The organism is Flavobacterium psychraerolatum (assembly GCF_025960985.1).
GTDB lineage: Bacteria > Bacteroidota > Bacteroidia > Flavobacteriales > Flavobacteriaceae > Flavobacterium.
The window spans coordinates 115,343-172,666 of record NZ_JAOQMX010000002.1; the positions used below are offsets into that span (position 1 = coordinate 115,343).

General features: G+C 34.1%; 63 protein-coding genes (1 of these 63 running past the window's edge). 35 read left to right on the forward strand and 28 right to left on the reverse strand.

The genetic code is table 11. From position 1 onward, the window contains the following. A protein-coding gene (gene mfd, locus M2326_RS01515; protein WP_264617848.1) for a transcription-repair coupling factor crosses the window boundary here: on the reverse strand, positions 1 to 1,133 show its beginning. 2,191 nt of this gene lie to the left of the window's left edge; the window shows 1,133 of its 3,324 coding nt (coding positions 1-1,133); it begins with the start codon at positions 1,131 to 1,133; its stop codon lies beyond the left edge, outside the window. A gap of 37 nt (positions 1,134 to 1,170) precedes the next feature. Beyond that, the gene (locus tag M2326_RS01520; RefSeq protein ID WP_264617791.1) at positions 1,171 to 1,770 is read right to left on the reverse strand and encodes a hypothetical protein; all 600 of its coding nucleotides are present in this window, start codon (positions 1,768 to 1,770) and stop codon (positions 1,171 to 1,173) included. A 431-nt stretch (positions 1,771 to 2,201) separates the two neighbouring features. Here M2326_RS01520 and M2326_RS01525 point away from each other — a divergent pair, with 431 nt between their 5' ends. Further along, positions 2,202 to 4,022, forward strand: coding sequence for an alpha-1,3-galactosidase-related protein (locus M2326_RS01525; RefSeq protein ID WP_264617792.1), 1,821 nt, complete (start codon positions 2,202 to 2,204; stop codon positions 4,020 to 4,022). Between the two features lie 142 nt (positions 4,023 to 4,164). On the opposite strand, the gene M2326_RS01530 is transcribed toward M2326_RS01525, so the two are convergent. From M2326_RS01530 to M2326_RS01545, 4 genes are all read right to left on the reverse strand, one after another. Continuing rightward, on the reverse strand, positions 4,165 to 5,415 hold the full coding sequence (locus tag M2326_RS01530; RefSeq protein ID WP_264617793.1) for an outer membrane protein assembly factor: 1,251 nt from the start codon (positions 5,413 to 5,415) through the stop codon (positions 4,165 to 4,167). 140 nt (positions 5,416 to 5,555) lie between these two features. Beyond that, on the reverse strand, positions 5,556 to 7,415 hold the full coding sequence (locus M2326_RS01535; protein ID WP_264617849.1) for a M1 family metallopeptidase: 1,860 nt from the start codon (positions 7,413 to 7,415) through the stop codon (positions 5,556 to 5,558). A 171-nt stretch (positions 7,416 to 7,586) separates the two neighbouring features. Next, the gene (locus M2326_RS01540; RefSeq protein ID WP_264617794.1) at positions 7,587 to 9,212 is read right to left on the reverse strand and encodes a S8 family peptidase; all 1,626 of its coding nucleotides are present in this window, start codon (positions 9,210 to 9,212) and stop codon (positions 7,587 to 7,589) included. A 303-nt stretch (positions 9,213 to 9,515) separates the two neighbouring features. Beyond that, on the reverse strand, positions 9,516 to 10,373 hold the full coding sequence (locus M2326_RS01545) for an MBL fold metallo-hydrolase (protein WP_264617795.1): 858 nt from the start codon (positions 10,371 to 10,373) through the stop codon (positions 9,516 to 9,518). Positions 10,374 to 10,595: 222 nt separating this feature from the next. On the opposite strand from M2326_RS01545, the gene M2326_RS01550 reads away from it, so the two are divergent. The 7 genes from M2326_RS01550 (at position 10,596) to sufD (ending at position 15,573) form a co-directional block, all read left to right on the forward strand. Further along, complete coding sequence (locus tag M2326_RS01550; protein WP_108739754.1) at positions 10,596 to 10,925, forward strand: HesB/IscA family protein; 330 nt, start codon at positions 10,596 to 10,598, stop codon at positions 10,923 to 10,925. 90 nt (positions 10,926 to 11,015) lie between these two features. Further along, positions 11,016 to 12,464, forward strand: coding sequence for a Fe-S cluster assembly protein SufB (gene sufB, locus M2326_RS01555; RefSeq protein WP_108739753.1), 1,449 nt, complete (start codon positions 11,016 to 11,018; stop codon positions 12,462 to 12,464). Between the two features lie 39 nt (positions 12,465 to 12,503). Further along, positions 12,504 to 12,710: a DUF2683 family protein gene (locus M2326_RS01560; RefSeq protein ID WP_264617796.1), complete on the forward strand. Its 207-nt coding sequence runs from the start codon at positions 12,504 to 12,506 to the stop codon at positions 12,708 to 12,710. Beyond that, the gene (locus M2326_RS01565; protein ID WP_264617797.1) at positions 12,701 to 12,973 is read left to right on the forward strand and encodes a Txe/YoeB family addiction module toxin; all 273 of its coding nucleotides are present in this window, start codon (positions 12,701 to 12,703) and stop codon (positions 12,971 to 12,973) included. The genes M2326_RS01560 and M2326_RS01565 overlap by 10 nt, the downstream gene beginning before the upstream one ends. 14 nt (positions 12,974 to 12,987) lie before the next feature. Beyond that, entirely contained in the window at positions 12,988 to 13,740 is a 753-nt protein-coding gene (gene sufC / locus M2326_RS01570; RefSeq protein ID WP_264617798.1) for a Fe-S cluster assembly ATPase SufC, read from the forward strand. Positions 13,741 to 13,824: 84 nt separating this feature from the next. Then, positions 13,825 to 14,214, forward strand: coding sequence for a four helix bundle protein (locus M2326_RS01575; protein ID WP_264617799.1), 390 nt, complete (start codon positions 13,825 to 13,827; stop codon positions 14,212 to 14,214). Positions 14,215 to 14,256: 42 nt separating this feature from the next. Beyond that, positions 14,257 to 15,573, forward strand: coding sequence for a Fe-S cluster assembly protein SufD (gene sufD, locus M2326_RS01580; RefSeq protein ID WP_264617800.1), 1,317 nt, complete (start codon positions 14,257 to 14,259; stop codon positions 15,571 to 15,573). 80 nt (positions 15,574 to 15,653) lie between these two features. Here the strand turns inward: sufD and M2326_RS01585 are convergent, their stop codons facing one another. From M2326_RS01585 to M2326_RS17570, 4 genes are all read right to left on the reverse strand, one after another. After that, positions 15,654 to 16,205, reverse strand: coding sequence for a DUF4494 domain-containing protein (locus M2326_RS01585; protein WP_264617801.1), 552 nt, complete (start codon positions 16,203 to 16,205; stop codon positions 15,654 to 15,656). A 304-nt stretch (positions 16,206 to 16,509) separates the two neighbouring features. After that, the gene (locus tag M2326_RS01590; protein ID WP_264617802.1) at positions 16,510 to 16,776 is read right to left on the reverse strand and encodes a Txe/YoeB family addiction module toxin; all 267 of its coding nucleotides are present in this window, start codon (positions 16,774 to 16,776) and stop codon (positions 16,510 to 16,512) included. Continuing rightward, entirely contained in the window at positions 16,776 to 16,928 is a 153-nt protein-coding gene (locus M2326_RS01595) for a DUF2683 family protein (protein ID WP_264617803.1), read from the reverse strand. Before M2326_RS01595 ends, M2326_RS01590 begins: the two co-directional genes overlap by 1 nt. Before the next feature lie 202 nt (positions 16,929 to 17,130). Then, positions 17,131 to 17,235 (reverse strand): hypothetical protein, encoded by a 105-nt coding sequence (locus tag M2326_RS17570; RefSeq protein WP_413603254.1) that lies wholly within the window; start codon positions 17,233 to 17,235, stop codon positions 17,131 to 17,133. Positions 17,236 to 17,496: 261 nt separating this feature from the next. On the opposite strand from M2326_RS17570, the gene nfsB (M2326_RS01600) reads away from it, so the two are divergent. The 7 genes from nfsB (M2326_RS01600) to M2326_RS01630 all read left to right on the forward strand — a co-directional run bounded on the left by nfsB (M2326_RS01600) (position 17,497) and on the right by M2326_RS01630 (position 24,681). Continuing rightward, positions 17,497 to 18,162 carry an oxygen-insensitive NAD(P)H nitroreductase gene (gene nfsB, locus M2326_RS01600; RefSeq protein WP_173854681.1) on the forward strand — a complete coding sequence of 222 codons (666 nt, stop codon included), beginning with the start codon at positions 17,497 to 17,499 and terminating at the stop codon, positions 18,160 to 18,162. 18 nt (positions 18,163 to 18,180) lie between these two features. Continuing rightward, positions 18,181 to 19,194 carry a zinc-binding alcohol dehydrogenase family protein gene (locus M2326_RS01605; protein ID WP_264617804.1) on the forward strand — a complete coding sequence of 338 codons (1,014 nt, stop codon included), beginning with the start codon at positions 18,181 to 18,183 and terminating at the stop codon, positions 19,192 to 19,194. A 9-nt stretch (positions 19,195 to 19,203) separates the two neighbouring features. After that, positions 19,204 to 19,686: a cupin domain-containing protein gene (locus M2326_RS01610; RefSeq protein WP_264617805.1), complete on the forward strand. Its 483-nt coding sequence runs from the start codon at positions 19,204 to 19,206 to the stop codon at positions 19,684 to 19,686. A 121-nt stretch (positions 19,687 to 19,807) separates the two neighbouring features. Beyond that, entirely contained in the window at positions 19,808 to 20,098 is a 291-nt protein-coding gene (locus M2326_RS01615) for a putative quinol monooxygenase (RefSeq protein ID WP_108739741.1), read from the forward strand. Positions 20,099 to 20,703: 605 nt separating this feature from the next. Next, a complete protein-coding gene (locus M2326_RS01620) occupies positions 20,704 to 20,901 on the forward strand; it encodes a helix-turn-helix transcriptional regulator (RefSeq protein ID WP_264617806.1) in 198 nt (65 codons plus the stop codon). Between the two features lie 4 nt (positions 20,902 to 20,905). Further along, the gene (locus M2326_RS01625; protein WP_264617807.1) at positions 20,906 to 23,536 is read left to right on the forward strand and encodes a TrlF family AAA-like ATPase; all 2,631 of its coding nucleotides are present in this window, start codon (positions 20,906 to 20,908) and stop codon (positions 23,534 to 23,536) included. Next, entirely contained in the window at positions 23,524 to 24,681 is a 1,158-nt protein-coding gene (locus tag M2326_RS01630; protein ID WP_264617808.1) for an RNA-binding domain-containing protein, read from the forward strand. The genes M2326_RS01625 and M2326_RS01630 overlap by 13 nt, the downstream gene beginning before the upstream one ends. A gap of 450 nt (positions 24,682 to 25,131) precedes the next feature. Here M2326_RS01630 and M2326_RS01635 read toward each other — a convergent pair whose 3' ends face one another. The 3 genes from M2326_RS01635 to M2326_RS01645 form a co-directional block, all read right to left on the reverse strand. Continuing rightward, positions 25,132 to 25,629, reverse strand: coding sequence for a helix-turn-helix domain-containing protein (locus M2326_RS01635; RefSeq protein WP_264617809.1), 498 nt, complete (start codon positions 25,627 to 25,629; stop codon positions 25,132 to 25,134). Between the two features lie 4 nt (positions 25,630 to 25,633). Continuing rightward, a complete protein-coding gene (locus M2326_RS01640; RefSeq protein WP_264617810.1) occupies positions 25,634 to 26,017 on the reverse strand; it encodes a hypothetical protein in 384 nt (127 codons plus the stop codon). A gap of 755 nt (positions 26,018 to 26,772) precedes the next feature. After that, complete coding sequence (locus M2326_RS01645; RefSeq protein WP_264617811.1) at positions 26,773 to 27,369, reverse strand: NAD(P)H-dependent oxidoreductase; 597 nt, start codon at positions 27,367 to 27,369, stop codon at positions 26,773 to 26,775. 93 nt (positions 27,370 to 27,462) lie between these two features. Between M2326_RS01645 and M2326_RS01650 the strand changes: the two genes are divergently transcribed. Continuing rightward, on the forward strand, positions 27,463 to 28,365 hold the full coding sequence (locus tag M2326_RS01650; protein WP_264617812.1) for a LysR family transcriptional regulator: 903 nt from the start codon (positions 27,463 to 27,465) through the stop codon (positions 28,363 to 28,365). Positions 28,366 to 28,581: 216 nt separating this feature from the next. Here the strand turns inward: M2326_RS01650 and M2326_RS01655 are convergent, their stop codons facing one another. The 3 genes from M2326_RS01655 to M2326_RS01665 all read right to left on the reverse strand — a co-directional run bounded on the left by M2326_RS01655 (position 28,582) and on the right by M2326_RS01665 (position 30,225). Then, a complete protein-coding gene (locus tag M2326_RS01655) occupies positions 28,582 to 29,079 on the reverse strand; it encodes a hypothetical protein (protein ID WP_264617813.1) in 498 nt (165 codons plus the stop codon). A 75-nt stretch (positions 29,080 to 29,154) separates the two neighbouring features. Continuing rightward, positions 29,155 to 29,733, reverse strand: coding sequence for a Crp/Fnr family transcriptional regulator (locus M2326_RS01660; RefSeq protein ID WP_264617850.1), 579 nt, complete (start codon positions 29,731 to 29,733; stop codon positions 29,155 to 29,157). A gap of 108 nt (positions 29,734 to 29,841) precedes the next feature. Beyond that, entirely contained in the window at positions 29,842 to 30,225 is a 384-nt protein-coding gene (locus M2326_RS01665) for a winged helix-turn-helix transcriptional regulator (protein ID WP_035759080.1), read from the reverse strand. A 225-nt stretch (positions 30,226 to 30,450) separates the two neighbouring features. On the opposite strand from M2326_RS01665, the gene nfsB (M2326_RS01670) reads away from it, so the two are divergent. The 9 genes from nfsB (M2326_RS01670) (at position 30,451) to M2326_RS01710 (ending at position 37,355) form a co-directional block, all read left to right on the forward strand. Then, positions 30,451 to 31,104, forward strand: a complete 654-nt coding sequence (gene nfsB / locus M2326_RS01670; RefSeq protein WP_264617814.1) for an oxygen-insensitive NAD(P)H nitroreductase — start codon at positions 30,451 to 30,453, stop codon at positions 31,102 to 31,104. Positions 31,105 to 31,126: 22 nt separating this feature from the next. After that, on the forward strand, positions 31,127 to 32,050 hold the full coding sequence (locus M2326_RS01675) for an alpha/beta fold hydrolase (protein WP_264617815.1): 924 nt from the start codon (positions 31,127 to 31,129) through the stop codon (positions 32,048 to 32,050). Between the two features lies 1 nt (position 32,051). Further along, positions 32,052 to 32,675 (forward strand): putative quinol monooxygenase, encoded by a 624-nt coding sequence (locus tag M2326_RS01680; protein WP_264617816.1) that lies wholly within the window; start codon positions 32,052 to 32,054, stop codon positions 32,673 to 32,675. 11 nt (positions 32,676 to 32,686) lie between these two features. Further along, positions 32,687 to 33,589 carry a hypothetical protein gene (locus tag M2326_RS01685; RefSeq protein WP_173836150.1) on the forward strand — a complete coding sequence of 301 codons (903 nt, stop codon included), beginning with the start codon at positions 32,687 to 32,689 and terminating at the stop codon, positions 33,587 to 33,589. A gap of 344 nt (positions 33,590 to 33,933) precedes the next feature. Beyond that, on the forward strand, positions 33,934 to 34,878 hold the full coding sequence (locus M2326_RS01690; protein WP_264617817.1) for an alpha/beta fold hydrolase: 945 nt from the start codon (positions 33,934 to 33,936) through the stop codon (positions 34,876 to 34,878). Positions 34,879 to 34,884: 6 nt separating this feature from the next. Continuing rightward, on the forward strand, positions 34,885 to 35,217 hold the full coding sequence (locus tag M2326_RS01695) for a TfoX/Sxy family protein (protein ID WP_264617818.1): 333 nt from the start codon (positions 34,885 to 34,887) through the stop codon (positions 35,215 to 35,217). Further along, positions 35,214 to 35,885: an NAD-dependent epimerase/dehydratase family protein gene (locus M2326_RS01700; protein WP_264617819.1), complete on the forward strand. Its 672-nt coding sequence runs from the start codon at positions 35,214 to 35,216 to the stop codon at positions 35,883 to 35,885. Before M2326_RS01695 ends, M2326_RS01700 begins: the two co-directional genes overlap by 4 nt. Before the next feature lie 4 nt (positions 35,886 to 35,889). After that, the gene (locus M2326_RS01705) at positions 35,890 to 36,291 is read left to right on the forward strand and encodes a hypothetical protein (protein ID WP_264617820.1); all 402 of its coding nucleotides are present in this window, start codon (positions 35,890 to 35,892) and stop codon (positions 36,289 to 36,291) included. 128 nt (positions 36,292 to 36,419) lie between these two features. Further along, entirely contained in the window at positions 36,420 to 37,355 is a 936-nt protein-coding gene (locus tag M2326_RS01710) for a helix-turn-helix domain-containing protein (RefSeq protein WP_173854021.1), read from the forward strand. Between the two features lie 75 nt (positions 37,356 to 37,430). Here the strand turns inward: M2326_RS01710 and M2326_RS01715 are convergent, their stop codons facing one another. From M2326_RS01715 to M2326_RS01765, 11 genes are all read right to left on the reverse strand, one after another. After that, positions 37,431 to 38,042, reverse strand: coding sequence for a short chain dehydrogenase (locus M2326_RS01715; protein WP_173778736.1), 612 nt, complete (start codon positions 38,040 to 38,042; stop codon positions 37,431 to 37,433). Positions 38,043 to 38,109: 67 nt separating this feature from the next. Next, positions 38,110 to 38,673 carry a Crp/Fnr family transcriptional regulator gene (locus M2326_RS01720; protein ID WP_264617821.1) on the reverse strand — a complete coding sequence of 188 codons (564 nt, stop codon included), beginning with the start codon at positions 38,671 to 38,673 and terminating at the stop codon, positions 38,110 to 38,112. Between the two features lie 720 nt (positions 38,674 to 39,393). After that, entirely contained in the window at positions 39,394 to 40,371 is a 978-nt protein-coding gene (locus M2326_RS01725) for a DUF3526 domain-containing protein (RefSeq protein ID WP_264617822.1), read from the reverse strand. After that, on the reverse strand, positions 40,371 to 40,682 hold the full coding sequence (locus M2326_RS01730; protein WP_264617823.1) for a hypothetical protein: 312 nt from the start codon (positions 40,680 to 40,682) through the stop codon (positions 40,371 to 40,373). Before M2326_RS01730 ends, M2326_RS01725 begins: the two co-directional genes overlap by 1 nt. A gap of 48 nt (positions 40,683 to 40,730) precedes the next feature. After that, positions 40,731 to 42,170 (reverse strand): DUF3526 domain-containing protein, encoded by a 1,440-nt coding sequence (locus M2326_RS01735; RefSeq protein WP_264617824.1) that lies wholly within the window; start codon positions 42,168 to 42,170, stop codon positions 40,731 to 40,733. Between the two features lie 2 nt (positions 42,171 to 42,172). Further along, positions 42,173 to 44,659 (reverse strand): TonB-dependent receptor, encoded by a 2,487-nt coding sequence (locus tag M2326_RS01740; protein WP_264617825.1) that lies wholly within the window; start codon positions 44,657 to 44,659, stop codon positions 42,173 to 42,175. A gap of 3 nt (positions 44,660 to 44,662) precedes the next feature. Next, positions 44,663 to 45,352 carry an ABC transporter ATP-binding protein gene (locus M2326_RS01745; protein ID WP_264617826.1) on the reverse strand — a complete coding sequence of 230 codons (690 nt, stop codon included), beginning with the start codon at positions 45,350 to 45,352 and terminating at the stop codon, positions 44,663 to 44,665. Between the two features lie 250 nt (positions 45,353 to 45,602). Then, the gene (locus M2326_RS01750) at positions 45,603 to 45,905 is read right to left on the reverse strand and encodes a hypothetical protein (RefSeq protein WP_264617827.1); all 303 of its coding nucleotides are present in this window, start codon (positions 45,903 to 45,905) and stop codon (positions 45,603 to 45,605) included. A 215-nt stretch (positions 45,906 to 46,120) separates the two neighbouring features. After that, positions 46,121 to 46,981 carry an alpha/beta fold hydrolase gene (locus M2326_RS01755; protein WP_264617828.1) on the reverse strand — a complete coding sequence of 287 codons (861 nt, stop codon included), beginning with the start codon at positions 46,979 to 46,981 and terminating at the stop codon, positions 46,121 to 46,123. Between the two features lie 124 nt (positions 46,982 to 47,105). Then, positions 47,106 to 47,690, reverse strand: coding sequence for a TetR/AcrR family transcriptional regulator (locus M2326_RS01760; protein WP_264617829.1), 585 nt, complete (start codon positions 47,688 to 47,690; stop codon positions 47,106 to 47,108). 19 nt (positions 47,691 to 47,709) lie between these two features. After that, on the reverse strand, positions 47,710 to 48,120 hold the full coding sequence (locus M2326_RS01765) for a nuclear transport factor 2 family protein (RefSeq protein ID WP_264617830.1): 411 nt from the start codon (positions 48,118 to 48,120) through the stop codon (positions 47,710 to 47,712). 161 nt (positions 48,121 to 48,281) lie between these two features. Here M2326_RS01765 and M2326_RS01770 point away from each other — a divergent pair, with 161 nt between their 5' ends. The 10 genes from M2326_RS01770 (at position 48,282) to M2326_RS01815 (ending at position 56,420) form a co-directional block, all read left to right on the forward strand. Continuing rightward, positions 48,282 to 49,142 carry an AraC family transcriptional regulator gene (locus M2326_RS01770; RefSeq protein ID WP_264617831.1) on the forward strand — a complete coding sequence of 287 codons (861 nt, stop codon included), beginning with the start codon at positions 48,282 to 48,284 and terminating at the stop codon, positions 49,140 to 49,142. Positions 49,143 to 49,241: 99 nt separating this feature from the next. Further along, complete coding sequence (locus M2326_RS01775) at positions 49,242 to 49,691, forward strand: MoaF-related domain-containing protein (RefSeq protein ID WP_264617832.1); 450 nt, start codon at positions 49,242 to 49,244, stop codon at positions 49,689 to 49,691. A 426-nt stretch (positions 49,692 to 50,117) separates the two neighbouring features. Next, positions 50,118 to 50,744, forward strand: coding sequence for an O-methyltransferase (locus tag M2326_RS01780; protein WP_264617833.1), 627 nt, complete (start codon positions 50,118 to 50,120; stop codon positions 50,742 to 50,744). Between the two features lie 91 nt (positions 50,745 to 50,835). Further along, a complete protein-coding gene (locus tag M2326_RS01785) occupies positions 50,836 to 51,033 on the forward strand; it encodes a hypothetical protein (protein WP_264617834.1) in 198 nt (65 codons plus the stop codon). 4 nt (positions 51,034 to 51,037) lie between these two features. Next, positions 51,038 to 51,415, forward strand: coding sequence for a nuclear transport factor 2 family protein (locus M2326_RS01790; RefSeq protein ID WP_264617835.1), 378 nt, complete (start codon positions 51,038 to 51,040; stop codon positions 51,413 to 51,415). Between the two features lie 10 nt (positions 51,416 to 51,425). Continuing rightward, the gene (locus M2326_RS01795) at positions 51,426 to 52,034 is read left to right on the forward strand and encodes a ferric reductase-like transmembrane domain-containing protein (protein ID WP_264617836.1); all 609 of its coding nucleotides are present in this window, start codon (positions 51,426 to 51,428) and stop codon (positions 52,032 to 52,034) included. 253 nt (positions 52,035 to 52,287) lie between these two features. Next, positions 52,288 to 53,436 carry an ergothioneine biosynthesis protein EgtB gene (gene egtB, locus M2326_RS01800; protein ID WP_264617837.1) on the forward strand — a complete coding sequence of 383 codons (1,149 nt, stop codon included), beginning with the start codon at positions 52,288 to 52,290 and terminating at the stop codon, positions 53,434 to 53,436. A 4-nt stretch (positions 53,437 to 53,440) separates the two neighbouring features. Then, positions 53,441 to 54,439, forward strand: a complete 999-nt coding sequence (locus tag M2326_RS01805; RefSeq protein ID WP_264617838.1) for an L-histidine N(alpha)-methyltransferase — start codon at positions 53,441 to 53,443, stop codon at positions 54,437 to 54,439. A gap of 3 nt (positions 54,440 to 54,442) precedes the next feature. Next, entirely contained in the window at positions 54,443 to 55,108 is a 666-nt protein-coding gene (locus M2326_RS01810; protein WP_264617839.1) for an aspartate/glutamate racemase family protein, read from the forward strand. Between the two features lie 460 nt (positions 55,109 to 55,568). Continuing rightward, entirely contained in the window at positions 55,569 to 56,420 is an 852-nt protein-coding gene (locus M2326_RS01815) for an SDR family oxidoreductase (RefSeq protein ID WP_264617840.1), read from the forward strand. 141 nt (positions 56,421 to 56,561) lie between these two features. Here the strand turns inward: M2326_RS01815 and M2326_RS01820 are convergent, their stop codons facing one another. Next, the gene (locus tag M2326_RS01820) at positions 56,562 to 57,302 is read right to left on the reverse strand and encodes an SDR family oxidoreductase (RefSeq protein ID WP_264617841.1); all 741 of its coding nucleotides are present in this window, start codon (positions 57,300 to 57,302) and stop codon (positions 56,562 to 56,564) included. Positions 57,303 to 57,324: the final 22 nt, after the last annotated feature.

Here is a 57,324-nt window from a genome sequence, read left to right on the forward strand (position 1 = left end):
TACAATGGTAAAACGATTGTATTGTATTGTTTTCGAATGTTCTCCGAGTTGGTTTCATCCAATGTCTCAAAAATATCATGAAAACGCTTCGCCTGATTATCATTCGAACAAAACAAATAATTGGTCAAGCCATTAAAATGATTTTCGCTCAAATTGTTCAACAGCAAATCAAATTGTTTGTTGAAAGAAGGCTGTGGCTGAATGTGGAATTCGAATTTTTCAGTCGCTTTAAATGTTGGTTTTGCAGCTAATTCGACAATAGAAAAATCCAAAGCCCTCTTAATAAATTCAGGTTGATTCAAGAACAATTGCTCTGGAGTCGAACGCTTTATTTCTTTATTTAATTTTTCGAAAGCTTCTTCGGCTTTGGCAAATTGTTTGTCGAGTTGTGATAGAAATCCTTCGGTATTTTGAAGGATTAAAATGGTTTTCTCTGAAATGTAATCCAAGAATGATTCTCGGTTTTCTTGAAACACTTTATTCTCCACATTGGGAATAATTGTAATTTTTGTTTTCTTTTCTATGGAAAGTTGCGTTGCTACATCAAAGGTACGCATGCTATCAACTTCATTTCCAAAAAACTCAATTCGATATGGATTATCATTCGAAAAAGAAAAAACATCTACAATTCCACCACGAACCGAAAATTCGCCTGGTTCTGTAATAAAATCGACTCTTTTAAATTCATAATCAAATAAAACTTCATTAATAAAATCAATCGAAATTTTGTCTCCAACTGAGATTTTTAAAGTGTTTTTGTCTAAGTCTTGACGAGTAACTACTTTTTCGAACAAAGCTTCGGGGTAGCTAACTATTATAGCGGGTTTCTTGCGTGAGTTGATGCGGTTGAGCACTTCGGCACGTAGCAAAACATTGGCATTATCGGTTTCATCCACTTGATAGGGACGACGGTACGAAGCAGGGTAAAACAAAACATCGGGTTCACCAACCATTTGTTCCAAGTCATTTAAGAAATAAGCAGCTTCTTCTTTAGTCTCTAAAATCAATAAAAAAGGTAGTGCTGTTTTTTTGAATAAAGCTTTAAGAGTAAAAGAAATTGAAGAGCCAATTAGCCCATGAAGGTGCATTTTTAGTTCCTTTTTTTCTTGTAATATTTTTGCAATTTGCACCATTTTGGGCAAATTATCGTATGTTTTGTATAGGGCTGATTTACTCAATTGTAATTACGTTATTTGGGCCAGTCGTAGGAATGGCTCTGGTGCTGTCCAACATTCGTTTTAAGTCGGCTTCGCCTTCTTCAACAGGGATTTTACTTTTTTCAACTGTTTTGTCCATTTCTCTTTGAAGAGTAGCCAATTCTCGATTGATTTCACTAATTAAAACAATAACTTTTTTGCTGGGGATATTGTCTAGATGAAGGTAGAGATCCATCATGCGTACTTTGGTAATCACTACAGCAATACGGCTTTTTATTTGAGGTTTATCGAATGCAATCGGAATATTTTTGTTTAAATTCATAGCTGCTTTAGAAATAGCAGTCGATTTTTGCTGAAAAGCTTCTATGGTTTTCTTTGGCTTCTTTGATAATTCAGCTAAAAAAAGACGAAATTCATTCCAGGTTTTTACAGTGCCTTCGGCCGTTTCATTGATCGGTGTATCATAAAAAACCCACCCTTTTTCAATTTGTAAAAAGATAATTTCTTTCTTGGCCATTTCTTTTTTATTTTCGGCTAATCGCTGTTGATTATCGTCTTTGCACGAAAAAAGTAAGACAACAGTACAAAGTAAACAAGATAGAATGTTTTTCATAAGAGACATAGTATTGCTTTTTTCCGGTCTTATGTGATTTGCAATACCATTTTGGTAGCGACCTTAATTTGGTCTTGCGTATTTCATAATTGGTTTAAAAAGAAGTACAAAGTTACAAACTAAAAAGAAATTTAGGAACGAATATTTAAAAGATTGCTTCTTTAATTTCAGGCTTATGGTAGCTTTATAATTTGTAGAATATGTTTTTTTACGCATAAAATAGTGTGCATGGCTTTAGTAATTTTTTAAGAATCCAATTTTGCTTTTATTTTCAATTAATTGAATAAAAACATAGGGTTTCTATTGAATAAGGATAAAAAATGGGTGTGGAAGTGTTATTTTAGATGTTTAGATACAACAGATAAACTAAGAGATACATAATTTAGTACCGTTGTTGCTATTTTTACAATTACTAACCTAGAATATAAAGTATGAAGAATATAATATTGAAAGTGATGTTTTGTTTATGTGCCATTTGGAATACAAATGCTCAAATAATTAATGTTTCCGATTATGGAATTAAACCAGGTAAAGACGTTAGCTTAGAAGTAAACCAATTGATAGCATCTTTGAACGGAAAGAAAAATGTAACCTTATTTTTTCCAAAAGGACAGTATGAATTTTATCCTGAGAATGCCGTTGCAAAATATCGTGCGGTTGCCAATCATGATAATAGCTTGAAACCTATGGCATTTCCATTATTTAATGTCGAAAATTTCACTTTGGACGGAAATGGCTCTACATTTATGTTTCATGGAAAAATTTGTCCAATTATTGTTGACGGATCAAAAAACACCACTTTAAAAAACTTTACCATTGATTGGGAAACACCTTTTATTCATGAATTAAAAGTGATAGAAAGCGATGCTAAAACCAATACATTTACAGCCAAAATCACACCTGAAAAATATGGTTTTGAAGTGAAAAACAACGAAATATTCTTTAACCATTATAATTGGCAAGATATAATTGGACAAAATATTGCTTTTGATCCAAACACAAAAGCACCTATTTGGGATACTCGAAATTATGCACTTAGAAACAGTGGAGCCAATATTAAAATTTCTAAAATTGATAATACAACGGCTAAGTTTACCAATAGTACCAAAGTAGCACCTCCCGTAGGAACGGTTATAGCCGTGTATGGAAGTAGCCCTGGTGGAAATCGTTTTGCACAAGCGATTCATATGGCTAATTCTAAAGATAACTTTATCGAAAATGTGACAATCTATGCGGCAGGAGGTATGGCTTTAATAGCTGAAAGATGTGAAAATATCAGCTTGGATAAATTAGTGGTGACTTCAAGACAAGATAGAGTAGCAGCCACAAGGGCAGATGCTACTCACTTTCTGGGCTGTAAAGGAGTGATAAAGATGGAAAACTGCCTTTTGGAACACATGCTTGATGATGGTATAAATGTACATGGTGCTTACGTAAACATGAATGAATACCGTGGAGAGAATACTTTTTTGTGTGAAATTAGCCATGTACAACAATGGGGTTTGACGTTTGCAGAAGCCGGTGATAAGGTTTTGATTACGTCTCGAGAAACCGTATTACCAATTTATGAAACGAAAGTAAAAGAAGTAAAGATTTTAAATGACAGACGCTTTTTGATTACGCTCGAAAATGTTCCAGAAATAATGCCTACAGGCCCGCTTTCTTTGGAAAACATTACTTGGTACCCCGATGTAATAATGAAAAATAATATTATTAGGGAAAACCGTGCGAGAGCAGCATTGATTACTACTAAAGGGAAAGTCTTAATTGAAAATAATTACTTTTCGTCTCAAATGCATGGAATTTTAATCGAAGGAGATAATAAATCCTGGTACGAGTCGGGTGGTGTAAGAGATGTTACTATTAATAATAATGTTTTTGATAACGTTGGTTATGGAGATGGTGAAGGTTACCCATTATTTGCAGCTCCTATGTTGACTGATAAACAACATTTGGGTGATGAGAAATACCATCAGAATATCCGATTTACCAATAATACAATCAAAAGTTTTAATGGTTTGTTGGTAAGTGCAACTTCTGTAAAAGGATTAGTTGTCGAAGGTAATACAGTTGAATTGAGCACAAAATATCCTGTTGGATCAACTTTACCGTCTATAGCATTGGATTATTGTGAAAATGTGGTGATTGAAAAAAATACTTTCAAAGGTTTTAATTGGCCATTGGTAATTAAAAAATCAGAGGAGATTAAAAATCTAAAAATCAAATCCAATAAAGGGTTGAAGGAAAAATAAGGTTATGATTAGTAAGTCTTGGTTGATTAACAAAAGCTGTCCAATTTTGGGTAGCTTTTGTTATTTTTACTACCAACCAAAATGAATTTTTATGTTTGAAAAGAAGTAGCTTTAATTGAAAATAAAAGAATTTATAAGTCACTTAAAAAGTTTCTCCACTATTAACATAAAAACTTTTTGAATGACGTCCCACTCCATACGAAGCTACGACATTTGTTTTAGTAACTTTATCAATCAAAAGACGTAAACCTACTCCCATCGCCGGTTGAATATATTCTAAAACATGAATATTTTTATCCCTGTTACTAGTGGATGTGAAATTGGTGAAAACCGTTCCACTCAACATTTGATTGCAGCTAATAGGAAAACGATATTCTGTTTCAAAATAGCATAAATTTTGACCTCGAAATAATCCTTGTGTATATCCTCTACCAGACCTACTATCCTGATCTCCACCAATTGCAGGTAAATTTAAATAAGGCAAATTTCCTTTAGTCAAAAACTGACCATAACTCCAAAACGCTAAAACATGTTGCTTGTTTGTTTTGCTTAAGGGAATATAATATTTAAACTCTGTAAATAAGACGGCACTTGGAGATCCATTTTTTCCAACTCCCAAATTTGTTTTGTAATTGACATTTGCAAACAATCCATGATTAGGATTGACTAAATTATCTCGTGAATCGTATATCAAATTTGCACTTATACCTTTTATGAAATATTTGTTAGTGTTAAAATGATGTGTACTATTATATACTTGGTGATAGGTGAGTTTATTATTGTCAATTTCCAGAGATTGATCTTTAATGTTCATGTATCCATCAAGATGAATTCCGCCTCCTAGAAATAAATTACTAGCGACTAAAACTGATGCAGTTTGATAAAATTTGACGTAGTCATATTTCATTGGTTGTGCAATTGATTCAATCGAAAAATGAGGTTCGCCAGATGGAATAATTTGTGTCCCTAAACCATAATTATCTTGTGAGAATTTATAATAACGCCAATCTCCCCACAAATAAAGTTTGTTATGATTTAGTAATAAGTTACTTTTTGCATCTATCAATATCTGTTTTTTTGTGGTGTAAGTTGCCATTAAAAAAGCGGAGGAATATTTATCCGTTGTCCGTTTTCCTTTGAAGGTATATTGCGTTATTGCTCCATAAATCAATCCATTTGCGGGTTGCACAAACAGAACAGGTAAAACCATTAAAAAACTACACTTTAACGGCTTGGCAACGGTTGAGGAATCTTTCTTTTTGAAAAATTCAGGAAAGGATTTTATGGGACAAAGAGCGGTAGTGTCATTTTCAATTTGTGCAAAAGAAAATTGACAAAACAGCAACAAGAAAGTCATTGAAAATAAAACTAACAATCTATTGCTATTCCTCATTTACAATCTATTTTATTTTATAAAGGAACAACTTTTAATAAAGGAAATAACTTTTTTTTATTTTTTATTTCCTTTATTAAGATTATAAACGTCTTTATACAAATAGATTGCAACGGAATGGTCAATAAATTGTTAGTTTACTACTTTTTTTCATAGACATTATTTATTGCTTTTACATCGGCCATTAAACCACTCGGGTCAAGTGTTATTTTTTTAATACTCACTTTGTTTTTCGGAATTGAAAATTCGTAATTAGAGGCAGCCCATGTCCAATCGTTCAATACCGTTCTTTTGATCTCTGGAGTTGGGTTTTCTTTTTCGAAATACATCATTCGCAACGGAATATAAAAACTTTCTTTGCTTCCGTCTGTATACTCAACTAAAACATCTATTGGCATTGGCATTCTTCCGATACGCTCTAATTGTACTAGGGTTGTGTAGTTTTGCTCTGTAACCGCTGTAATGCCATAATCGATGGTATTTGTAGTTTGTGTCCAGTCAGTCAAATACCAGTCTAATTCGGCTCCAGAAACACGCTCAGCGGTTCTCATGATGTCGTTTGGTGTAGGATGTTTAAATTTAAAATCTTGGTAATACTTTCTTAACGTTTTATCTAATTTTTTTTGTCCAATTAGATAGCTAAGTTGTGACAAAAAAATACTTCCCTTTATATATGACGCAATACTGTAGGAACGGTTTTCATCATAACGATCCCCATGCGTTGTTAGTGGTTGTTCTTTGCCTGAATTAACCAGATAGAAATAAGTTCTATAATTTCCTTCAAAAGGATTAACTACTTTTTTTGGCCCCAGTTCATTAATGACCCAGTCTTCAATATAAGTCGTGAACCCTTCGTCCATCCAAGGATGTTTGGATTCGTTGGATGCTAAAACATGTTGAAACCAAGAATGTCCCAATTCGTGGGTAGCGGTACCATAGATTCCTTCAACAGTTCCATTGCCCAACATCAAGGTACACATAGCATATTCCATTCCACCATCACCACCTTGAATAAAGGAATATTGTTTGTATGGGTAAGGTCCAACCTTTTGATTGTATAAGTCCATGACTTTAACCATCATAGGCTCTACTTTTTTCCATTTTTCAACTGTACTAGATTCATTTTTGTACAAAAAGTGCAAATCTACATCATTAGGTCCTTTTACAATATCATGTGCGTAATTGGGATCGGCTGCCCATGTGAAGTCATGTACCATTGGCGCAATAAAATGCCATGTTAAGGTTTTAGTTTTTCTAGGATAAGTAACTTGTGTGTCTTTGTCTTGGTAACCATGTCCTATTTCGTTTGGGTTTTGTAAATAACCAGATCCGCCAATTGTATAAGCTTTGTCTATAGTGATGTTTACATCAAAATCACCCCAAACTCCGTGAAACTCTCTAGCGATATACGGATCTGCATGCCAACCTTCAAAATCAAATTCGGCTATTTTTGGGTACCATTGTGACATTGATAGTGCTATTCCTTCGGAATTATTGCGTCCAGAACGGCGAATTTGTAATGGTACTTGTCCGTTAAAATCAAGTGTAAAAGTAGTTTGAGAGTGGGGTAGAATTGGCTTTGCCAAAAACACTTCCAAAATAGTTCCAGTTACTTTGGTTCTCGCAATACTTCCATCTTGTTTAAAGTTTGAAATGTTGAGATAGCCAATTTCATTTGTTTTTAAATTTTTGATACGGTTTTCTTTACCATTCTTTGCCTTCCCAGTCATACGGGCATCTGGATCTTTGATGGTGTGCAAACGTTCATCCATCTCACTCCCAGGTTGAAAAGCATTGTTGAATAAATGATAATATACCTTTTTCAATGTATCTGCCGAGTTGTTGGTGTACACCAATTGTTGGTCTCCTTGGTATTGATAATTTTCAACATCCATAGAAACATTCATTTTGTAATCTACTTTTTGTTGCCAATATGAATTGCTTTGGGCATGAGACCCCATAGTCAGTGCTGTAAATGCTAGTAAGAATATTTTTTTTATCATAAGATTTACGTTAAAAAAAGATTAGTTTAAAGTTGATTTTGGTCTTTAAATAATTAAACCATCTAGAAATTAAGATACATTAAGTGATAATGGTCTTAATTTCTTAATGGTTTAAAAAATTTAATTATGATTTAAATTTGAATTGCTCAAGAATGAGAAGCAATTTATTTATTTTTTTGACATTTTACTTGCCATCAAGAATGCATTATAAGCATTTACCATTTTACCCGAAACAGATAAGTCTGCAAAAGGGCGAACATCGTTTGGATTTCCTCCTACAATAACGTCAGTGGTAATAGCTACACCAGAATCCATCAAAATGTGTTTAACTTGTGGTGCTGTTAATTTTGGAAAATAAGAACGAATCATTGCTGCAACTCCAGCAACATTCGGTGAGGCCATTGAGGTTCCTTGTAAAAAACGATAAGTATTATCTGGAGTAGTTGCGTAAATTTGAACTCCAGGTGCAAAAACATCTACATTAAGTTTTCCAAAGTTAGAAAAACGTGCAACTACTTTATTACCATACTCAAAGTTCAAAGCACCAACTGTTAGTAAATTGTCTGCAATCTCCGTTTTTTTATCTTCAGAGTCATTAGGGAAATTATCAAATACATCAATATCTTTTGCTGAATTTCCAGCTGCGTGAACAATTAAAACATCTTTGCTTGCTGCATATTTGATTGCGTCAAAAACCCATTGTTTATGAGGTGAAAAAGCTTTACCAAAACTTCCGTTGATTACTTTTGCGCCATTGTCCACAGCATAACGAATTGCCAAAGCTATGTCTTTGTCATACTCATCTCCATCTGGCACAGCACGTACTGTCATAATCGCTACGTTGTTGGCTACACCGTCACCTCCTTTATTGTTGTGACGTACTTGAGCAACAATACCTGCAACGTGTGTCCCATGTAGTGTTTCTTTTTTGTCTGGTCCCATTACGTTATTGTTTCCGTATTTGGTATCCGTAATGTCGTTTGGATTGTCACCAACCACTTTTCTATAGTCTTGCTTCAAGTTTTCACCGCTCAAAGTAGCATTGGCTTTTTCTATTTCTCCTTGTAATGTTTCTTTTAAGTTCTTTATTGGCATTCCAAAAGAGAAGAAGCGTTGGATGGTAGTTTTTGCTTTTTCAACTTTCTCATCAGTAGTTGCAATTGCTTTTACTTCATCGATTGTGTAATCTTCTTTTTTTAGAATTGATGCAATAGTAGCATCAGAATCTTTTAATACAGAAGCCATTTCTTCGTATTGCCCTTTTTTCTTTGCAGCATCTGAAATCTCTTTATCATTTTCTGCTTTAGCAGCAAGATAAGTCGTTTCGTCTGCAAGGTTTTTATCTTTGATAATTCTTTCATATTCTAGGTTTTCTTTTACCGTATTTCCTAGAAAGTTCCATCCGTGAATGTCATCAATAAAACCATTGTTATCATCATCAATTCCGTTTCCTGGAATTTCTTTTGCATTAGTCCAAACAACAGCTTGTAAATCTTCGTGTTCAATATCTCCACCAGAATCAATAATTCCAACGATTACTTTTTGTCCCATTTTGCCTTTTAGTAATTCAGCATAGGTTCTGTCAACACTCATTCCTGGAACGGTATCTTTTTGAATATCAAGATGACTCCATCGTTTAAGGTCATTTTCTTTCAAAGCTGATTTTTTGCTCACATTCAATGGAGCCGTTATCGGTGTAAACTTGCTGAAATTAAAAGCTTGTTTTTGGGTGCTACAACTGCTTAGTACTAAAATAGCAAATGCAGAAATATAGAATGGTTTGAAACTATTCATAGTATTGTATTAAAGTTTTAAATAATATTCGAAAGTACAGATTTTTTTTGAACAAAAAGCAGGGTTAACACTATGTTAGTATATTTTATTCAAGAATAAGTTGTTAAATCAATATTTTTCTATGAAATCAAAAAGCAGATGTTGTTTCTTTTTCTTTAGTTTCTTTATTAATAAGTTAGAATTTGTTAACTAAAAACGGTATAATGAATAATAATTATAGGTTAATGGCTTGGCTAATTGAAGTAAAATTAAAAGTGCATCCACTTCAATCAATATTTTAGAGATTTGAAATTTATAATGTCATTAAAGGAGATCTCCAGTTTTCATAACCTCCTTCAAACGAACTCCTTTTTCGGTATGTTGTACGGTGATGATTTCGTTATGTGCATCATGTTCCATAAATAAATAGTAATTACTGGTTGCTGCTTCATCCAGAAATTTAATTTTTTCTGGCATAGTCTGTAGCGGTCGTGTATCATATCCCATTACATACGGAATGGGAATGTGGCCGGCTGTTGGGAGTAAGTCAGCCATGAAACAAATCGTGTTTCCATTGTACTTAATCATCGGAATCATTTGCTTGTCTGTATGACCATCGGCATAGAATATAGAAAAGCTCATTTCGCTGGAAATACCAAAATCACTGTCAGGTCTGGAAATAAAATTTAATTGCCCACTATCTTTCATTGGCAAAATGTTTTCCGACAAGAAGGATGCTTTTTCTCTTGAGTTGGGTTTTGTGGCCCATTCCCAATGGCTTTCATTGGTCCAAAATTTTGCGTTTTTAAAAGCTGTTTCGTAACCTGTTTTGTCTTTGTTCCATTGTACTGCACCTCCAGAATGGTCAAAATGTAGATGTGTCAAAAAAACATCGGTAATGTCATCTCTGTTAAATCCATATTTTGCCAAAGATTTATCCATAGAATGAGACCCCCAAAGGTAATAATAGCCAAAGAATTTTTCCGATTGTTTGTTCCCCATTCCGGTATCGATTAAAATTAGTCGCTTACCATCTTCGATTAATAAACAGCGCGCGGCAATATCGATTAGGTTGTTGGCATCGGCGGGATTGGTTTTGTTCCAAATGGTTTTGGGTACTACGCCAAACATAGCGCCACCATCGAGTTTAAAATTTCCTGTTTCTATTGGGTAGAGTTTCATTTTTTAAGTCAGTTTCATTTATAAGTTTTATTACAATCAATCTTGAGTTGCATTTGTAGTGGCAATTTACTAAAATTCGATAAATAAATTCTATTCCATCATTAGTTATAAAAATGTTATCTGTTGTGCGAAAAGATTTTTATATGCTATCTTTGTGGTTAATTTAGACAAAATCAATATAGCGGTGTAAAAGTTGCTAGTTGGTTCTTAAAAAATAAGCAAATGATAAAAGTTTCAGACGAAGCCAAAAAGAAAATTGTCGACTTAATGAAAGACGATGGTTTTGATGCTGCCAAAGACTATGTGAGAGTAGGCGTGAAGAGTGGTGGCTGTTCCGGTTTGTCATATGATTTAAAATTTGATGACAAAAAAGGAGATGACGATAAGATATTTGTAGATAATGATATCACGATTGCTGTTGAAAAGAAATCATTCTTGTATTTGGCAGGAACGATTTTGGAATTTTCAGGAGGTTTAAACGGAAAAGGATTTGTATTCAATAATCCTAATGCGACAAGAACTTGTGGTTGTGGAGAGTCATTTTCTTTGTAGAACAATCTGTTTTTAATTTTAGAATAAAAAAATAATTTAAGACTAGTGGTGATTTACACCTTTCAAAGTCTTTAAATCTATACAATACAAATGTCAAAATACACCGAAGACGACTTAAAAGTCGAATTAGAAAACAAAGAATACGAGTATGGATTTTATACCGAATTGGAATCGGAAACGTTTCCTATTGGTTTAAATGAAGACATTGTTCGTGCTATTTCGTTAAAAAAGGAAGAGCCACAATGGATGACCGATTGGAGAATCGAAGCATTTAGAGCGTGGGAAGAAATGGTGGAGCCAGAATGGGCAAATGTTCATTATACAAAACCAGATTTTCAAGCGATCTCGTATTATTCGGCACCAAAAACAATTGATCCTAACAAAACACTTGACGATGTAGATCCAGAACTTTTGGAAATGTACAAAAAGTTGGGTATCTCTGTCGATGAGCAAAAAATGATGAATAATGTAGCGATGGATATCGTTGTCGATTCAGTATCGGTTGCAACGACATTCAAGAAAACATTAGGAGAGAAAGGAATTATTTTTATGAGTATTTCTGAGGCTATCAAAGAGCATCCAGAATTGGTTCGTAAATATTTGGGAACTGTCGTGCCGCAAAAAGACAACTTTTATGCTGCCTTGAACTCGGCTGTTTTCTCTGACGGGTCTTTCTGTTATATTCCAAAAGGTGTGAGATGTCCAATGGAACTTTCGACTTACTTTAGAATTAACCAAGCCGGTACAGGTCAATTTGAAAGAACATTACTTGTAGCAGATGCTGGTAGTTATGTGTCTTACCTAGAAGGTTGTACAGCGCCAAGTCGTGATGAAAATCAATTGCACGCAGCAGTTGTTGAATTGATCGCCCTTGATGATGCTGAAATTAAATATTCTACTGTTCAAAACTGGTTTCCTGGAAATAAAGAGGGTAAAGGTGGGGTTTACAATTTTGTAACCAAAAGAGGAATTTGCGAGAAAAACGCAAAAATTTCTTGGACACAAGTAGAAACAGGTTCGGCAGTAACATGGAAATATCCATCGGTTATCTTAAAAGGAGATAATTCAGTTGGAGAATTTTATTCGATCGCTGTAACCAATAATTTCCAACAAGCAGATACAGGAACAAAAATGATGCACTTGGGTAAAAACACTAAGTCTACCATTATTTCGAAAGGTATCTCTGCCGGAAAATCACAAAACAGTTATAGAGGTTTGGTACGTATATCGCCAAATGCAGACAATGCACGTAACTTTTCACAATGTGACTCATTGTTGATGGGTAATAATTGTGGAGCACATACTTTTCCTTATATCGAAAGTAAAAATCCAACAGCCAAAATAGAACACGAAGCAACCACTAGTAAAATTGGTGAAGACCAAGTTTTCTACTGTAACCAACGTGGAATACCGACTGAAAAAGCAATTGCTCTAATCGTAAACGGTTTTAGTAAAGAAGTTTTGAATAAATTACCAATGGAATTTGCTGTAGAGGCACAAAAATTATTGGAGATTTCTTTGGAAGGTTCGGTGGGATAATTTTTGTAAATTTGAATATCATCTTAAATTACAATCAGTATGGAACTCATTTTAAAAAATGTTAAGAAAAAAGATTATCCAGTGTTTAAATCGTTGGCTAAATCGCTTGGTTTTGAAATCGAAGAAAAGATTGACAAACCATATAATCCTGAGTTTGTAAAAGAGATTTTGGAAGCAGCAAAAGAAGTCAGAGACGGCAAAGGAATAAAAATGACTATGGAGGAATTAGATGCTTTATGGAAGTAGTATTTTCTAAAAAAGCCAAAAAGGATTTAGATTTTTGGTCAAAATCAGGGAATAAGACAATCATAAAGAAGATTTCAGAATTGATCAAAGCAATTCAAATTAATCCTTACGAAGGAATTGGGAAACCAGAAGCTTTAAAGTATGGATTAACGGGTTATTGGTCAAGAGGAATCGATAATGAACATAGGATAATTTACGAAATAATAGATGAAAATATCATAGATATATTAAGTATCATTTCATTAAAAGGACATTACGAATAAACAAAATAAACATCATGTTATCAATCAAGAATCTACACGCCTCAATTGGGGATAAAGAAATATTAAAAGGAATCAATCTTGAAGTAAAAGCAGGAGAAGTACACGCAATCATGGGACCAAACGGTGCTGGAAAAAGTACTTTGTCTGCGGTTATTGCAGGAAATGAAAACTACGAAGTTACCGAAGGAAGTGTTTCTTTGGATGGAGAAGATTTGGAAGAATTAGCTCCAGAAGAAAGAGCACACAAAGGAGTGTTTCTATCTTTTCAATATCCAGTAGAGATTCCAGGAGTTTCTGTAACCAACTTTATGAGAGCCGCTATAAACGAAACTCGTAAAGCAAAAGGAGAAGAAGAAATGGCTGCTAGCGATATGTTGAAATTAATTCGTGAGAAATCAGAATTATTGGAGATCGACCGTAAGTTCCTTTCTCGTTCTTTGAACGAAGGATTTTCTGGTGGAGAGAAAAAACGTAATGAGATTTTTCAAATGGCAATGTTAGAGCCAAAATTGGCTATCCTTGATGAAACTGATTCAGGATTGGATATCGATGCATTGCGTATCGTTGCCAACGGTGTAAACAAGCTAAAAAGCGAGAAAAACGCAGTGGTTGTTATCACGCACTACCAAAGATTATTAGAATATATCGTTCCTGATTTCGTTCATGTTTTACTAAACGGAAAAATTGTAAAATCTGGAGATGCATCTCTAGCTTTAGAATTAGAAGAAAGAGGATACGATTGGATTAAAGCTGAGCAAGAAGCTTAAAAAATGTTTCAAGTTTCAAGTTTTCTTTGTTTCAAGTTAGGCTACCTGAAACGTTAAACCTGAAACACTTTAGTTCAAAAGAGTATGGCTACAATTAACAAATTCGAAGATTTAGAAATTTGGCAAGAGGCTAGACGCTTGGCAAAAGAAATTCATGTTATATCTATTGGAACAGGGTTAAAATCAGATTTTAAATTAAAAGAACAAGTTAAGGCTTCTTCTGGTTCAGTAATGGATAATATTGCTGAGGGATTTGAGAGAGATGGAAATCTTGAGTTTAGACAGTTTCTTTCCATAGCCAAAGGTTCTGCAGGAGAGGCTAGATCTCAACTGTATAGAATATACGATTTTGAATATATTGATGAAAACAGATTCGAATTATTAAAGAAAGATTACGAAAATTTGAGTGGTAAAATTAAAAACTTTATAACTTATTTAAATAAAAAGGACTTCAAAGGGAATAAGTTCCAATAGGCAAAACCTGAAACTTTAAACTTTAAACCTGAAACAAAATTTATGGAATTAAAAGAAAAATTAGTATCGTCTTTTATGGCGTTTGAAGAACGTGTTGATGTGCATTCACAACTGCATGACGTGAGAACTTCGGCCATGAAGAACTTTGAAAATAAAGGATTCCCAACCAAAAAAGAGGAAGCTTGGAAATATACCTCACTAAATGCCATCTTAAAAAATGACTTTACGGTTTTTCCAAAGAGTGATGTAGCAGTTGAATTCAAGGAAGTAAAAAAATACTTCTTGCACGAAATGGATACCTATAAATTGGTGTTTATTGATGGTGTTTTTAGCTCAAACTTGTCCTCTACAACCCACGAAGGAATCGATGTTTGTTTGATGTCATCGGCATTAAACAAACCAAAATATAAAGCAATTATAGACACCTACTTCAATCAAATAGCTAGTAAAGATGAGAGTTTAGCCTCTTTGAATACTGCGTTTGCAAATGAAGGTGCTTACATCAATATCCCAAAAAGTAAAGTAGCAGACAAGCCTATCGAAATCATGTATTTCTCAACGGGTAGTGAAGCAGCTTTGATGGTACAACCTCGTAATCTTGTAATTGTGGGCGAAAATGCTCATGTGCAAATTATTGAACGTCACCAGAGTTTAAGCGAAAATCCTGTACTGACCAATTCGGTTACTGAGATTTATGCAGAGAAGCGCGCTATTGTTGATTACTATAAGATTCAGAATGACGCTTCCGAAGCTAATTTGGTAGACAGTACGTATGTTTCACAACAAAAAGAGAGTCATGTATACGTGCATACTTTTTCGTTTGGTGGAAATATTACTCGTAACAACTTGAATTTTTATCACTTTGGTGAAAATTTGACAAGTACATTAAACGGAATCACGATTATTGGTGATAAGCAACATGTTGATCATTATACACTTGTGAATCATGCGCAACCAAATTGCGAAAGTTTTCAAGACTACAAAGGTATTTTCTCTGATCGCTCTACCGGAGTTTTCAACGGAAAAGTATATGTAGAGAGAGAGGCGCAAAAAACAAATGCTTTTCAAAAAAGTAACAACATTTTGTTGAGTGAAAAAGCGACGATCAATGCAAAACCGCAATTGGAAATTTTTGCAGATGATGTGAAATGTTCTCACGGTTGTACCGTTGGACAATTGGATGAAACCGCTTTGTTTTATATGCAACAACGTGGTATTCCACAAAAAGAAGCTAAAGCTTTGTTGATGTATGCTTTTTCGAATGCAGTTATCGAAGGAATCAAAATACCTGAATTGAAACAACGAATTACCAATATCATCGCTAGTAAATTGGGCGTAAAAATTGGATTTGATTTGTAATCAACTCAGTTTATATACAAAACAAAAAACCCGATTGTGTGAGCAATGGGGTTTTGTTGTATTACAAAGGTTGGAATTTTCTAGTTACTAGAAATCTCAGTTTCAAATTCCATATTGTCAATTACTTCTTCTTCAGCAGGAGCTGGTTTAGACGCTTTGGTTGCGTTAAATTTTTCTAATTGCTCCAATGAGTCCTCTTCACCGCTAAAATACGGGAAAACGTCCATAATTGGTGATTCATTGATAGCCGTGATGGCAAATTCACCCATTGTGTTTTGCATCGTGTGCATGGTGTTATCATATGCCTCACGCACATCATTGGCTTGCACTAGAAAATACATATTGGTTTTGCGTTCTTTTCCAGACTCTTCGTCAAAAGCAATCATAGCAATTTTCGACTTAAACCAACGGTCAGAGTTTTCAAAAGGGTGAATCTCGGCATAGTTAGCCACTTTGATGTTGGTGATTTTAAATTCTTCACTTACATACGCTGCCATCTCTTCGTTGATTCTTCTTTCCGCTTCGGTATACGAAAGGGCATCTACCAAATAAGGTTCTGATGTGACTTTTTGACCACCGTTTTCATCTGTTTTTCTATATTTTATCTTGCATTCAAACCACATTGCACTCATCTTGTTCTATTTTTTTAAGGAAAACAAAGATAGATTTTATAGGTTAAATAACTAGAATCTAATTCGAATAGATATTCACAATTTCGAAAAATTGACTTTTAGCCTGCACAAACCTGTACATCATCTTGTTTGAGATTCTGAATTGTCATAAGTATCGTATTTCTTGGAAACATGTAATATGTAACTTAATCTTAGCAACTATTTTTTGTACTTGTTATGGCACAATTGTATCTACCTGAATTATAAAAAGACGTAAAATGATACAAATATTTAAAGAATTAGAAGTAAAAGTGTTTTTTGGAAATTAAGCATAATGTCCTCTGGCAGCGTGCAGTAATATGTTATTTTCGAGGACTTCATAAACAAGTCTGTATTCTTGGTTACTTCTACATGACCAGCATCCTGTTTGGTTGTGTTTCAGAGCTTCAGGTTTTCCTGTTCCTTCAAAAGGATGCTCTATTAGTTCGTTCAATAAAATAAGTAGTTTTTTTAAGACCGCTTTGTTTCCTGATTTTTTATGGAATTCAATATCGCTTTTGGCTTGGTTTGAGAAATCTAAGTGATAACTCATTACAATCCTAAAAAGCTTTGTAAATCTTCTTTTTTGACACGGGTAGACTTACCTTCTTTAAATTCTTGCTTGCTTTTTTCTATTTTTTCTACAAATTCAGGATTATATGGTTGTTCTTTCGAAACTTCAAATTTAATTTTCAAGGCTTTCATAAAAGCTTTAATTGCTTCTATTTGTACTAAATCCTCTGTGTATACAGTAAAGTTTATAGATTGTATAATTTAAAATTTAGGATGTGTTTACTTGACTATTAAATGTTACACAAATTTACAAGATTTACAACTGATGCACAAGTTTAAAAATAGGGGTAGATTTTAATTGACTAAATAGCTAATCCTATAGTAGTTGATTTATTTAGCCCGCACAAACCTGCACATCATCTCGTTTGAAATTCTGAATTGTCATGTTATACTTCTTTTTAAAGATTTTAGACAAATGACTCGAATCAGTGAAGCCCAGTTACTACGTGGATATTCTACTCCATTAACTATATGCATACTAATTATCACTTTAACATTTTTATAATGTGCAAAGTTTCCCCACTATAATTTATCATACCACTATACTTTTTATAGTAAAAAATTAATCTGCTAATTATTTAAAATACAATTACTTAAATAAAAGATGCAATACTATACTTCATGACCGTTCTTGTGAGTTTTAATTACTATACTTACTTTTGCCACTATAAAAATGATAGTATAAAAAAATAATAATAAAATGAATTTACAAGAAACATTAAACTGGAGATACACCACGAAAGAATTTGATACTACCAAAAAAATATCTGAAACAGATATGGCACAGGTTAAAAATTTATTACGAATGAGTCCCTCAAGTGTAAACCTGCAACCTTGGCACTTTATAGTTGCTGAAACAACTGAAGGAAAAGCACGTATGACAAAAGGAACCCAAGGTTTTTTTCATTTTAATGAACCAAAAATAACGAATGCATCAGCAGTTGTATTGTTTTGTTCAAAAACAAGTGAAAGTGCAGATGACGCCTATTTTAATCACCTTTTAGAGGTACAAGATAAAGACGGAAGATTCCCAAATGATGACATAAAGAAAGGAATGCAAGGAGGAATGAACGCTTTTGCTGACATTCATAAATATGATTTAAAGGATTATCAGCATTGGATGGAAAAGCAAGTATACCTTAATATTGGTAACTTTTTGTTAGGAGTTGCCACTTTAGGTATCGATGCAACGCCAATGGAAGGTATTGATATAAAAGCTTTAGATGAAGAATTCGGATTAAGAGCAAAAGGATTCACCTCTTTAGTGGCTGTTTCAATTGGCTACAGAACCGCATCTGATTTTAATTCAACAGAAAAAACACCAAAATCTAGATTACCACAAAGTGAAATTATCACTGTAATATAATTCATAAAAAATACGAAAATGAAAGCAATTGGATATAAAGAAATTTTACCTGTAGATAATGTAAAATCACTACAAGACGTAACCATAGAAACGCCTAAAGCAACTGGAAGAGATATTCTTGTCGAAATCAAAGCCATCTCCGTAAATCCTGCTGATTATAAAGTACGTGCCAATATGCCTGCTGATGGCGACAACTGGAAAATCATTGGTTGGGATGCTACCGGAATCGTGAAAGAAGTGGGTGAAAACGTGACTTTGTTCCAAGTTGGAGACGAAGTAATGTACGCAGGTGATATCACACGCCAAGGAAGTTATGCCGAATATCAAGTGGTAGACGAGCGCATTGTGGGTAAAAAACCTTCAAGTTTATCGTATGCAGAAGCTGCTGCTTTGCCATTGACCTCTCTTACCGCTTACGAAATGTTGTTTGACAGATTAGAAGTGGCTAAGGATGACTCTAACAAATCAATTTTGGTTATTGGTGCTGCTGGTGGTGTGGGATCAATTTTGGTGCAATTGGCTAAGAAATTGACTAAACTAAAAATTGTCGGAACCGCTTCACGCGAAGAAACTACCAATTGGCTAAAAGAACTAGGTGCCGATACGGTTATCAATCACAGCAATAAATTGAGCGAAGAATTCGAAAAATACAAGCTTGCCGCTCCAGATTATATTGTAAGCTTAAATGCTACCGAACAACATGCTGAAGAAATTGTAAAAGTGATCAAACCACAAGGGAAATTCGGTTTTATTGATGATCCAAAATCATTCAACATCATGCCTTTCAAAGCAAAATCGGTTTCTACGCACTGGGAATTTATGTTTACGCGTTCGATGTTTCAAACAGAAGACATGATTGGTCAACACAATATCTTGAACGAAGTAGCCATTTTGATTGACAACGGAACTATTAAAACAACCTTAGGTGAGAATTTCGGAACGATCAACGCCGAAAACTTGCGTAAAGTGCATGCCTTCTTGGAGACAGGAAAAGCAAAAGGTAAAATTGTTCTAGAAGGTTTTAACAACTAATACAAAATAATGAAATTAAAAATAGCAATCGCAACTGCGGTTTTGATCAGCGCATGTAGCGTTCAAAACACAGCGGCACAAGTAAACACCATAGATTCTGTAGCAACTTCAAAAGTGCAGCACTTCAATTTTGACAAAATGAAGTCAGAAACTATTGGTGACGGAATTCAGCGCAAGTGGTTTCATGGAGAAAAGGGACAAATGACGCTTTTTAATCTCGAAAAAGGAGCTCATATTGCGTGGCACAAACACCCAAACGAGCAAATTACCTACATTATGTCGGGTAAGGTCAAAATTAAAACGATCATCGATGGCAAAGAACAATTTGTAGAAGTTGGTGCTGGGGAAGTAATTGTTTTCCCCGAAAATGTACCGCATGAATTCTGGGCTTTGGAGCAAACCGTGGATCTAGATGTGCATGTACCTGTGCGCGAAGATTGGCTTTCAAAAGAAGTTCCAGATTACTTAAACAAAGCAAAAGCTGATAAATAGCGATAAAAATGCAGCAGATGGATTGGCTTTGCTATCCAAATTTAACTGAGAAGAGAACGTTAAATTACACAGTAAAGCCATCTGAAAGCTGTAATTTTGCTACAATAAAAATAAACAAATCATGAGCAAAATAACTGTTGTGGCTAAAATTGTAGCCAAAGAAGAAAATAGAGAATTGGTTAAAACCGAATTACTAAAACTAGTGGCCAGTAGTGTTCAAGAAGCGGGTTGTATCAACTACAACTGCCTTCAAGACAATGACGACGCCAATACATTTACAATGTATGAGAACTGGAAAGATGCAGAGGCACTTACTTTACATGCTGCAACGCCTCATTATGTAGCGTTCCAAACGGCGGCAAAAGATGCTATTGCCGAATTTGCAGTCAACAAAATGACAATGCTTGCATAACTAATACACCATTTAATTTGAAAATTGAGCTTTTGCGACCAATGTGAATACATGGTCCAAAAGCTCTTTTTTTTTGGTTATAATTTGATGATAGTAGTTTTTTTTTGGAGCTATTTCCAGCTATCCGTTACAATCTTTTGGCAAGGCTGAAAAACGCCTTCCCAAAAGGATTTTCACTTCTATCTGGGCTAGGGGTTTTGGGAGTGCAAGGATTTTTTTTTAACATAATTTCGTTTTGCTCGAATATAGGTAAATGCTTTCATTGTTTTATCTTACATTAGCGTAATGAAAATAGTATGACGTTTGTCACACATATTTACCAGAAATTGGGTGGCTTTGTAATGTGTTGTGATACAAATAAATGAGTTGTGCATAATACAGAAAATCGTACTAATAATCAATATTTGAACTAAAACATTCAACCCTAAAACAGCAAATTCATTTTTTTTTAACGCTAATTCCTATACAAAATAACAAAAAAACTTTTTCGTTCACTATTGCCACACGAAATAATATATTATTATTCAATATATTTTTATATTGCAAAAAGATAATTTAATGTATCTTTGTGTCTTACAGTACAAAATGTAAAAGAGATAGAATCAATGAATAGAATAAAAAAGATTTTAAAAGAACAAGGTCGAACACAAACTTGGCTCGCTGAAAAAATCGGAAAAAGCTATGTGATAGTTACAAACTATTGTAATAACAACTCGCAACCTAGTATTCAAGTATTGACCGAGATTTCTCAAATTTTGGACGTTGACATAAGAGAACTATTGGTATCAACAAAAGACAATTAGTAAAATGGGAAAAGATTTTGAAATTTTTAAAAACGGTAGCACTTGGCTAAGAGCTGACTTTCATTTACACACAAAGGCGGACAAAGAGTTTGTTTATCGTGGAGAAGATAATTCATTTGTGACTGATTACGTAAATCAATTGTCTAAAGAAAAAATTGGCGTTGCAGCGATAACAAATCATAATAAATTTGACTTGAATGAATACAATGCACTCAAAAAAAAATCAAAGAAACAAGAAATCTACTTATTACCAGGAGTTGAGTTATCTGTAAATGACGGAGCAAACGGAATTCATTGCCTTGTTATTTTCAATCCGTTAGAATGGCTTGTAAATGGAAATGATTATATCAATCATTTTATAACACAAACGTTTGCAGGAAAACAAAATTTTGAAAATGAAAACGGTCGTTCAAATGACAACTTAATTGAAACCATAAAAAAACTTGATGCTTTCGAGAAAGACTATTTCATTATACTGGCTCATATCGAATCAGGTAGTGGTTTTTGTAAAGAACTAAACGGAGGACGAATTTCAGAATTGGGTAAGCAGCCAATATTTCGTAAGGCAGTCCTAGGTTTTCAAAAAGTGAGAACGAGAGACATAATTGATAAGCTTAATCTTTGGTTAGATAATGACTTACCTACTTTTGTGGAAGGCTCAGATGCTAAAAATATTGAACAAATTGGAACAGGTAATTCTATAAATGGAGTAACGCAAAAAACCTATTTAAAAATTGGCGCCTTTAATTTTGAAGCAATAAAGTATGCATTAATAGATCAGGAACATAGAAAAGCATCAGAAACCACAGAACCAATTAATGGATATATTAAATCAATAAGTTTTAAAGGAGGAAAATTAGATGGTTCAACGCTTCATTTTAGCCACTCTATGAATAATTTGATTGGTATAAGAGGGAGTGGTAAATCATCACTTTTAGAAGCTATTAGATATTCATTGGATATTGATTTAACTAGTCATCAAAATGTTGATTTTGAATATAAAACGAATCTAGTAAACGCTTTATTAGGAAGTGGTGGGAAAATCACTTCAGTATTGGTTGATGACCAAGGAAAAGAATACATTGCTGAAAAAATTCTTGGAGATAGAACTAACATATATAAAGATGGAGAGCTTCAACTTGGACTGAAGCCAAATGCAATTGTAAAAAAACCAATATACTTTGGTCAAAAAGACCTTTCTCAAATAGGAGATTCTTTATCAACTGAATATTTAATTAGCAAATTGATTGGAGACCGTTTACTGAACAAAAGACAAGAAGTTGAAGAAAAAACTCAAGATGTTTTACGGATTATAAATGAACTCAAAAAAATTGATTCAAAAGTTGCCAGAAAAGCAGATATTGAAGCCAAACAGGCTGAGTTAAAAATTAAAATCCAAGTTTTTAAAGATAATGATATTGATAAGAAACTTGAAAAGCAAATTAGCTTTGAGAAAGATGTAAACTTTATTAAAAGAATTGATGATTTTGAAGTTCAGATAATTGATGCGTTAGATGAATTTATCAAAGAAAATGAAACCTTCGATTCATACAAAAAATATGTTTCAAAAGAGAATACTACTGATGTAGAAAAAATTGTTCAATCATTAATTGAATTTGAAAAAATATTTGATGGTTTAAATGAAGTTTTGGGCAAACTAATTGATAAACGCTTGGAATTTGCCAAAAAAGACGAAGAATTCCAATTAAAATACAATGAGCTTAAAGAAGAGTTTTCTAAAATAAAACGAGATATAAAACTGCCAAATATTCAGGCTGATGACTATGTTAAATATACTAAGGAGCTTGATTTGTCAAAAGCACAATTATCTGAATTAGAAAAACTTTCAAAAAAGAAAATAGAATTAGAAACTAAATTAAAGCAAACGCTAGTTTCATTACAAAAACTGTGGCACAATGAATTTGAAATTGTCCAAGAAGAAATAAAAAAAGTTAATGACGACCAAGATTCAATCAAAATTGCTGTTGCGTTTAAAGGCAACAAACAAGATTTTAAATCATATTTAAAAGAGAATCTCAGAGGTAGCAATTTATCCGATATTAAAATCCAAAACATAGTTGATAGTTACAATGATTTAATCACAGTTTATGAAGATTTGAACAACTCAAATAGCATTATTTCATCAAGCCTAACAGATACCCAACTTCATACTTTTAGAGAATATTTTAATTTAAATCTTGAAGCTTTTTTGACCTATAGAATTCCTGATAAGTTTGAAATCATTTATCGAAATAGGTCTTTAAACGAACATTCTTTAGGACAAAGAGCTTCCGCTCTAATAATATTTTTATTAACGCTAAGAGAAAGCGATTTAATAATTATTGACCAACCCGAAGATGATTTAGATAATCAAACTATTTATAATGATGTTATTAAAGTATTAAAAGAATTAAAAAACACATCTCAATTTATTTTTGCCACACATAATCCTAATATTCCTGTTCTTGGAGATTGCGAACAGGTTGTTTCTTGTAGTTACGACTCTAACTCTATAGAGACAAATCTTGGGAGTATTGATGATGTAACAATAAGAAAAGAAATAGTAAACATAATGGAAGGCGGAAAAGAAGCATTTAACAATAGAAAAAGAATATACGAATTATGGACGCATTAGAATTATTGGATTTAATTCAAAAAGGAGAATCAAGCGTTGTGCAATTTAAAGTCCGCGTTAATGACGCTTACAAAATAGGCACAGAGATGGTTGCGTTTTCAAACACCAAAGGTGGTTTAATTATCATAGGAATTGACGATAAAACAGGTGATATTCAAGGTTTATCATTTGAAGAAATAGCACAGACCAATCAACTTTTATCTAATGCTGCTTCTGATAATGTCAAGCCTCAAATTTTTATTGAAACAGAAACACTCGAAGTAGATAAGAATAATATAGTTATAGCGAAAATCTTTGAGGGACAAAGTAAGCCTCATACAGATAATAAAGGCGTAATTTGGTTAAAAAATGGCTCTGACAAACGTAAGGTTGTGGCAAGAGAAGAAATGGCAAGATTACTGCAAGATAGCGGAAATCTTTTCGCTGATGAAACCATAGTTAATGGAACAACTGTAAATGATATTAACGAAGAGTTGTTTAAAGAATTTATATTTGAAAAAACTAAAAAAACAATCGAGGAAATAGGACAATCAACTTCGAAAGTTCTTTCAAATCTTGGAATGATAAAAGAAGGAAAAATTAGCCTAGGTGGATTACTATTGTTCGGAAAAAACCCTCAAAAACTTAGACCAACTTTTACAGTACAATGTGTTTCATTTGTTGGAAATAACATAAGCTCAACAGAATATAGAGATAAGGAAGAGCCATTCACAGGAAATTTAAAGGAGCTTTATGAAAAAACTCTTTCTTTTATAACCCGAAACTTAAAAAAGAAACAAATAAAGGAAGGATTTAATTCACAGTCTGAATTAGAAATTCCAATCCAGACAATTGAAGAGTTGCTTGTAAACGCCTTAATTCATAGAGACTACTTTATTTTATCAAGTATTAAAGTATTCATATTTGATAATAGAATTGAAATAATAAGTCCAGGAAAACTTCCAAACACTCTTACTATTGATAATATTAAAATTGGAACTTCCATTCCTCGAAATCCAATATTATTTACAAATGCTAGATGCATTCTTCCATTTGTGGGTGTTGGAAGTGGAATACCCAGAGCAATTGAAAATTCGCCAGATTTGGAATTAATAAACGATGTTGATAGAGAAGTGTTTATATCAATAATAAAACGAACAGAATAAAAAGCTAACATTCGCTCCACAAAGAATAATTCCCACTATAATTTTCAAACGGCAACGACATCGTGAACGCTGCGCAAATATCTCCACCTGTGCGATTCCGATAGCTATCGGAACCCGACTTCGTACCCGTTCCTATTTACCATTTCAATATAACCAACTTTCTATCACTAAACATAAAAAAGCACAACTCTCGTTGTGCTTTTTTTAATCTGTTATGGTTTACTCATTGTTGTGGGTACGAAGTCAGAGACATTGGCATAATAGCACTTAGATTTTTAAGAACACACCGCAGAGCTGGGTTTTATTTCACCTAACAAATTGCCGCTTTTTTATACTCTACTATACCCTTTTCGGCAATTAACAGAAGCTTTTTTAATTACTTATAAATTTAAGATATTGATAATTAATTGTTTTGAGTTATTTCTAAGGATTGACTAAGTAGTTGATGTATTATATACATTCCTCCATCAATCTTTTAGATATTTCTTCTTTTTTTACATTATCAATTGAATCACATAATTGTACATATTTATAAACCACTTTTGTGTTATCTAAACACATTTTTATTAATCGACCACTAGACAAGGAAGTAATACCCTCATTCTCTATATTAGAAATAGTATTTTTACTAAAACCTAATATAACACTAAATGTAGATGCCGAAATTTTATATTTATTTCTAAAATGTATAATTTCACTTGGAGAAGCAGCACCTTTAGCAATATGATATGCATTTTTCAATGCTTTAATGTTCCTTTCCATTTGACTTTTGGTATAATGCTTATCTTTCAAGTCTTTGTTTATCAATCCAGTATCCTCATCTACAATATAGTCTAAGTAAAATGCTTCATTATATACTAACTTGATTCCTTTATATACTTTTTCTACAACAGCATATAATTCGTCAGTAGTACTATTTTCTCTTGTTAATATTTTTTTAGCTTCCATAATTTTAATTTTTAAAAGGTTGCGCCATTGGGTGATTTGGCAAATGATTTGAAAATAATAATATCTGTAAACCATTAACTTCTAGTCCATATTTTAAATAAATCTCTACATTGCTTTTTCCAATTTTAGTACAAAAGGCACATACTTCAAAATCGCCAGAACCTGAAGGATCAATTCCTCTGTAATAATTTTCAGGCGTCAGATTTTCTATAGCTTTCTCAATATCTTCAATTTCAATTTCGAAATCTAAAGCTAGATCTTGCAATTCCAAATTAGCTTTTCTAGTAAAAGTTATTTCTACACCATCAGAAATTCTTTTTCTAGTTTCGTCCAAGAATTCTTGTATCAAAGCAATATTATCTGCAGTATTTGGTAACTCTAACATCATTTGAGCTCGGTTTTAAAATATAATACAAATATACATATTAAAATTAAATTCCCAATCATTGGGAGGAACATTATTCGCTAAGTACTCATAGAATACGCAATGACCCTTGATTGGGGAGGCTCGTTGTACATGCGTGTGTGAGATTCTTTCAGAATGACAAACTAGGTAGATTTGCTTTGCGTTTCGTTGGGTGCATTAAAGCGCCTAAACTTATATGTTCTTTAATTTCTTAAATGGTTTAAAAGTCTCAAAGAAGATAAAAACTTAAATAGCTTATATGGTTAAAAAAAGCCAATCTAGAGTAAGTACCAATATTATTCCTTTAAAATCAAATCTACAACTCAATTAAAATTAACTCACTGTACGTGATTGTTGCGTTCCTCGCAATGACACTGGTTGCGGATGCTCGTTGTGTATGCGTGAGTGAGATTGTTGCAGAATGATAAACTAGGTGGATTTGCTTTGCGTTTCGTTGGGTGCATTAAAGCGCCAAAAGGTATATGTTCTTATATTTCTTAAATGGTTTAAAATTCACAAAGAAGATAAAAACTTAAATGGCTTATAGGGTTAAAAAAGCCAATCCAAAGCAAGCCATTATAATAATCAGTTAAATTAAAATCCATCCGATTTACAAAATAGTACAATTGCAAAATCGAGCGAAGTCAATAATCAATAATAGATTTCGGCTTCGCTCGATTGTTTACTAATAGATTGTTTTATAGATCTAAAAATCAACTTTTAGAAAGTCATAGTAATTACATCTTCAAAGTAATTTTGTTTAAAAAGCCACTGTAATTTTCTAATTCCAGAGGTACATCTGCATTTTTTTCCATATCGTGAAAATGGTGTGTACCTATCAGTTCCATACCCGTAAAAGCATTCATTCTGTGAAACCCAAACATAACCCCTTCATCAACACTTTTTTGATCAAAAAACTCATTTTCTAAGGTAAAAGCTGTTTTGGGTGCGTTCCAACTAGTGGTGAGTATGTATTTTTTTCCGTGCATCAATCCACCAGTTCCGTAGTTGATATCTGGATTTGTTCTGCTTCTTCCGTCGCTTTTATAAATTCCGTTTTGATGCCCTTCGGTAAAAACTTCATCGATATATTTTTTGAAACCAAATGGAATCTGAAACCACCAAATAGGGGTGTGGTAGATAACGATATCTGCCCATTTAAATTTTTCTACTTCTTCCTTTGCATCATAATCGTCACCAACCTGAGTAGATTTTACAGCAAAATTCTCACTTGAATCAAAGTAACCAACTGTATTATTGAAAAGTGTTTCGTTAAATCGACCTCCAGAATGTGCAAATGGATGACTTCCATTTATTATAAATATATTTTTCATCTTTCTTTGTTTAATTATGGGACAAAATTAAGTTGATTTTTTGTATTGTAAAAATAATACAAATCATACCTTTGTATTATAATATTTATAGTTATGGTAAATTTAGAATGGTATAGAACGTTTAAAGAAGTATATGAAAACGGCACTTTGACTAAAGCGTCAATTGCTTTATACTCCTCTCAGCCTGGTGTTAGCGTGCACTTGAATGCCTTAGAAGCCTATGTTGGGAAAAAATTATTTGAACGCACTTCGAGAAAAATGATTCCTACGGAGGATGGGAAATTTTTATACGAATACATTATAGAATCGCTGAACAAGCTGGAAATTGCCGAACAGCATTTTAAAAGAACCACGCAAGAAACAAATCCTTCAATAAATATTGGTATGTGTTCTGAGATGTTCCAACTCATTATTGAACCCGAAATTCCGAAGTTGGATTTTGACCTAGTGGCGCGATTTGGTGCGCATACCGATTTAATAAAAGACTTGAATAATGGCATTTTAGATTTAGTAATTACGCCCAGAAAACAAAATGATAAAAAATCGCCGGTGGAGTATGTCCCTTTTTCGAAAGAAAGAATTATTCTAATTGCAGGAAATAAAACGGATACGACCGAGATAAAAAAGCAGATCGAAGCTAATAATTTGAATGCCTTAGAAGCAGAATTATTGAAAAAGAGTTGGTATAGTTCCTCCAACGAAATGGAGCATTTTAGACGTTTTTGGTTTGAGAATTTCAATAAAAAACCTTCTTTCAAACCCAACTATATTTTGCCTAATATCACGTCTATCATTCGATGTTTATCTAATGAAAACGGATTGGCATTAGTGCCTGATTTTCTATGTCAAAAGGAGATTTCGAGTAAAGAGATCAATTTAGTTTGGGAAGGAAAAGTAAAAACCGAAAACACCTTGTATTTTGCCTCAAGAACAGATTTGAAATACAAGAAAGAACTAGAAGTGCTTCGAAATATATTTACAGCAAAGATGAAGTAAACACAATGCACCCCGCAATGACTCTGATTGCGGATGCTCGTTGTGAATGCGTGTGTGTGATTCTTTAAATTATTCTCCAGTTGTTTAAATTGTATACTTAAAAAAAAATCCTAGGATTTCCAGGATTTCTTTATATACTTCGCTGTAGCGATTGTATTTTTTTTCTATTCAAAAATTCGCCCGTTAATTACATTACTAAGGCTTACTTTTCAAAAACTATGCTTTTATGATCTGTTCAGCTTTCAGTTGATAGTCTAGATATAAAGTTTTGTTCATTTCGAACATATCAATAAAGCCACCCACTTCAATCATTTTTAATAAGCTAAGATTGCATTTTTGAATACGTGGAAAGGCTTCGCCATTGTCAATACAAGTAATTTCATAATGACCTTTTGCGTGTAAAACGATTTTACCGTCTTGCACGTGCTGATAGATGTAATTAAAACTTAATGAGGCTGTTATATCATCAATAAGGGTAACTGTCATTTCAAATGGTCGGTGCGAATGTCCCCAATCTTTATTCAATTCGTTAAAGCTGTTTTCAAATGCTGCCACGCCTTCTAGGTTTCCACTAGGACTCAACCATTCAAAACCATCTTTATAAAGTAATTCACTTACCAAAGAAAAATCGGTATTCTTGCTTTCATACAATGAAAAGAAACGGTGCATCATTGCTTTGACTCTATAAATTCGCTGTTGTTCAAAAGCTTCCATATATTTTTGTATTAATTTATATTCGCAAAGGAACCGTTTTTTTAAGATAACGGACTTGTCATTTGGCAATTAATACTAAATGATGGCAATTGATTTTCGAATTCTACTCAAAGAGAAGGGTGTTATTCCTAAAAAGGAAGCCACATGATTTAAAGGTACTCTTTGTAAGATGGACGGATAGGTTTTTAAAAATTTTAAATAAGAATCCTTGGCATCGAGATTAAGTAAACTTCGTTGAAAATTGATTTTATTTACTAATGTTTCATTGACTATTTTTTGAAAAGAATTTTCCCATTCTGGTATTTCCGCACAAAACAAATCCCATGATGCTCTCGAAAACTGAATAACCTCGCAATTTGTTTCTGCTTGTATCGAACCCGAACTTACAGAAAATTCGAAAAAGCTGGTGATATTACAAACAAAATCGTTCTCTTTCATAAAATACGACGTTATTTCATTTCCTTTAAGATCCATAAAACAAAAGCGAAAAACACCACTTATTAAAAATGCCATTTGGTCGCATTTATCACCACTTTCAATAAAAAAATCCGAAGCTTTATAGTGCTTTAGTTCAGAATGATTAAGTATCAATGTTGTATTTTCATCAGATAACTTGATGTAATTACTCAGATGTTGGATTAAGTCATTTTGCATAGTAATCAATAAAATTATTTTAGATAGCATGAGATGGTATGCAACTAAGTATATTGTTTTTTGTTTAGAATAGTTAGGCAACCGCCTATTTAAACGCTTCCTAGATCGTTATTCTTCAAAAATAAACTCTCCTTTGGTTTCTGCAGCCATAAGTCCCCATTCCACAATTGAATTTAAGATAGGGGATAACGTTAAACCAAATTCGGTTAAGGTATATTCTACTCGCAAAGGTGGTTTTTTGGTGAATACTTTTCTAACTACAAAACCGTCTTCCTCCAGTTGTTTGAGTTGCAAACTCAAGGTACGTTCCGTGATTCCTGGAATTTCTTTGCGTAATTCGTTGTAGCGCTTCGTACCACTAATCAAGTGGGTCAGGATCACACTTTTCCATTTTCCGCCTATCAGTTCCATGGCGGCACTTGTGGGGCACCAGGATATTTTGTCGTTGATTTTTATTTTTGGTTTTTTTTCGAAAAGTTCTTTTCTGTCCATAGCATCATTTTTATATGCATTATAAAGTGCAAAGATATAGCACTAATTATTAGTGTGCAACTATATTTTTTATAGTTAATTTCTATTTTTTAAAATATTGAAATATAGGTATTTAAAAATTTATTTTATACTATACTTTATGACCGTTATTGTGTACATTGTAAACTATACATACTTTTGCCACTATAAAAATGATAGTATAAAAAAGCAACTAAATATAAAAATATGGTTTTAAGTGACATTTTAAACAACCGTTATTCAGTAAAAGAATTTGATGCTACTAAGAAAATCTCAGAGGCGGATATTGAACAAGTAAAAGATTTATTGCGTTTAAGTCCGTCAAGTATCAACTTACAACCTTGGCATTTTCTTATTGCAGATACTACAGAAGGTAAACAACGTATTGCAAAAGGAACGGAAGGATTTTTTCATTTTAACACACCTAAAGTTTACGATGCCTCTCATGTAATTGTTTTTGCCGCTCGTACCAATGCAGATGAAACATATATGACTAGTATTTTGGAACAAGAAGATAAAGACGGTCGTTTTGCGGCACAACAATTCAAAGATCAAGTACAAGGCGGACGTAAGTTGTTTGTAGACCTTCATAAATACGATCTTAAAGATTTACAACATTGGATGGAAAAGCAAGTGTATCTTAATATGGGGTCACTTTTATTAGGTGTTGCCGCTTTAGGTATTGATGCTTGCCCAATGGAAGGGGTAGATTTAAAAGCCTTAGATATTGAGTTTGGCTTACGCGAAAAAGGCTATACAGCGCTAGCAGTGGTGTCTTTAGGGTACAGAAAAGATACTGATTTTAATGCGAAATTGCCAAAATCGAGATTTCCAGAAGAGACCATTATTACAAAATTATAATCCATTTAAAACAATATAAATTATGAAAAAATTCTTAAAAATAGTTGGCGGAATCATCGTTGGCTTACTATTAATTGGAGCCATTGTATTTTTCTTTTTTCCAAAAGTACTTGTAGATCAAACGAATGCTAGTTATGCCAATGCAGCAAATTTAGAAAAGAAAACGGTAGTTGTAAATGGGTACACCGTGCATTTTTACGAAAGCGAAGCAAATAATGATAAACCCAATTTTGTATTAGTTCACGGCATGGGAGATGATAAGAACAGCTTTTTGCAAATGGCTAAATACTTGTCATCCGATTACCATTTAATTTTACCTGATTTAGCAGGACATGGTGAGAATGAAAGAAAACAGGGTTTGGATTATTCTATTGACGGACAAGCCACTTTTCTAAAATCGTTTTTAGCTCAACATGGCATAACAAACTTCAACCTAATTGGTAATTCAATGGGCGGACACACAGCTGCTGCCTATGCTGTAAAATATCCGTCTGATGTTACAAATTTAATTTTGTTAGATGCAGCCGGAATTACCGTAGATGACCATGTGGTATATAGTGGTTTTGGGAAAAAAATTGAAAACAGAGCGGAGCTAAACAAAGTGCTTCAACGTGTTTTTTACAAAGTACCTTATCTTCCTGGACCTATTGCTGATTATTTGATAGAAACGGTTAACAACAGTAAAGATTTTGTAGATGGTACTTTAATTCCTGCGATTAAAAACGGAAAGTATTTTGACCTTAAAGAGGATGTTCAGTATATCAAAGCGCCAACATTAGTATTACAAGGGAAACACGATGAAGTGGTACGTTTTAATGTAGCTCAATATTACAAAGATCATATTCCGAATGCGAAGTTGGTTGTTATTGAAAACGCATCGCATTCACCACAATTAGAAGTTCCTGAAGAAGTCGCTAAAGACATTAAAGAATTCATAAAATTATAATATGAAAAGCACCATAGTAAAATTCACCGCAAAACCAGAACACGCGACTACTTTTGCAACAACGTTAAAAGAAGCACAAGCAGCAACACAAAAAGAAGCGGGCAATCACGAAATTAAAGTTTTTGTATCGAAAAGCGATGCCAATGTATTTTTTGTGTACGAACGTTGGTCAGACAAAGCAGCCATCGAATCTCATGATAAAGAGCCTCATACCCAAAAGTTAATGCAAATAGGCCAAACAGCCTTGGCAACCGCACCCGATTTCTACTTTTTGGGTGATACCAATCCTTTGCCGGATCGTTCTAAATCTGCAAATGCAGATGACGAACTGTTCATCATTTTCTTCATCTTTAAGTTCGATCCAACTTATAGAAATCAAATTCTAGCCCAATTTGAAGATCATATTACCAACACTCGAAAAGAGGAAGAAGGAAACATCCTTGTTGATTTATACACTGTTGACGGGCAAGAAGATACCTTGGCTGTTTATGAACATTGGAGAAAAGAATCTGATGTTTGGGACATTCATTTTAATCAACCATACGCCATGAAAACAAGAAAATTGTTGGAAGAAGCGGTAGATGGAGATTTAAAACAATATATGAATTTCGTAACAGAAATATAATTTAGTTAAAGATGAAAAATATAATTACAGCAATAGTTTACGGATTTATAGTATCATTTGGAATTCAGAATGTTTCAGCTCAAGAACCAAGTATGCGAACTTTTAATGAAAATATAAAAGCAGTGCAATTGAAAAAGGGTACTATGCAAATTTTTGATTACGGAGAAACGAAAGTTCACGTTTATGAAACGAAAGGCTTTTTTAATACTCACGCTTTTTTTATCGAAAAGAAGGGAAAAGGGGTATTAATAGAGACTCCTCCAATGAAAGATAATTACAAGGAACTAGTGGATTATATTGTTGGTTTGGGTTACAAAGATATTGATGTAATGGTTTCGTATCATTTAATTGGAAAGCACTTTTTTGATACTGACAAGCTAAAATTCAATCATATCTATTCTAATCAAGAATCTTTGGATTATATGAAGAATTCCGGAAATGAATCGCTATCTGTCTTGAAAAAAGTCTCAGGACAAGATCTTGACGAAACTACAATTGTACCAACCGATTTATTAAAGGCGGGAGCTCAAGAGATTTCAGGGATTCCTTTTATTATTACGCCTACCGGTTTTGGTTTTGATGTAGAAATGCCAGCAATAAAGGCGGTTCACTTACATATGGTTGGGCACGACAACCATACTATGATTTTCAATACTGAATTTATAGATACGGTAATTAAAGAGCTTACTGCTTTTCAAGAAAAAGGCTATACCACCTATTTTTCTTCACACAGTGCACCGGAAACTTCGGGAGACGTGACCATTAAAATCAACTATCTTAAAGAAATGAAAGCACTACTTTCTGCGGCTAAGAATGAAGAAGAATTCATTCAGAAAATGGATAAAGCCTATCCTAATTTTGGATGGAGAAATTACCTGTTAGGAAGTGCAAAAATGTTATATCAAAAAAAATAATCAACTTAATAGCCCAATCCCTAAAGTATAATTCCGAATTCGATTTTCAAAATTCAATTACATCGTGAGCACTAAGATTATTACAAAAATAGTCTCAGCTTTTTTATTATCGGTAAATGACGAATTACTACTATACAGTAACTAACTCGTAGTGAATTAAATACGATCTAGATTGCAGCGTTGCAACTGCGTACCTTAAAAAGTATACAACATTCAAGAATTAGTATAAATTTTGAGTCTATAGTGTTGCTTATCTTTGTGCTAGACAAATTGTTAGCGTTTGTTTATAGATTTAAATTATAAAATCAGCAAAGAAATATCCATTTACATTAAATAAAAACACCATGGAAAACAAAATAAACACACAAATACCTGATCCCTTAATTTTCAATAGAGATAGAAACAACAAAAAGCAGCGACCTTTTATAGTGGATAAAACGGAATATCCTTTTCAAAGTAATTGGTTCGATAAAGACGGAGTTTCTATGCATTATATTGATGAAGGCGAAGGAATTCCGATTGTATTAACACACGGAAACCCAGATTGGTCTTTTTTGAATCGAAATATTATTAAAGAACTTTCTGGTGAAGCTAGAGTAATCGCTTATGATTTACCTGGTTTTGGTTTTTCGGACACACCAGCAAATTATGGTTTTACGCCACAAGAGCATGCACAATGGATTAGTGCTCTTCTTTTTGAACATTTAAAACTAGATAAGTTTATTATTGTTGTTCAAGATTGGGGAGGTCCAACAGGTTTATCTGTTGCTACTAGTAATCCTGATAAAGTGTTGGGAGTTGTGATAAGCAATACTTGGGCTTGGAAAGCGGAAGGTAAAATGGTCGAATTCTCTATGTACATGAGAACGCCAGAAATGCAAGCAAAAATTATAGACGAAAACTTTTTTGCAACTACATTAATGCAAGGCTCGATTAATTCCAAATCAAGCAGTAACAAAGCCATTACAGATGCATATTCAATGGCTTTCCCAACCAAAGAGTCTAGAAAAGGAACCGCTGTTTTTCCGGCAGAAATTACCTTGGCAGCTGATTGGCTAGAAGAATTAGAAGCAAAATTAAGCACACTACAAGATAAACCAGTTGAACTTATTTTCGGAATAAAAGATGACGTTGTTGCTTCTAAAGAGATTCAAGATAAATGGCGTTCTATTTATCCTACAGCACCAGTACAATTGCTTCCTGAAGCAGGACATTTTACACAAGAAGATAGTCCCAAGAGTTTTGTGTTATCTTTACGAAGAATGCTGAAAAATTTAGAATCAAAATAAATATAAATGGCTGCTTCAACTGATTATTTAGACTTTATTTTGGATCAATTGTCCAATTGGAAAACGATTCATTCCAAACGAATGTTCGGTTGTGTAGGTCTGTATACAGACGATTTGATGTTTGGAATTGTTTCAAAAGAAGTACTCTATTTCAAAGTAGATGAAAGCAATAAAGCAGACTATCTAGCAGCTGGTTCTGAAGCTTTAAAACTTTTTAAAAATAACAGTGTGGTCGCTTCTTTTTATGAAGTTCCTATCGAAATTCTGGAAGATGCTAACCAAGTTATTGCTTGGGCTAAAGTCTCTTTAGAAATTCAAAAAAATAAAAATAATAAATGAAAGTAATTATAACAGGAACCACGGGTATGGTGGGACGAGGCGTTTTAATAGAATGTTTAGAATCTCCAAATGTTCAAGAAGTATTGGTCATAAACCGAAGCTCTTTGCAAATGCAGCATCCAAAATTGAAAGAAGTTATTCATAAAAACTTCTTCGATTTTAGTGCTATTAAGGATCAATTGCAAGGGTATGATGCTTGTTTTCATTGCATGGGGGTTTCCTCAATTGGAATGAAAGAGGAAGATTACTATCAATTTACTTACGGAATTACCGAAGCTTTGGCTAAAACGCTTTATGCTAATAATCCACAAATGGTATTCAATTATGTTTCTGGTGAAGGAACCGATAGTACCGAAAAAGGAAAATTGATGTGGGCCCGTGTAAAAGGTAAAACCGAGAATATGATTTTGAATATGGGCTTTAAAGATGCTTATATGTTTCGACTTCAATTAATTATTCCTTTGAAAGGCATAAAATCTAAAACATCTTGGGTAAATGCATTCTATTTTATCGCTCGTCCGTTTTTTGGACTTTTAGAAAAAAAGAAAAATAACACCACAAGTGTTAACGTTGGTCTCGCTATGATTAATAGCGTTCTTTTTGGAACCGACAACAAACTTTTAGAAAATGAACAGGTTAATAAATTAGCCAAAATTACAAACGTATAATAAAATGAAAAATTCAAACAAAATGTTTAAAAAATTAGTCCTTATTACAGGTATTCTTAATTTTCCTATTGGTATTGGAATGTTCTATCAGGCAATGTCAAATCCCACCGCAGACACTTTTATTACGGGGGCTGTAACAGGTTCTTTTATCCTATTTGCAGGGGCAGCACTTGTTTGGGCTTCAAATGATATTCAAAATAGAGCGTCTATTATTGTTTGGAATGGTTTAGTACGACTTATAGGGTTTTCGTTGGTGCAATATGCTTCCGCAAATTTTGAGGGTGTCGCTCCAGAGATGGTGGCCATCTCATTTATGGACTTAGTTTTGGCAATTGTTTATATCGTTGGTAGTGTAAAAATTTCTGGAATACCATTTTCAAAATTAATAGTAGGAAAGGCAAATTAATATTTCTAAGCCATTAAAAGGTGGTTAAAAGGACGGATTTATACCCTAAATGAAACAGAATCTGAATCAATTGCTGTTAACGCAAATACCTTATAGCCCCAAAGGCTTTAACTTTATACAATGTAAAAATGGAAAACAAAAAGGAAGAAAGTAAAAGCACATTTTTTAAGATTAAAACGATTAGTCAATTGCATGATGTTTTAGAATATGAAAAACCATGTCATCCTTTAATTACTGTTTTAGATTTGTCCAAAGTTGCTTTTACTGATGAAGTGGTGCATAAAAAAGTGAGTGTCCCTTTTTATAATATTACTTTAAAAACAAAAACTTCGAACGCATTTAAGTACGGTCGAGACTATTTTGACTTTACCGAAGGAGCACTATTTGGAGTAGGACCAGATCAAGTAATTGAGATCGATTATATATCCGAGAAAGGCGAAATGGAAGGCTGGTCACTTTATTTTCATCCGGATATAATACGTGGTTCTGGATTAATGGAAAAATTGACAGACTATGGTTTTTTTGGCTATGACACCAACGAAGCGCTTCATATTTCGGATAAAGAAAAGCAAACGCTAAATGGTATTGTTCTAAAAATCCAAGAAGAGTATAGCGCAAACCTAGATGAGTTTAGTCAAGATGTTTTGGTTTCGAATATCGAACTGTTATTCAATTATATAAAACGTTTTTACAACAGGCAGTTTTTGACTCGAAAGTCCCAAAACACAACGGTTCTTAGTCAGTTCAATGGTTTACTAAAGAGCTATTTTGAGTCGGAAGACATTCGTTTGAATGGCTTGCCTAAGGTGCATTATTTTGCTAAAAAATTGCATCTTTCGGACAGTTATTTGAGTGATTTATTGAAAAAGGAAACTGGTAAAAATACCCAAGACCATATTCATTTTTATATGATCGAAAAGGCTAAAAATTTATTGATTAATACGAATAATTCCGTTTCGGAGATAGCATTTAATTTAGGTTTCGAATATCCGCAATACTTTAGCCGATTATTCAAAAGCAAAACAGGACAAACTCCTGTGGCGTATCGCAAGCAGTTGAATTGATCCTAAAATTTAAAATAAACAAAAAAAAGGCGTTTGATTAAAATATCAAACGCCTTTTTCTATTTTCAATATTGATTAATAAGCATCAACAAAAAGTACTTGACCAGTGATGAAACCATCAACTGAACGCTCAAAAGCTTTCCCTACTAATCTACCAGGAACAGGTTCAAATCCAGGCATCATTTCACCATAAACATCCCAAGCTTCTTCTAAAACCGTTGGATTTATAGAGTTGATACGAATACCGCGAGGCATTTCAAAAGCCACACATTTAACAAACGTATCTATTGCGCCACTTGTAGTTGCATCGGCAATTGCAAACGGAATTGGTTTTGTATTTAAAATCCCTGTAATTAACGTGAACGAACCTTTATCAGCAATGTATTCTTGACCAATACGTACAAGATTAATTTGCCCCATCATTTTGCTCATAATGGTAGTCATCCATTGTTCTTCGGTCATTTCAGTGAAATTAGCATATTCACAAACTCCAACAGTATTTACTACGGCGTCAAAATGCCCTACATCTTTGTATAACTTTCTTAAAGATTCCTCACTTGTGATGTCTACTTGAAAATCGTAGTCAGCAGCCGAACGTCCTGCAGTGATTACTTTATGTTTTCCTAAGCCGCTTAATGCTGCTTGACCCATTTTTCCTTTTGCTCCAATTAAGATTATCGTTTTCATATATATTTTGTTTTAAAATTATATGCAAATTTATGAAGGACGTGAAGAGTAGGACTAGGACATTTGTCTAATAAGTAATATTGGCCCTAATGCGGCTTAGATGTCTTTGGGTAATTCCTAAATAGGAAGCAATGTGTTGCAAAGGTATTTCTTGTATCAATTTGGGTTGCTTGTTCAATAAATCTAAGTAACGCTGTTGTGCCTTATCTTTTTGATGGTTGAAAATCCAACTCTCAAGATCAACATACTCTTTTTCTGCAATGATTCTTAAAAATTCCAACCATTTGGTATTTGACTTGGCTAACTCTTCCAACTTGCTTTTTGGGATCGAAATAATCTCAGAATCGGAAATAGCTTGCAAGTTTTCCTGAGATTTGTTTCCAGATATAAACGACGAGTACGCCATTAGTAAACTATTTTGAAAAGTAAAACAATAGGTAATTTGCTCGTCAGCATTCGAATAATAAAAAGACCGAAAAATTCCCGACACCACATAAGATAGATTGTCGCAAATTTCGTCTTGTTGCAAGAAAAAATCATTCTTTTTTATCGTTTTGTATTCACAAAGAGCTAAGAATTGTGTTATTTCTTGACTGGTAAATAGATTAAATTTTTGTAGATACTCTTCCATTTTAAGCCTTTTTTTTATGTTTTTCCCAATCGAATGTGACAGAACTGTTGATTCTCTTTTCAATTCGGGTACAATTTAGCAAAATCAATCAAACCACTTCCTTTTAATTCAATTTATGGGATCGAAAAGGCTAAAAAGCTATTGTTTATAAGCTTTGCCTTCGCTCGAATATTCACTCTCTCCGCAAAGTATAATTACCAATTTTATCTTCAAAGCACAATTTCATCGTGAACGCTACGCAAATGTCTCTGACTATGCGCCCATTCGTATTGACAATTATAATAGCTAAGTCCCTTACTAATTCGCAAAATGTACCAATATTAATCCTTTAAAATCAAATCTACACCTCAATAAAAAATGTTGTACTGTCGTGATTGCCGCGCTCCTCGTAATAACCTTGATTACGGATGTTCGTAGTGAATGCGTGCGTGCCATTCTTGCAGAATGACAAACTAGGTAGATTTACTTTGCGTTTCGTGGGGTGCATTAAAGCGCCAAAGCTTATATGTTCTTATATTTCTTAAATGGTTTAAAAGCCTCAAAGAAGGTAAAAACTTAAATGACTTAAAAAAGTCAACCCGAAAAGCACGACTAGTGATCGTTTATATTTTAATCGGGAACGTAATACAAACTATGTTAGCATAATCAAATACATATTTAATTTGAAAAAGGAGCTTTTGTGCCAGTGTGAATACATGGTCCAAAAGCCCCATTTTTTATTTATAATTTCCTGAGATTTAAAACCCCAAACACACTAATAATTATTGTTATGAGAAGGGTTGGCAACATTAAATAAATCCAGTCAAAATGGGGTTTAGCGGAGTAGAATTTTGCCTCGTACTTGGTCCAATCTACTGTATCAGCCGATTGTCCATCAAAGATTTTTGTATAAAGACTCAATCGTAAATTTTCATGGAAGACTGCCAGTGCATTTAAAAATTCTAAATGACTAATCATATCGGTTCCTGCTAAGGTATTGAAACTTAGTTGTGCATGCATTGTGGGGATTAGAAGCGCTATTTTTTCGCTAACCGTATTTCGTAACATAATCTTATAGGTCATTTCTTCACTAGTGTCTCTTGCCGCAAGATCACCCATGTATTGCATACCATAATACCAAATCCAACTGAATTTATCTTCGGGAACGGGGTAGCTTTTAAACTGTGGGTATTTTTCTAAGAAGCCAACCATTGTGGCATTTTTTTCTAAATCCCATTTTTCATGGTAACCATCACGCTGTTCGACCATAGCTTCTAATGCTTCTGGAACTTGGTATTTGTTCAGCACATAATTATTTACAATTGCTGGAAATAAAATCGTTAACAAAACCCATACAGACAATAGGGCAAGAGCATTAAAACTCGAACTTTTTAATAGTGTTACCATCCAAAAGCATAGAGCGCTCCAAAACAATAAGTACGCGATACTTTGAAGAAAAAAAGCCCAAAAGTTCTGATTTAAAGGTATTTGTAACACTAAAATTGCAATAACCAAAAGCGTAATCAACAAAACAAGTACGAACAAAATCCTTACGAGCAATTTTTTGAATAAAAACCCAGACTTGTTAGCTGTTTGCGATGCTAAGATTCGCCATGTACCCAGTTCTTTTTCCTCAGAGTACAGGTTAAAAGTCAAAGCAATCAAGACCAACGGAAATAAATAAATGATAACAAAACCTAAATCTAAATTACCAGACATTAACAAAGATGGGTTTTCAAAATCAGCGTCGTATTTTTGACCTTCAAGAGCTCTAATAGTGACGGCTTGAAGTGACGGATTAACATCACTCTAATGGAAATGGCACTAATATTTAATGGCTCCTTGATTAGTGTAAAACGAAGATAATAAAGTAGTAAACCTAAATCTTCACCGTGATGTGCTACATTATTTTTAATACTTTCTTCCTGAAATTTTTGTGCTGCTACAATATTTTTTTCTTGTTTGATTAAATACTGCTTGCCAATTAAAATACTGATAACACCAACGCTCATTAATAAAATAAGGCTCACCAGGAAAATATTCGATCTAAAAAACGATTTGAATAATAATTTATACATTTAAATAGCTTTTAAGTTAGTAGATAATTTTAGAAGTCCGATCAAGGCTAAGACAGTCCACAGTAGGAGCGCTATTATGGATACGAATTCGTTAACAAAAACGGTTTGCACACTCAAAGACGCATATTGAAATGGCTTTGTATCTTTCCAGTATTTGCTAGAAAGCGTGTTGGGACCCTCTTTTCCTTCATTCGGAATGTAATCCATTTGCAACTTGTTCATTTCCTGAGTGACTTTATAACGGTATGCTTCTGCTTCGCCTTTAAAATGTAAAAAAGAGTTGAAATCGGTGCCAGAAAAACCCATTGATAAATTTTTTATTGCTGTGTAAGGATTTATAAAAGCAGAAAACCGTTCTAAATTATTTTGCTTGCTGTACACTTTATACAAATCATCTTGATGCTTTTTATAGACTTTCGAACTTAACTCTTCTGCTTTTGACATAACAAATCCAGCGTAGTTAAAGGGTAAGTCAGCCACATTAGCTACATTATTTGCGATAAGTACAGAATCTTTTAAAGCTTTAAAATGAGCATCATTAGGGTTGTGACTGTCTCCTAATCGTATTAAATCATGTTCCACCGCTGTTTCCATTTCTATTTTAGATGGGGTAGGATAAAAATAGTATCCCATAGCCTGTAGCGATTTTGGCACAATAATTACAAACAACAACCAGATTCCTAAAAGTTTGACTAGAGCTGTTTTTGCAGTAGCACTAAAAGCGGAAACTACTATTGTAATCGCACTTAAAATAGTAAAATATAGAAAATAGGATAGGAATAGGACAGCGTATCGAAGTATACCACTACTGTCAAACTTTCCCTGTGCATCAATACTAATGAAAAAACCTAAAACAATAAAAACAGCCAAAAGAAAGAGGATTGATAAACTTAATAATCCCAACCATTTACCTAAAACAATCTCTTTTCTACTGATCCCTTGCCCTATTAATAATTTTAGAGTTCCATCTTCGCGTTCTTGAGCAATGGAGGCATAGCCTAAATAGAATAGTAATAGCGGTACAATGACCTTTAATAGCATGGCTAAACTAACTTCCCCAAAACGTAAAAGCCCAGTAGACATACTAGCTTCAGAGAAATTAACGGTATTTTGTTTGTGTGCTTCTAAAAATATAGCGTTACCCACAAAGTTTTCCAAACCTAAATCAAAGGTGCTAAGAATATGTTTTATTCTAAAGGCAAAAGATCCATAGTGAGACATGCGGTGCGGGTGTTTATCTGGATTGTTTTCCCAACTTTCTTGCACTTCATGCTGGATTTTTTCTCGAATGAGATTTTGATCATGATAATTTTCCCAGCTACTATAAGAGGCAAAAACGATTAAAAATAGCATTAAAGAGGAGACAACTAGCATCACTTTAGACCTAAAGGCATCTTTCCAAACTTGCTGTGCTAATAAATAAATAACAGTAGTTCTCATAACTAGAATTTGTAAGTGACATTTAATAAAACAATTCTTGGCGTTCCAGGGGATAATCGATACGTATTTAATGCACCTAACCAGTACGTTCTATTCAATAGATTATTTCCTTTTAAAGTAATTTGAACGCCTGATCTTTTTGGTTTATAATAAATAGCTCCATCAAAAACAGTGTAGTCAGGAAGTAGTAAACGATCAGCATACCACGAATATTTGTCACCACTATATTGCATACCAATACCCAAACCGAAATTTTCTAATAGGTTATTTTTAAAATCGTATTTCGCCCATAAGTTAGCACTGTGTTTTGGCGTACCTCCAACGCGTAGACCTATTAAAGAAGCGTCTTCATCGGCAACAATGACAGCATCTGTGAAAGAGTAGGAGGCAACCACTTGAAGATTTGAAGTTATATAACCCGAAAAATCGGTTTCAAATCCCTTGCTTCGTTGTTTTCCTCTTGTTGTTAAACTCTCCACATCAAAAGTGTCTCCTATTAAGATATTCTTTTGTGTAATATCAAATAGAGCAAAATTCATCACTAATTTTCCATTGAAGAACGCTCCTTTTGCTCCAAATTCTTTCAAACTACTTTCTAATGGAGCAAATTCACCTGGCGAACCTGACCAAAAGAAACCCTCTGTTGCTGGCGATAACGATACTGTGTTGGTTTGCGGTTGAAACCCTTCTAAATAGGTAGAATAAATGCTAATATTATTTGTTACTTCATAGGTTAAACCAAAACGAGGAATAAGGATGTGATTTGTAAATTCTTGTTCGTTGTTTTCATAATCATATATATCTTTAAACCATTCGTACCTTAAATTTATCAAAGCTGAAAATTTCCCTATTTTAAATTGATCTTGAAAATAAATGGCATTTGATGTAGATAGATTTGCAGGAATTGTAAAGTCAGAAATAATATAATCCTCAGTGGCTCTAGCGCTAGAATTTGGATTTTCTAAATCAAAGTGGGGCACATTAGGAACCGGTACAGTGACACCGTTTAACTCCATTGTTTGAAATTGATCTGCAGTAGCAACAGTAAAGTTAGCAGCAGAGCCGTCTAGTTTTAAATAGCGTCTGGCAGAACTTTGTTTTCCGCCCGTTGTTCTTTCCCAACGCGTACCATCAAAACCAACCAAAAATTTGTTAGTGATTTTTTTTCCAATAATATCAAAATTAAAAAAGGCACTAAAATTGTCTGTTTTCCAAAATTGCTCGCGTTCTACATAACGCATGGCAGCTAATATTGGAATTTTATTACCATCGATGTCTACCGCAGCAGTATTTTCTGTTCTATGCTCGGCCAAATCTTCTGCCCAAGTTTGCTTCATGTACGTAGCGTTGAATCCCAGATTATCTGTTATTTTCTTGCTAAAGTTGGTGGTTAAGATAAACTCTTTCGATTTAAAATAATCATTAGATGCTCCTACGTTTAAGGATATTGGTGTACTTTTTAAATCAAAATTTCCATTTAAATTACCAAAAATAGGCTGCCCTCTATCTAAGTTTCCTACGCCATTACTATAAATCATTTCTACATTTAAAGCGGTAGTTTTATTAGGGATGTAACTAAAAGATGGTGTGATCAAGAAAGCGTTATTTTGGACCAAATCTCTAAACGAATTCGCATCTTGAAAAGCGGCATTAAAACGGTATAGTAACGTTTTAGATTCGTTTAATGGTCCCGTGAAATCTGCAGTTGCGCGCAGGGTTCCGTAACTACCTGTAGCTAGTGATAGCTCACTACGTTTTTCAAACAATGGCTTTTTTGTTACCATATTTACGGTTCCGCCAGGATCAGCACTCGAAAAAGTAACTGATGATGGTCCTTTTATCACCTCGACGCGTTCAATGTGTGCCGTGATAGGCTGCAGAAAATAATATTGTCGCGTACGCATACCATTTACAATTTGGCCATCTTCTGTTTGCGTAATTCCTCGAATACTAAAATGGTTGTACTGTCCGGTTGCTGTAACATTACTAACTGTTTTTACTGCATCAGATAATTGAAACGCTTGCCTATCGGCTATTAATTCTTTGGTTACAGAGGTTATGGCCTGCGGTAGTTCTCTATTTTTAATAGCTACTTTGGTGGCTGAAAAAGAATAGTCGCTATTGTAGTCTTTTCGCGCTCTACCTACAATCTCTACAGATTGTAATTGTTCTAAATTTTCTTCTAGCAGTAAAGTACCTAAGTCGTATTTTTTAATTTGATTAAAAGTTTTTTGTAGCATTACATCTGTCATCCCTACATGTCGTATATGTATTTTGTAAGTTCCTGTAGAAGCAATTGATAGGATAAAGCTACCATTTTCCTGAGTGTTGGTTCCATTTATTTTGTTTGATTCTTTGTCAAAGCAAGAAATAGTAGCTCCAGAGATGGCTTGTCCCTGAGTATTGATAAGTTTTCCAGTAATTTCAATTTGCGCAAACAATGCTTGAATACCGAAAAAAGTCAGTAGGAGTATAAAATAATTTTTCATTTTTTAAATAGTGTCTAAGTAAAGTTGATTTAATTCATTGGCGTTTATTTCGCTCGCTTTAATTTGCTGCGCAAGTACCCCTTCTTTCATGATTCCGATAGTGGTGCCTAGCTCAACCGCGTTAAAAATGTCGTGCGTTGCCATAAAAATTACCTTGTCCATACTGGCAAGTTCTTTACATATTTTTGTAAACTCTGCCGTAGCCTTTGGATCTAATCCTGATGTGGGTTCGTCCATAAAAATCACTTCAGCATTTTTAGCAAGTGCAATAGCAATACCTACTTTCTGGCGCATCCCTTTCGAATAAGTAGCTAATCTCTTGTGTTGTGCATCGGCCTGAAGTCCAGTTTTAGATAAGAAAGCTTCTAGTTCGACTGTAGTATAGCTAAACCCAGCTAATCGACTGAAGAAATTTAAGTTTTCAATGCCGCTAAGGTTGCCGTATAATTGCACAGTTTCAGGAATGTAGGCCGTTAGGTGATTAGTGTTGTCTACGCCAACTTCCTTATCACCAATAAAAGCTTGGCCGCCATCCTTTTTAATGAAGCCTAAAAATATATTTATTGTTGTTGTTTTTCCAGCTCCATTTTGTCCTAGTAAACAGAATATTTCTCCTTTAGAAACTTCAAAAGAAACTGATTTTAAGGCACTTTTTCCATTGTAAGCCTTGGTTATATTGATTGCTTTAAGCATAAGTATTGTATAATTAATATCTGTAAATAGCTGACATTATTGTAAATACACGAGTGGTGTACACAATAAATGGTAGCCGCGATTGTGTAGAAGAATCTACTGTTGAAAGAGTGAAGACCGTTTTATGGTAACTAGTAAGTATAGCGTTATTAACCTACTGAGCTTAAAAATTAACTAAAGCTACAGAGGCAAAAACGCATAAATTGGACATAGCTGTAGTATAAGTAAGCTAAAATCATTTAAAAACGGACTATAGGAATTGTGGAGGTGGTCTGGTAAAGAGGAAGTTGTCGAGATGCTGGTTGTTATAAACAACGTAAACTGTATTGGTAGTTTGTTCCTTTACAGAAGGAAAAGATTCAAATTGAGGAAAATCAATAGCCTTAGTTTGTAAAAGCGGAGTAAAATTGGCTGCGGTTACAATATCACAAATTTGACAGTGCTCAATATCAGTATCATTTGACTCATGACTGAGCGCATGCAAGCCCGCCACTTTGAATAATAGAATCAAAGTGATAAAAAGAGTGACTATAAAATGCTTTAAATTTTTCATCTCAATGGCCAAAAGTAACCATTTTTATAGAAAAACATAATCCTTAATTAATTAATAATTAGATTTTATTGCTTTTTTCAAAGATGCCATACTTGTGATAGCTTCTTGATAGTCGTAACCATCAGTCGAACGACCGTCTGTAGTTACCTTATTTTTTACTAAGCCGCTTAATGCGGCTTAATTTATTTTACCTTTTAATCCAATTAAGATTAAATTTACTTATTTCTCTTTATAAAGTCTCTAATCAATATAATGGCTTCATCTGCATATTCTTCTAGTACAAAGTGACCACCATTGAAGAAATGAGTTTCGGGATTTTTTAGATCATTACTGTAGGCTAATCCTCCGGTCTTACTGAAGAATTTATCATTTTCTCCCCATATTACTAATGTCGGTGGTTGGTTTAGTCGTAGATATTTTTGCCATTCTGGATATTTGGGAAAGTTGTTGCCGTAATCATTAAAGAGCAAAGTTTGTACTTCTTTTACCAATGAATTTTCTAAAATTTCAGTATCTAATTGATAGGATATCGGATCTATTTTCGAAGGGTCTTCTGCTCCGTCTAAGTATAAATCCTTGATCCCTTCTGGTGATAGTAAATAATCCTTAAAATTGGATAACTCCTGAAAGTCTTGCGCTGCGACTAATTGCCCCATTTTCTGAGGATATTCTCCAAGGCCTTCTAAATATGTATTTGCATTTTGGATGAGTAATCCTTTTATTTTTTCAGGATGTGCAGTTGCAATTCGTAGACCAACAGGGCCTCCATAATCTTGCATCATTAAGTAGTAGGAGGGAAGTTGTAACGCTGTTGTAAAAGCAGTAATAGTTTTAGCAAAATTATCAAAGGTGTAATCGTAGTCCGAAGGAGAAGGAACAGCGCTAAACCCAAAACCAGGATAATCGGGTGCAATTAAGTGGTATTCATTGCTTAAATCTTCAAGGACTTTGCGATACATATGTGACGAGGATGGAAAGCCATGTAGTAATAAAATCGTTGGTGATGTTGGGTTACCTGCTTCTCTGTAAAATATCTCTACGCCGTCAATTGTTATTGTTTTGTTCTCTGTTTTCATATTTCTGTTTTTTATTTTGTGTAATTATACTATTTTCCTTTTGTCACCTATGGTGAATTATTGATACATTCATATGTTGCTTTCTATTTTGTAACAATTATTACAAAATAGAGTAAAAAAAGGCTTATTCTATTATTTGAAAATTTAAATCAATTAATTCCTTAATAGCTGTTTTGTCATTTTGCATGCGTTGAGTAACATTGATACCGTTCCAGAAATTAATAAGAAAGCTAGCGATCAATTTGGGCGATTTGTGAGCATCCAACTGTCCTAGTTCTTGCGCTCTATGCATTGCTTCTTCAAAATTTAATTGTAGTTGGGTGAGTAGATTTCCAGAGATGATTTTTGTTTCTGGATCTAAGTTACTCAACTCAACAAGCGCATTACCAAGATAACATCCATTCATTTTTTGATGTACTGAGTAATCAGTTAAGCCATAAAAAAATGATTTTATAAATGCAATGGGCTGATCTGTATCGCGTAAATTTTTTAAAAATATTTTTGAATTTTTTTCAGAAAAATGGAGCAATGATTTTTTATATAATTCTTTTTTCCCCCCTTTAAAAGTTAGATAGAAGCTTCCTTGTCCAATTTCCATTGCTTCCAACAAATCTTTAGCAGAGGTAGCTGTATATCCCTTTTGCCAAAAGGCAATTATGGCTCTATCAATTAATTCTTCTTCCTCAAAATGTTTAGGTCTTCCTGCCATTTTTTAACTGTAGTTTTTATTAAAGCTTTCTTTCAGATTCATCTATTTTGAGGTCATTTATACTAGCATATCGCTTAGTCATTAGTCCTTGCTCATTGAATTCCCAATTCTCATTTCCATAAGCACGAAACCATTGCCCTGCACTATTGTGATACTCGTACTCAAAACGAACAGCAATGCGGTTATCGCTGAAAGCCCACAGTTCTTTTTTTAGTTTGTAATCTAACTCTTTTGTCCATTTCGTTTTTAGAAACTCTTGAACAGCATCTCTTCCGTTTATAAATTGGTCACGATTACGCCATTCGGTTTCTATAGAATAAGCTTGAGCAACTTTTATAGGATCTCTACTATTCCAGCCATTTTCAGCTAGTTTTACTTTTTCTCTTGCGGTTTCTTCGGTAAAAGGGGGGAGTGGATGTCTAATTTCCATGCTATTATATTTTCTATACTGCAAAGCTAGTAAAAAAAACAATTATGTAACGATTATTACATAATTGTTTTTTTAAGCTTTTTTATGGTAGCGCTAAATTGTATAGTTTTCTTCTATTTCAAAACGCCAAAATTTTTAGTAATTTGCAAAGAAAATAGCGGTTGAAAAACATTCCTAATATATCATTTCAAAGTGTCGAGAAATCAAAAGATTTTGAGTTTTTGAATCTATCCGATTTATTTGCCAGAATGCCCGATATTTTAGATCACAATCCTACACAACCGCATCGCATATCTTTTTTTGCTTTATTATTGGTAACCAAGGGATTCGGTACCCATCAAATAGATTTAAAAGAATACGATTTAAAAGTAGGCACAGTGCTTAAAATTGCAAAAGGACAAGTACATGCTTTTCAGAAAAACGCAAAATATGAAGGCTATTTAATCATTTTTACGGAAGATTTTGTGGTGAGTCACTTCTCGAAATCTTCGATAAATATGATTTCTCATTTGTACAATTACCATATTTCGTCGCCTATATTTAGTAATGAAGCTGGAAATAGAATCTTTTTGGACCAATTAATCGTAGAGGTAAAAAACGAAAATAAGTACGCTAAAGAAAACATAGTTGCTGCTTTACTCAACTTATACTTATTGCGATTGGAACGGGAGTTTAATAACACCTTAGAAAACAACAATTCGAACCATTACGCTATTTTTATTCAGTTCAAAAACTTGGTTGAAGCCCATTATACAAGCACTCGTAACGTAAAAGACTATGCTAATAAATTATTTATTTCGACCAAACATTTAAACCAAGTAGTCAAAGAATTCACCCTGAACACCGCCAAACATTTCATAGACGATTTCGTGATTCTCGAAACCAAAAGAGCGATGGTAAGCTCCAATACGAGTCTCAAAGAAATTGCCTACGCAGTTGGTTTTGATGAGGTGACCAATTTCACAAAATTCTTCAAAAAACATACAGGCAGTACACCAAAGCAGTTTAGTGGTGAATTGTAATTTGTGGTATTCGCACATTTACCATTATTCGTCCACTATTGATCTGCTTAACGGTCTTAAGATGAGGTAATTTTGTAGTCAATCTTAAAGACTATAAAAATGAAAGCAAAAGTATTTACCCTTATTTGTTTGGTACTGTTAGGTACTGGACTTGGTTTTGCACAAGACAAAACAGCTGAAAAAAGCATTCAACAGTCAGAACAAGTAGAACATTTGTTAGACGGTTATTCCTTGAATTTTACCTATCTAAACGGTCCCACTATACACATGGAATTTTATGATGGGAAAGCGAAATACCAATGGATTTCTGGTCCTTCAAAAGGAAATGGAAACAAAGATATTCCGTATCGTTCTAGCAAAATCGGTGAGGATATGTATTTAATCAATTGGCACGAAGTGGATAAAAAAGATTATCGAACCATCGTTTTTGATTTCGAAAAAATGACCATGCACAGTTCTATCATTGTGGGTTACGAGAACAAACCAGAACGAACTTTGAAAACCGTTTTTAAAAGTGGTGCAGTGGATCATTTGAAAAGGGGAGAATAATGGTTGTAGATACTGATTAAGTATCAAAATAATTAGTGTAATAATTTTTACCAAGGCACTTCAATTAGTGACAATTAGTGCAATTCGTGTCAACCAACACCTAGAATTTTGCTATATAAATTTGAATAATATAATTAGTGTAATTGTTTTACCAAGTCACTATAATTAGTGACAATTAGTGCCATTCGTGTCAAAAACACCCAGAATTTTACGCGATAACTTGATGTAGTTTAATTAGTGTAATTGTTTTTACTAAGTCATTTCAATTAGTGAAAATTAGTGCAATTCGTGTCAACCATTAACTTTAGTGTTGCTCTTTTGTATGTGACACATCAGTAGACTCCAGCTTCAGCTGGAGGCAATGCTGAGTAATAAACAGGAATACTAGTAACAATTAGTATTCCTTCATTTTAATCTTATAATATTATGATCCATACATCGATAAACCCCATAGATGCTGTTTTGTCAACTTTGTACAATGATGCTAAGAATGATCGTATTCGAATAGAGAAAAAGCAACTCAAATTTAAATTCAGATCCATACATCCATCTGATTTTGATGATGCTTATCTAGCGATTTCAAAAGAACAAGGAGCCGATTTAGTGCAAATGATTATAGGAAACAATCTTAAAAATATAGTTGAATTTGGTACTTCGTTTGGAATTTCGACTTTATTCTTGGCAAAAGGAATTGCCCAAACAAATGGACACATTATCACCACCGAATTGATTGCCTCGAAAGCAAAAACAGCGCTACAAAATTTTGAAGAAGCAGGAGTTGCAGATCAAATTGAGTTACGAATTGGTGATGCAATGGAAACATTAAAAGACCACAAAAAACCAATCGACTTATTACTTTTAGACGGCTGGAAAGATTTGTATTTGCCTTTGTTTCAATTACTAGAATCCAATTTTCACCAAAAGACAATCATTTATGTCGATAATGCTGACATGGCAGAATCACAATTTTTCCTGAAAACAGTAAGTCAAAATTCTAAGTACCAGTTTAGTAGCCAGTACAATGGCAAACTAGTAATCATCACAATAAAATAAGTAAAGGCACACATTTACCATTTTCAACCGAGGATTTACCTTTATAAAATGGTAATATAGATGCAATTTTGTATAAAATAAAGTAAAAAACATGAGTCAAGTAGCAGTTTGCCCAACCTGTGGCAACAATTCAAAAATAAAAGAAGTCAACGGAGAGGTAACTTTTCAAGCCATTCAAGATGAAGAACTGGTCAAAAAAATTAGTCAGTTAAAAAATGCGATGGAAAAATTCAAGTCAAAAGCCGAAGCTTTAGAAAAAGAACTAGAAGCTTTTAAATCAAATAAATAAGAGTATGAATTTAGATCAAAATAAAAAAAATGCCATTGCTTTTTACAAAATGGCATACGAGGGAAACCCAGTTCAGGCGGTCGCAATGTACGTGGGCGAGGATTATATTCAGCACAATCCAATGGTGGGTGATGGGCCTCAGGCATTTATAGCTTATTTTGAGAGAATGCAAAAAGAGTTCCCTGTAAAAACCATTGAATTCGTTCGCACCATTGCCGAAGGTGATTTGGTTGCGCTACACACGCATCAAGTTTGGCCAGATGAGGATGAGTATGTCACAATGGATTTCTTTCGATTTTCTGACGATGGCAAAATAGTGGAGCACTGGGACAGCATTCAGCAAATTCCCAAAACGGCATTGAATGCTAACAAAATGTACTAAGAAGCAGCAAATGAGTTTTATTAAAAAAAATTATGGTTGGATGATAGTCGCACTAATTGGTGTTTTGCCAATCATCCCGCTTTTAAACTTGGTTACCCTAAATTTCTCCAATGGTTTTTCGATTAATTTGGTAGAAGGAACCGCTGGCGAAGGGAAGTCTTCCCTAGAAATGCTGTACCATATCTCAGGAGAATTTGCCATTAGGTGGATGACCGCCGTGCTTAGCTGTACGCCCTTTTTTATCCTGTTTGGTATCAACAATTTATTTGTGCGCCAAGCTATGGGTATCGCAGCAGCAGTTTGGAGTTTTATTCATTTTATTATCTTTATTTGGGCCGAAGGATTTGCAGAAACCTTTACCGAAGCCAATTATGTAGCGGGTTTTATAGCTGTATTGATTTTGATTCCGTTGTTTTTTACTTCGAATAGAAAAGCGATGAAGAAATTAAAGAAGAACTGGAAAAAGATTCAAACCTATGCCTACGGAGCCATTGTTTTGAGTTTGCTACACGTATTACTTCTCGAAAAAACTTGGCTTATTTACGGTGTAATTGTGGGTCTTGGTTTTATCATTCGATTACCATTCGTAAAAAATAAAATTTTTGAATTTCGAAAATAAAACAATTATTCTTGGTTAAGAATAACTTTGAATATAATGGGATGCAAGTTTATTTTGAATAGTAGCAGGAGCAGTACTATCTTCCTTTTACAGTGTAATTATGAAAGTTATTACCGAAATTTTGGTATTTTAAAGGCTTCCAATTTTATAATTTTGCTTGAGTTGCAACAGCAAAAGGCACAAAAAGGCATTCTATTTAAGGCCGTTTTTGTAACTTGCTTGGGCAATTAATCTTTTAAACTTCTAGAATCGAATGAATATTACCGATAAATACAAACAAGTTCGACAAGATACAATCAACTTTTGTAGTCATTTGCAAGTAGAAGATTATTCGATTCAAGTAGTGCAATTTGCAAGTCCGCCCAAATGGCATTTGGCACACACTACTTGGTTTTTTGAGACTTTTATCCTCAAAAATCAGTTCGAAAATTATAAAGAATTCAGCCCCGATTTCAATTTTCTATTCAACAGTTATTACAACAATGTAGGTACTCGCATTTTGCAAACCAACAGAGGCAATATGTCGCGTCCTAGCACCGACGAAATTTTGGAATACCGTACTTATGTGGATGCCAAAATGCTTGAATTATTAGAAAAAGAAACCGACCCAAAAATACTTGATTTGGTCGTTTTAGGACTAAACCACGAGCAACAGCACCAAGAATTATTGATTACCGATGTGAAATACATGTTGGGACACAATCCTATTTTTCCTGTTTTTAACGAAAATTACAATTTGGTTGCCGATAGAAATTCGGAGTCAAATGCGATAAAAATCGAAGCCGGAATTTACGAAATTGGGTACCAAGGAACTGACTTTTGTTATGATAACGAGTTGGGTGTACATAAGGTATATGTAGCTGATTTCGAAATCAATAATTATTTAGTGACCAATGGTGATTATATCGATTTTATAGAAAAAGGAGGCTATACCGATTTTAACCTTTGGCTTGACGAAGGTTGGTCTTGGGTGAATGCAAATCAAATTATTGCGCCACTCTATTGGCATAAAATAGATGGCGAATGGTATAATTATACGCTTGCTGGCTTACAAAAAGTAGATTCGAATGCTGTTTTGAGCCATATCAATTATTTTGAAGCGAACGCCTTTGCGGACTGGAAAGGAATGCGATTGCCAACCGAATTTGAATGGGAAATTGCCGCAGCAAAACTAGATTGGGGCAAACGCTGGGAATGGACAAATAGCGCCTACTTAGCGTATCCAAATTTCAAAAAAGAAAATGGTGCCGTTGGTGAATACAACGGTAAGTTTATGAGTAACAAAATGGTATTGCGAGGCGCATCGGTGGCGACGTCAAAAGAACACAGCAGACCGACTTATCGCAATTTTTTTAACCCAACGGAAAGATGGCAATTCACCGGAATCCGATTAGCTAAATAAGATCATGCAAACGATAACAGATACAGTACAAACGAAGCAGTCAACGGAAGGAAATTTCCTTGATACCTTCAAGAAGGATGTTCAAAAAGGCTTGAGTGAAAGTCCAAAAACGCTGTCGTCAAAATATTTTTATGATAAAATAGGAGACGCACTCTTTGTCGAAATCATGAACTTGCCGGAGTATTATTTGACGCGCTCGGAGTTGGATATTTTCAAAAATAAAAAACAAGAATTAATTGAAGGTTTTGGTATCGACCCAAATTCGTATTTCGAATTAATCGAACTTGGGGCTGGTGACGGCATGAAAACCAAAGAATTACTCCAATCGTTAGCTTCTCAAAACTATACTTTTGATTATTTACCTATCGATATTTCATCGAATTCACTTTCATTGTTGGAACAAAACTTAGCTTCAGAATTGCCTAATGTTGCTGTACGAACACAGCAAGGCGATTATTTTGAGGTTTTAGCCTCGTTGAAAGCGAGCAAACAACCCAAAGTTATTTTGTTCCTAGGTTCCAATATTGGGAATATGAGTGATGCTATGGCGGCCGAATTTGTCTATAATTTGGGAGCCAATCTTCAGGTAGGCGACAAATTATTGATTGGTGTTGATTTAATCAAGTCCAAAGAAATTGTTTTGCCAGCTTATAATGATAGCAGGGGAGTGACAGCCAATTTCAACCTCAATCTTTTGGACCGAATCAATCATGATTTGGGTGGAGATTTTAATCGAAATAATTTTCAGCATTTACCTGAGTACGATGAAGATGAAGGTATTGCAAGAAGCGCTATTTTAAGTACCATCAAACAAAAAGTGACTATTAAATCCTTAGATCAAAGTTTCGAATTTGAAGCAGGTGAAAAAATCCATACCGAAATTTCGAGAAAATACAACGATGTTTTGATGGCGCAAATTATTGCGAAAACCGATTTTAGCATTGAAACTAAAATTTTGGATAGTAAAAACTATTTTGCCGACTATATTTTAACGAGAAAGTAAAAAATGAGCAAAGTAACCGTTGGACTATTGGGATTGGGCAGTCGCTCTACTTTGTATTACATCAAGGAGCTAAACCGATGGTATAATCAAAAAAAAGGCAGATATAGCACTTTTCCGTTTGTGATGCTTAATGCCGATTTTGATGCAATCAATCCGCTTTTGCCCAACACTTCAGAGGCTTTGGATGCTGTTGTTCAAACGTATATAGACGAGCTCGAAAAGTTAGCCATTATTACTATTTTGATTCCGAATATTACCCTGCACGAAACCATTGATAGGTTACGGATTCAGAAAAAGATACTTCATCCACTAACTTTAGCCGTCGGAAAAATAAAAGAGCAGGAGTGGAGCACCATCGTTTTATTTGGTTCACTCCATTCTATGGAATCGAATTACATTCGTTCGTATTTCAACGCCAAAGGAATAGAAGTTCAACTTCCATCACCAGAAGACCGTTTGTTTATAGACAAGGTTCGAAAGCAAACTTATGCCGAAACCGAAACCCCAGATTTGATAGCGTCCTACCATTCGATACTAAAGAAATACACCGAAAATTTCCCAGTACTACTCGCCTGTACAGAGTTGTCCATCTTAAAACCAACCGACAACAATCGTATTATAGACATGGCGCAACTACAAATAGAACAAGCCGTTTCACAAACAGCATAACAGTCTCAGATTTACCATTATTAGCCAAAGATTGATATAATCAATAAAGCAGAAAACAGTCATCTTTGTAATAGAATTTTGAATTCGATTAATCAAATAAAATCAACTGAAAAATTGATGCAATTCGTGTCCCTTTCTATCAGCACAATCAAACTAAAAAAAAATTCGTGGAATTAATTTAACCCCTGATAATACGTGACAATTCGTGATCCCGACGCTTCGGGACGTGTCCCCCTTTTTCAGTCCAATCAAACTAAAAAAAAATTCGTGGAATTAAATTAAGTACCGATAATTCGTGACAATTCGTGATCCCGACGCTTCGGGACGTGTCCAACTTTTTCAGCCCAATCAAACTAAAAGAGAAATTCGTGCAATTAATTTAAGCCCTTATAATTCGTGACAATTCGTGTAATTTGTGTCCCTTTTTTTTAATTTTAGAACCCCTATAATACAATATAATATGAAAATAGCAGTAACATCAGCAAGTGGACATTTAGGTGCTTCCATCGTCAAACACCTCAGTAACCTAATCGGAAAAGAAAACGTAATCGCAATAGCCCGAACAGTCGAAAAAGCAACCCATTTAGGCGTAGAAGTTCGAAAAGGAGACTACAACAATCGCGCAGAATTTGATTTGGCCTTGCAAGGTGTAGCTACCGTTTTACTCGTTTCGGGTATGGATGAACCACAAAAAAGAATCGAGCAACATCGCAATGTGATAGAAGCCGCAAAAAGCGCAGGAGTCAAAAAAATCGTGTACACCAGTATCGTAGGTGCCGAAGAAAACAACGCCTTTAGCCCAATAGTTCAAACCAACAGACAAACCGAAAGAGACGTGCAAGAATCTGGATTATCTTGGGTTATTGGTCGCAACGGAATCTACATCGAGCCTGATTTGGAATATATAGACACCTATAAAAAAGACGGCGAAATTCGGAATTGTGCGGGCGAGGGCAAGTGTACCTACACGAGCAGGCAAGAGCTGGGTTACGCTTACGCAAAAATGCTAGTGGAAGACCAACACAACGGGAATATCTATAATTTGGTTGGCAACGGCATCACCCAAGCCCAATTGGCAGCCGACATCAATACGGTTTTTGGAACTGATTTGGTTTACAATTCTGTTTCTGTAGCGGACTACGCAACTGAAAGAAAAGCCGAGTTAGGCGATTTTATGGGAACTGTGATCGCAGGAATCTATGAAGGAATTAGAATGGGAGCTAACGATGTTACTTCGGATTATGAGAAAGCAGCGGGAAGACCCCATATTTCTGCTTTAGAAATAATGACGGATTTTAAAAATAAAGAGTAAGCTTGTCTAATTTATAATCTTTCGAATGAGAGTATAAAGGTTTAGGACTGGCTTTTTTTTACAAAAAACTGAAGAGGTTTAGATATAAGTCCGTTCCCTTTGGAGCGGACTTATTTTTTTAGCTTAAAAATGTCAGTACTCTTATGCAGTACCGCCGTTGGCGCCAATATTCTGTCCGGTCATCCATTTTGCTTCATCGCTACATAAAAGCAGCACTATCTTCGCAATATCTTCTGGTTCTCCTATGCGGTTAAACGCAGACATGGACGCTAGTTTCGAAATTACTTCGTCTGATTTACCTTCCTTAAACAATTCCGTATTGGTTCCACCGGGTAAAATAGAGTTGACGTTGATCCCTCTCTCGCCGATTTCTTTCGAAAACACCCTACTCATTTGCTCAACAGCAGCTTTTGTTGCCGAATAAATACCATATCCAGGCATCATAAGTCGTGTAGTTGATGACGAAAAGTTAACAATACTCCCATTTTCTGCCAATTTGGTAGAAGCTTGTTTCAGCATGTTAAAAACGCCTTTTACATTAACATCAAACATTTTTGTAAAGTCCTCGTCACTCACGTCTTTTATTAAGCTATTCATCATAATCCCGGCATTGTTAATCAAAATATCAACTTGCCCAAAATGGTCCATTGCTTGGTCAAAAAGTTGTGCTGCTTCACTCGCTTTACTAACGTCTGCTTGAATAATTACCGCACTTCCACCCTTGACCGAAATATTTTTAGCAACTTCCTCAGCACTTTCTTTACTTCCGTTATAATTGATAACCACTTTTGCCCCAGCTGCCGCAAGTGTATAGGCAATTTCCGCACCTATTCCTCTTGACGATCCCGTTACAATGGCTACTTTTCCTTTTAATTGTGTCATAGTAGTGTTTTTTAATTTGTTT

Excerpts from the sequence above, each read along its gene's own strand:
- M2326_RS01715 (WP_173778736.1), bottom strand. The coding sequence starts at position 38,042 with ATGAAAACGATAATCTTAATTGGAGCAAAAGGAAAAATGGGTCAAGCA.
- M2326_RS01575 (WP_264617799.1), top strand. The coding sequence starts at position 13,825 with ATGGCTACAATTAACAAATTCGAAGATTTAGAAATTTGGCAAGAGGCT.
- M2326_RS01605 (WP_264617804.1), top strand. The coding sequence starts at position 18,181 with ATGAAAGCAATTGGATATAAAGAAATTTTACCTGTAGATAATGTAAAA.
- nfsB (WP_264617814.1), top strand. The coding sequence starts at position 30,451 with ATGGTTTTAAGTGACATTTTAAACAACCGTTATTCAGTAAAAGAATTT.
- M2326_RS01760 (WP_264617829.1), bottom strand. The coding sequence starts at position 47,690 with ATGGCAGGAAGACCTAAACATTTTGAGGAAGAAGAATTAATTGATAGA.
- M2326_RS01775 (WP_264617832.1), top strand. The coding sequence starts at position 49,242 with ATGAAAGCAAAAGTATTTACCCTTATTTGTTTGGTACTGTTAGGTACT.
- M2326_RS01795 (WP_264617836.1), top strand. The coding sequence starts at position 51,426 with ATGAGTTTTATTAAAAAAAATTATGGTTGGATGATAGTCGCACTAATT.
- M2326_RS01750 (WP_264617827.1), bottom strand. The coding sequence starts at position 45,905 with ATGAAAAATTTAAAGCATTTTATAGTCACTCTTTTTATCACTTTGATT.
- M2326_RS01615 (WP_108739741.1), top strand. The coding sequence starts at position 19,808 with ATGAGCAAAATAACTGTTGTGGCTAAAATTGTAGCCAAAGAAGAAAAT.
- M2326_RS01655 (WP_264617813.1), bottom strand. The coding sequence starts at position 29,079 with ATGGAAGCTTTTGAACAACAGCGAATTTATAGAGTCAAAGCAATGATG.
- M2326_RS01680 (WP_264617816.1), top strand. The coding sequence starts at position 32,052 with ATGAAAAGCACCATAGTAAAATTCACCGCAAAACCAGAACACGCGACT.
- M2326_RS01700 (WP_264617819.1), top strand. The coding sequence starts at position 35,214 with ATGAAAGTAATTATAACAGGAACCACGGGTATGGTGGGACGAGGCGTT.
- M2326_RS01585 (WP_264617801.1), bottom strand. The coding sequence starts at position 16,205 with ATGAGTGCAATGTGGTTTGAATGCAAGATAAAATATAGAAAAACAGAT.
- M2326_RS01590 (WP_264617802.1), bottom strand. The coding sequence starts at position 16,776 with ATGAGTTATCACTTAGATTTCTCAAACCAAGCCAAAAGCGATATTGAA.
- M2326_RS01695 (WP_264617818.1), top strand. The coding sequence starts at position 34,885 with ATGGCTGCTTCAACTGATTATTTAGACTTTATTTTGGATCAATTGTCC.
- M2326_RS01635 (WP_264617809.1), bottom strand. The coding sequence starts at position 25,629 with ATGGAAGCTAAAAAAATATTAACAAGAGAAAATAGTACTACTGACGAA.
- M2326_RS01810 (WP_264617839.1), top strand. The coding sequence starts at position 54,443 with ATGAGCAAAGTAACCGTTGGACTATTGGGATTGGGCAGTCGCTCTACT.
- M2326_RS01755 (WP_264617828.1), bottom strand. The coding sequence starts at position 46,981 with ATGAAAACAGAGAACAAAACAATAACAATTGACGGCGTAGAGATATTT.
- M2326_RS01710 (WP_173854021.1), top strand. The coding sequence starts at position 36,420 with ATGGAAAACAAAAAGGAAGAAAGTAAAAGCACATTTTTTAAGATTAAA.
- M2326_RS01665 (WP_035759080.1), bottom strand. The coding sequence starts at position 30,225 with ATGGACAGAAAAGAACTTTTCGAAAAAAAACCAAAAATAAAAATCAAC.
- M2326_RS01650 (WP_264617812.1), top strand. The coding sequence starts at position 27,463 with ATGGTAAATTTAGAATGGTATAGAACGTTTAAAGAAGTATATGAAAAC.
- M2326_RS01745 (WP_264617826.1), bottom strand. The coding sequence starts at position 45,352 with ATGCTTAAAGCAATCAATATAACCAAGGCTTACAATGGAAAAAGTGCC.
- sufD (WP_264617800.1), top strand. The coding sequence starts at position 14,257 with ATGGAATTAAAAGAAAAATTAGTATCGTCTTTTATGGCGTTTGAAGAA.
- sufC (WP_264617798.1), top strand. The coding sequence starts at position 12,988 with ATGTTATCAATCAAGAATCTACACGCCTCAATTGGGGATAAAGAAATA.
- M2326_RS01820 (WP_264617841.1), bottom strand. The coding sequence starts at position 57,302 with ATGACACAATTAAAAGGAAAAGTAGCCATTGTAACGGGATCGTCAAGA.
- M2326_RS01660 (WP_264617850.1), bottom strand. The coding sequence starts at position 29,733 with ATGCAAAATGACTTAATCCAACATCTGAGTAATTACATCAAGTTATCT.
- M2326_RS01565 (WP_264617797.1), top strand. The coding sequence starts at position 12,701 with ATGGAAGTAGTATTTTCTAAAAAAGCCAAAAAGGATTTAGATTTTTGG.
- M2326_RS01675 (WP_264617815.1), top strand. The coding sequence starts at position 31,127 with ATGAAAAAATTCTTAAAAATAGTTGGCGGAATCATCGTTGGCTTACTA.
- M2326_RS01740 (WP_264617825.1), bottom strand. The coding sequence starts at position 44,659 with ATGAAAAATTATTTTATACTCCTACTGACTTTTTTCGGTATTCAAGCA.
- M2326_RS01530 (WP_264617793.1), bottom strand. The coding sequence starts at position 5,415 with ATGAGGAATAGCAATAGATTGTTAGTTTTATTTTCAATGACTTTCTTG.
- M2326_RS01540 (WP_264617794.1), bottom strand. The coding sequence starts at position 9,212 with ATGAATAGTTTCAAACCATTCTATATTTCTGCATTTGCTATTTTAGTA.
- M2326_RS01645 (WP_264617811.1), bottom strand. The coding sequence starts at position 27,369 with ATGAAAAATATATTTATAATAAATGGAAGTCATCCATTTGCACATTCT.
- M2326_RS01685 (WP_173836150.1), top strand. The coding sequence starts at position 32,687 with ATGAAAAATATAATTACAGCAATAGTTTACGGATTTATAGTATCATTT.
- M2326_RS01705 (WP_264617820.1), top strand. The coding sequence starts at position 35,890 with ATGAAAAATTCAAACAAAATGTTTAAAAAATTAGTCCTTATTACAGGT.
- egtB (WP_264617837.1), top strand. The coding sequence starts at position 52,288 with ATGAATATTACCGATAAATACAAACAAGTTCGACAAGATACAATCAAC.
- M2326_RS01560 (WP_264617796.1), top strand. The coding sequence starts at position 12,504 with ATGGAACTCATTTTAAAAAATGTTAAGAAAAAAGATTATCCAGTGTTT.
- M2326_RS01625 (WP_264617807.1), top strand. The coding sequence starts at position 20,906 with ATGGGAAAAGATTTTGAAATTTTTAAAAACGGTAGCACTTGGCTAAGA.
- nfsB (WP_173854681.1), top strand. The coding sequence starts at position 17,497 with ATGAATTTACAAGAAACATTAAACTGGAGATACACCACGAAAGAATTT.
- M2326_RS01620 (WP_264617806.1), top strand. The coding sequence starts at position 20,704 with ATGAATAGAATAAAAAAGATTTTAAAAGAACAAGGTCGAACACAAACT.
- M2326_RS01815 (WP_264617840.1), top strand. The coding sequence starts at position 55,569 with ATGAAAATAGCAGTAACATCAGCAAGTGGACATTTAGGTGCTTCCATC.
- M2326_RS01610 (WP_264617805.1), top strand. The coding sequence starts at position 19,204 with ATGAAATTAAAAATAGCAATCGCAACTGCGGTTTTGATCAGCGCATGT.
- M2326_RS01595 (WP_264617803.1), bottom strand. The coding sequence starts at position 16,928 with ATGAAAGCCTTGAAAATTAAATTTGAAGTTTCGAAAGAACAACCATAT.
- sufB (WP_108739753.1), top strand. The coding sequence starts at position 11,016 with ATGTCAAAATACACCGAAGACGACTTAAAAGTCGAATTAGAAAACAAA.
- M2326_RS01520 (WP_264617791.1), bottom strand. The coding sequence starts at position 1,770 with ATGAAAAACATTCTATCTTGTTTACTTTGTACTGTTGTCTTACTTTTT.
- M2326_RS01725 (WP_264617822.1), bottom strand. The coding sequence starts at position 40,371 with ATGTCTGGTAATTTAGATTTAGGTTTTGTTATCATTTATTTATTTCCG.
- M2326_RS01550 (WP_108739754.1), top strand. The coding sequence starts at position 10,596 with ATGATAAAAGTTTCAGACGAAGCCAAAAAGAAAATTGTCGACTTAATG.
- M2326_RS01640 (WP_264617810.1), bottom strand. The coding sequence starts at position 26,017 with ATGATGTTAGAGTTACCAAATACTGCAGATAATATTGCTTTGATACAA.
- M2326_RS01525 (WP_264617792.1), top strand. The coding sequence starts at position 2,202 with ATGAAGAATATAATATTGAAAGTGATGTTTTGTTTATGTGCCATTTGG.
- M2326_RS01545 (WP_264617795.1), bottom strand. The coding sequence starts at position 10,373 with ATGAAACTCTACCCAATAGAAACAGGAAATTTTAAACTCGATGGTGGC.
- M2326_RS01790 (WP_264617835.1), top strand. The coding sequence starts at position 51,038 with ATGAATTTAGATCAAAATAAAAAAAATGCCATTGCTTTTTACAAAATG.
- M2326_RS01720 (WP_264617821.1), bottom strand. The coding sequence starts at position 38,673 with ATGGAAGAGTATCTACAAAAATTTAATCTATTTACCAGTCAAGAAATA.
- M2326_RS01735 (WP_264617824.1), bottom strand. The coding sequence starts at position 42,170 with ATGAGAACTACTGTTATTTATTTATTAGCACAGCAAGTTTGGAAAGAT.
- M2326_RS01805 (WP_264617838.1), top strand. The coding sequence starts at position 53,441 with ATGCAAACGATAACAGATACAGTACAAACGAAGCAGTCAACGGAAGGA.
- M2326_RS01690 (WP_264617817.1), top strand. The coding sequence starts at position 33,934 with ATGGAAAACAAAATAAACACACAAATACCTGATCCCTTAATTTTCAAT.
- M2326_RS01765 (WP_264617830.1), bottom strand. The coding sequence starts at position 48,120 with ATGGAAATTAGACATCCACTCCCCCCTTTTACCGAAGAAACCGCAAGA.
- M2326_RS01630 (WP_264617808.1), top strand. The coding sequence starts at position 23,524 with ATGGACGCATTAGAATTATTGGATTTAATTCAAAAAGGAGAATCAAGC.
- M2326_RS01785 (WP_264617834.1), top strand. The coding sequence starts at position 50,836 with ATGAGTCAAGTAGCAGTTTGCCCAACCTGTGGCAACAATTCAAAAATA.
- M2326_RS01780 (WP_264617833.1), top strand. The coding sequence starts at position 50,118 with ATGATCCATACATCGATAAACCCCATAGATGCTGTTTTGTCAACTTTG.